Genomic DNA, 56710 nt, shown 5'->3' with positions numbered 1-56710 from the left:
TTCCCCGCCACCCAACCCCTCCCACCTACGAGCAGGCGAGAAGCAACCCCGCTGCGCACGTCAACGGCAGCGCAGGAGGACACCGTGGCTGGCTACAGCACTCACAAAGAAGACGTGCTCAAACGACTGCGCCGTATCGAGGGACAAGTACGAAGGAAGCGCGCGGGTTCGTAGAATCTTGGGACCTTAGGTGTCTGAACTCGCACGCTGACTTGTGGCGAAGGCTCAACTGCCTCCGGGTTCGACCCAGTCCACGGGTTCCTGTGCTGTTTCCCGCTTGGAGTAGGTGCTTCTCGGTCCCGTTGGCACATTCCTTCAGCTGGCCACCCAAGCGCAGGTAGTCGACGGTTCGGGGGGCGGCGGGGTCGTCGGGGCGAGGGGATCACTTCCTGCGAGGGGTGTCACGAGCGCTGCGGTGTGGCAAGGTCACGCAGAGGGTGAGAGCCCCAACTACCGCGTGTTGAGGAGACGTAGATGGTGTGGGTATGGCGGTTCGAGAAGGCCAACGGGAGCGAGACGTCCCCGGCGGTAGAGCCAGAGGACTTCACCACTCGGGGGGATGCGGAAGCCTGGATCGGCGAAGTCTGGAAGGAACTCCTCGATGGCGGAGCGGAGCAGGCCACGCTGTCTGAGGACGGCACGGAGGTATACCGAATGAGCCTGAGTGCAGCGGGAGAGGCCTGACCGCACGAGCCCGGTCCGCTAACCCCCGCCCCGGTACGAGCCGTCCAATGCCCGTACCGGGCCGGAGCCATGTCCCGGCAACGTCACACGGGCGGTCAGCTCGGGACACCGGGGATAGAGCACGGAGGCCGGGTGCGATGTTCGCCAGCCAAGCCGGTGGCTGATTCTCGACAAGTTGATCAATGCAGGGCAGGGCGTGCTCAGGTCGATCTAGCGTGGCAGGGACGTCCGCAGACGAGTATCAGGAGTACCTGTGACCAGCAACGGAGAAGAACTCACCACCACTGCTGCCGACGAGGGGATCCAGCAGATCCCGACCGTGATCAGCGTGACCGAGGTCCCCGCCGCCACCGACACCCGGGACATCCTGCTGCAGGCCATCGGTGCCGAAGCCCGGATCGTTGCGGACAAGCTCCCGGGGCAGGCATCCAAAGCCCTGGCCGACCTCGCCCACGCCTACGCTCTGGTGACCGCCGGCACCCCGGCCGTCGCCACCCTCACCCCGCCGACCGGAACCACCATCGATCCGGCGAGCAGGATCATGGTGATTGGGTCGTCGGTCGACCTAAGCGGCTCGTTTGGCACGGTGGATCTTGAGGTGCCTAAGAGGTGACGGCCTGATCCATGGCACTGGCCGGTCTTCGCGAAGGATCGGAACGGCCAGTAGCGACTAGATCGTCGCGGGCAAGTTCCTGGCCCAGGCATCCAAAGCCCTGGCCGACCTCGCCAACGCCAACGCCTTGGTGACCGCCGGGACCCCGGCGGTCACCACCCTCACACCCCGACCGGTCGCGCACTCTCGTCAACAACTGTTCCACGTTGCTTGAAGCGTTGCTGTCTATGTCCTCGCCACCGAGGGGCAGTGGGCGGACATGGTCCAGGTCCACCCCGCTCGCGGGGAAGCCGCCCAAGGACCAGGCCGAGCCGCTCCCTGCTCTCGCGGGCGGAGCCGTGCCGCAGCATCAAACCGGGCAGCTCGTCGCCTACCGCGTGGACGGCGAGCCCGAACCGGCTGGCGGTCCTGGCGCGCCTTGTCGGGAGTTCCGCACCTGCCACGCCCCGTGGCCCTGTGGCTGCGCTCAATGCAGGGGATCATGTGTCACCGCCTGGTCGTCGTTGTGCAGTGGAGTGCCCGCCCCGGACTCGAACCGGGGAACGCTGCCGATCCGGCTACGGCGTACCTCCGTCGGCGGCCGGTGTCGTCTTCGCCGGCGAGACCGGTCCGGGCCAAGGGGATTCGGGGAGTGTGCGCGGAGGTGGGCGCCGTGCTGTTGTGCCGGTCTCCCGCCGTTCTGGCTGGCCGGATCGTGCGGCTTGATTGCGTGTGGCCGGTTTCTCGCTCTTGATCATTACTGTCTGCGGCCCCCTAACTGGCGTGGGTTGCCCTGGTGTGGGGGTGGTGACGGGACAGGATGTGGGTTGATGGCGGAGATCCGGACTGCTGCGGAGCGGTTGGACCTCGTACGCGAGACAGTGCAGGGATTTAAGGGAGCGCGGGCGCAGTCGCGGTCGGCACGCCGGCGTGGTCTGAGCAGGGGGCAGAACCTGCTGCTGGGTGCGGCGCTGCACGCGGCGGCCCGCTTCGATCAGGGTCTGGAGCCGACCGAGTTGGAGGCGTCGTTGCTGGAGGCGCTGCGGGCGGCTGCCGAGGATGACGCGGAGGTCGCTTCCTGGGGCCGCGTCTTCGCTGAACAGCGCACCGCCCGCGGCGGAGCCGAGATCTTTCCGACGGCGGTCAACGCGCTGGATGCGAAGAGGGGCTACGAGCTGGCCGACCTGCGCGCCGACTTGGAGGCGGTGACGGCAGAGATCGTCGCGCAGCCGAACATGGCGGTCGTCGACGTCACCCGTGCGGCCCCGGGCGAGTCGGCGGACAGTGAGGAATTCGTCCAGGCGCTCGCCGAGTACGGCGGGGGCGTGAGTGTCCTGACCACCCCGGAGGACTTTCTGCCGGCCGGGCAGGCTGAGGCGATGGGCGCCCTGCCGGAGTATCTGGCCCTCAGAACGTCCTACTTCAGGTGCGAGAAGCGCTCGAGTGAACCTAGCGGCAAGGACGAGATCTACTGGGCGATCGCCGCGGGTACCGACCACCAGGAGCAGAAGTCACAGAAGTCCGACGAAATGGGCTCGGTCGTCGCCGGCAGTGAGCGCTGGTTCGAGGTGCACCTGGTCGACGGCCCGGTGCGCAGCTTCGTATCGCTGAACATCGAGTGCTGGGAGGCTGACGACAGCAGCGGCGGCTTCTACAACAAGATGCGCGAAGTCCTGCGGGATCTGTCCAAGAGGCTCGCGGACGGCTCCCAGGAACAGTCGTACAACCCGCCGGACCGGGAATTCAACGCGGACGGCTGGCTGGCCCTCCTGGCGATCCTCGGCGAACTCATCAACGCACTGCTGGGCTGGCTCACCAACGACGACGACCTGGTGTGCGAACGCTCCATCGGATTTACCTGCAACGCACTGCACCAGTACTTCACCCCCACCGGGCGAGAGGAGTCGTGGCTCTTCGACGGCGGCGGCGCCGGACGCCACCGCCTGTACCTGCACGGCACCATCCGCCCCTTCCCCGTCAAGGGCAACTACCGAACCGTGGACCGTGCCGGAACCTGGAGTAGCGACATCGTGGCTGCGGGCGGGACCCATCTGGGTACCCCGATGGTCGCCATCTCCTTCGATGGCAGCCTCGACGCCTTCTACACCGACATGAACCACAAGCTTCACCGGGCGCCCTCGCTGGCCGCCGGCACCCTCTTGGGGCGCGAAGTGCAGATGCCGCTCGCCGTCGCCGTCCACGACAACAAGCTCTACAACGCCAACCTCGGACTCGACGGGAAACTCTATTGGCAGGCCCGTCATGAGATCGGCACGACCCCGGTGCGACCCATGCCGGCCTGGGAGACGGTGTTCAATCCGGCGCTCGCCTCCCACAACGGGACCCTGTACTGCGCCTACGTGGCCATGGACGGCTCGGTGTACCTGTCCACGTTCAACGCCAGCACGGACGGGTGGAACCCGGCCGTCCAGCTCGGCGGCTGGCAGACCTCCGGCGCTGTTGCGCTCACCTCTCACACCGACGGCAACCTGTACCTGGCCATGCTCGGCATGGACGGTGAGCCGTATCTCGCCGCCACTGGTGACGGTCGCAACTGGACCGGGGTTGGGCGCATGACCAGCTACGCTCCCCCCATGAGCGCTCCGCCGGTGCTGGCGTCCTTCAACGGCAAGCTGTACTACGCACTGCGCGACAAGCTCGGACGGCTCGACGTCGGCGTTCACGGCGAATCCTCCTCGCGCAAGCACTTTCCCGTCCCCGGCTACGGCGCACCGTGCCTGGCCGTCCACGGTGAGAGGCTGTATCTCGTGACCACCTTCCAGGCACCCACCGCGGTTTCCACCGCGGCGGACAACGGCTGAGGCGGGCGGCGCCGGGCCGCGGGAGCGGCCCGGCGTTCGAGGACTGAGCACTGATCCACGCGGTCCGGTGTGGCGTTTCGACTGACCTGGCGGCCTGGGCTTGTCGACCAACGGAGGGAGTATCCGTGCTCTGCCCCCAACCCCGGCGCGACTGGCTCGGGACGATCGCCGGCTGTCAGGGATGCAGGCGGCCGGTCTTCTCGGGGTGGGCGGTCTGGACGTAGCGCATGGCTGTGGAGTCGGCGATGGCGAAGAGGCGGATGAGGCGGACGGGGTCGGCGCTGTGGCGGGCTTCGTTAAGGATCCGGTCTTGCCACAGGGCGCGGGCAGACGGCCCGGTGCGGCCGATGGCGTAGCGGAGAAGTGTCTTGCTGACGGGTGGGCCAGTGGGGTCGAGGGCGGTCTGGGCGCTGACGAGGAGGTGAGGGTTGCCGCAGGCGGGCCAGGTGTGCTGACGGTGGGTGAGCCAGGCGCACAGGAGTTCGGCGGTGAGGAAGTCAAGGTAGAGAGTGCGGCTTGGCAGCCGCAGGCGGCCGTTGGCCAGGTCGAGGTCGCGCAGAGGGATGGCGGAGGCCTGGGAGGGCAGGACGGCGTGGATGGCGGTCAGGGCGACGAGGAGGCGGGCGAGGGGGGTGTGAGCGCGGTCGAGTAGGCCGACGAACAGATCGTGCAGGCGGTCGTCGACGACTACACCCGCCCCGTCGGCCGGGGCCGGATGATGACCGCCGACTTGCGCGCCCTGTACCCACGCGACACCGAGGACCAAGCCGTACTGCGCCCGCTGACCCGCAAACGGACCGCGCCTCGTATGAACGGGCCCGTCTCGCCGCCGACGCGCTGAGGGTCCGGGTCCAAGCCGTGCGGCGCGCGGATCGCCTGGGCTCCCGTACCCGGCCGCGCACCGTCGTCGTGCCCGTCGTCTCGAGGCTGCGTCGAACGGCGGCACCTGCGCCACGTCGATGTGCCTGGTGCGCGGTGCTGGTCGGAATCCGCAGACGTCGGCGGTCGGTCGGAGTGCGCTTCGGGTACGAGCCTGGCCGGGACCGTCGATGTCATCGTGCCGGGCTGGGTCAGCGCAGGACTGACCGTACGGCGTCAGGGGATCGGCCGAGGGCTGCTGTGCCGTCGTCGGCGGTGATGATCAGGCGTTGGATGAGGATGGGGTGGGTGGCCAGTGCCTGGATCCAGCGGTCGCGGTGGGCGGAGTCCCGCGTCCACGTTGCCATTCCCAGGTCGGTCGCTGCCGGTTCTGTGAGCCGGGTGATGTCCCACGGCTCGAGCCCGAGCCGGTTCAGTACCTGCTCGAGTTCTCGTGTGGTGGGTGGCTGTTCCAGGTAGCGCCGGACTGTGCACTGGGCTCCTTCGTACCGATGAGTTTTGTGCGGATCCGCAGTCGGTCCTGCCGGATCCACTGACAGAGTGGGCCTGTGCTGGGAACGTTCCGGCGCGGGAGGAAGTGCATGGAGGCTGTGATGGGCGTCAACGACTCCGAGCAGGAGCGCACGATCCGGACGGGCAAGCAGGGGACGCGGGCGAGCGGTCCCGAGGTGTTGGTGGCGGGGGCGAGCATCGCGGGACCCGCGCTGGCCCACTGGTTGTGCCGGCGGGGGGCCGAGGTGACCGTGGTGGAGCGGGCTCCCGAGCTGCGTCCCGGGGGGCAGGCGGTGGACGCGCGGGGGGTCGCCAAAGAGGTCATCAGGCGCATGGGGCTGGACGCGGCGGTCCGTGCAGCGTGCACCGACACCGCCGGCGCGCACAGCGTGGACGCGGACGGGCAGGTGCTGGAGACCTTCCGCGTGGACGATGACGGTGGCGACGGGTTCATCGCGGACATTGAGATCCTGCGCGGCGACCTGTCTCAGCTGCTCTACGACGACACCCGCGACGGCGTCGAGTACATCTTCGGCGACCGAATCGCCGAGCTCACCCAGGACGCGGACGGGGTCGACGTGGTTTTCGCGGGCGGCAACCGGCGGCGCTTCGACCTGGTGGTCGGGGCTGACGGGCTGCACTCGCCGCTGCGAGCGATGGTCTTCGGGCCGCATGAGCGGTTCCTCCGCCACCTCGGGCACGTGTTGGCCTTCTACAGCGTGCCCAACGAGTTCGGGCTGGACCGCTGGCTGCTCGAGTACCAGGACCAGGAGTCCGGGCGCTCCGCCCTTCTGCGGCCCATCCAGGACGCCACCCGGGCGATGTCCATGTTCTACTTCGCCTCCGCCGGCTTCGACGTCGACTACCGTGACGTCGCGGCGCAGAAACGCCTGCTGCGTGAGCGGATGGCGGGCCTGGGCTGGCGGGCCCCGGACATCCTCGCGCACCTGGACGACACCCCGGATTTCTACCTCGACCAGGTCGCCCAGGTCGTGATGGACCACTGGTCGAGCGGACGGGTGGGGCTGCTCGGGGACGCGGCGTTCAGCTCATCACCGATGTCCGGGCAGGGCACCGGGCTGGCACTGGTCGGCGCCTACCTGCTGGCCGGAGAGCTGGCCGCCGCCGAATGGGACCCCGCCACTGGGTTCGCCCGCTACGAGGCGCGGATGCGCTCGTTCGTGGAGGCCAACCAGGAGATCGGCCGGTTGAACGCACGCAGCCGCGACATCCCCGGGCCAGACGCCGGGCCGCGCCCCGATTTCGCTGGCGAATGGTTCACCGAGCTGGTCGGGCGCGCGATCAACGGCATGGAGCTGCCCGACTACGCGGGGGCGCCGGACTCCGCAGCCCCGCCCGGATCGCCGCTCACCTCGTCAGCCAAGCTGTAGCGCGGGGTCTGAGCGGTTCTGTCACTTGGCTGGTCGGCGCTCACCGGAACTGACAAGACGATAGACATCGACCCTGCGACGTCCAAGCCCACGCCCGGTGCACGGCCTGGTCGCCGCGCGGTTCCGCCACTTCGAGGCGCGCTCCGGGATGCTGCTCCTGCATGACCATCTGCTGCTGGGTGCATCAGGGCTCCAGCGGTCCAAGTGGCGTATCACGGCATGCGTGTGGAGGCGGTCGCTGGTGGAGTTTGCTGTGTCCCTGACCTCCACTTCTTCTTGGAGATCCATCATGCTGCCTTTCCGTAAGACCTTCGCGGCCGTTGCTCTTGCCGCCGCCGCGGTGATGGCCGGTCCCGGCATCGCTGCGGCCAGCGACTACTCCGAGCGGGGCGAAGGGCCGGCCCCCTACGGGCAGTGCAACGACTTCACCACGCAGCTCGGAGCGGTGAACGTGAACCAGGGCCCAGTCTGCGTCAACTTCGACTCTCCCGACGAAGTCGGTGAGAACAAGGGCGGTGACGACGACATGGGCTTCGACTGCAACGACTTCACCACGCAGCTCGGAGCGGTGAACGTGAACCAGGGCCCCGTCTGTATCGACTTCTGACCCGCACCCTCGGGAGCGGGCTTCCCCCAGCTGTTGTCGACGCGCTCGTCCCGGCGTGTCGACAACAGCTGGGGGAAGCGCCGTATGCCTGAAGAGAACGTGGAGCCGCTGAGCGTGAACTGCTCGCGTGGCGTGCCAGGCCGTCCGGCCTGGAGGCCTTTGGGGGTCCGCCGCTCGGCCCCACGTCCGTGCCGTGCCCGGCGCACGGCATCGCAGCCGGCCCAGGTGTGGGGCGTGTCGATCGGGTGGCCGTCCGCCAGCATGCCGGCGGCTACTGGCCGGGGGAGGGGCGGGCGGCGTAGATGGCGGCCCAGGAGTGCCCGAAACACAGCAGTTCAACCGTGGCGCCTGGGGATTCTTCGACGTTCCCGTCAGCGAGGCCCGCAACCGCTCCGGCCGTTCCTCAGGCGTCGTATCCCCGGCACCTATGAATCTCGCACCCTTCCACGCCACCGGACGCGAGCGGCGCGGTGCGTCTCTTCCCCGTCGGTCGCGAAGATTCTGGCCCCCCTGTCTGCAAGGCCCGCGCGTGCGTCTGCGGTCGGTTTCGGCGGTCGGTCGGAGTGCGCTTCGGGTACGAGCCTGGCCGGGACCGTCGATGTCATCGTGTCGGGCTGGGTCAGCGCAGGACTGACCGTACGGCGTCAGGGGATCGGCCGAGGGCTGCTGTGCCGTCGTCGGCGGTGATGATCGGGCGTTGGATGAGGATGGGGTGGGTGGCCAGTGCCTGGACCCAGCGGTCGCGGTGGGCGGAGTCCCGCGTCCACGTTGCCATTCCCAGGTCGGTCGCTGCCGGTTCTGTGAGCCGGGTGATGTCCCACGGCTCGAGCCCGAGCCGGTTCAGTACCTGCTCGAGTTCTCGTGTGGTGGGTGGCTGTTCCAGGTAGCGCCGGACCGTGTACTGGGCTCCTTCGGCGTCGAGCAAGAACAGGGCGGAGCTGCACTTGGAGCAGGCTGGGTTGATCCAGATTTCCATGCGTTGTGATCCTTCATGGGTGGTGCGGGGCTCAGTGCGGCGCGGTTGGGTCAGTGAGTGACACCGGTCAGGGCGAGGAATTCGCTGCGGGAGCGGGCGTCGGAACGCAGCAGGCCGAGGAGGGTGGAGGTCATGGTGCTGGATCCGGTGGCCTGGACGCCGCGCAGGGTCATGCAGGAGTGTTCGGCTTCGATGACCACGCCGACGCCCTTGGCTTCCAGGTGGGTCTGCAGCCAGTCGGCGACCTGTTTGGTGAGGCGTTCCTGGACCTGGGGGCGGCAGGCGAAGTGCTCGACGACGCGGGCGAGTTTGGACAGGCCCAGGATGCGGGCGCCGGGAAGGTAGCCGACGTGGGCGGTGCCGACGAAGGGCAGCAGGTGGTGCTCGCACACGGATCGGACGGGGATGCGGCGGGCCAGGACGAGTTCGTCGTAGCCCTCGTCATTGGGGAAGGTGGTCAGGTCGAAGGGGCGCGGGCTGAACAGTTCGGCGTACGCGCGGGCCATGCGGCCCGGTGTGCCGCGCAGGCTCTCCGATGCGGTGGAGATGCCCAGGGCGGTGAGGAACTGGCCGGCCGCGGCTTCCGCGGCGGCCAGGTCGATCTCGTCGGGCTGGTGGATGACCCGCAGCGCGGGCCGTGCGGGCGCCGGCGGTTCCTGGGCGGCGTCTATTCGGGCGGTGGTGTGGTGCAAGCGTTCGGTCATGTCAGCTGCCACCGATGCCCAGGGCGGTGAGCAGCACCAGGACCAGGGTGACCACGGCGAACAGGCCGTGCGCCAGCACCACCGGGAGCGGGAAGTGTCGTTCGGCGGGGACTGTACCTTCGGCTTCCGGTCCGGCGGCGGCCGGGGCCGCCCCGGCCGCAGCGCGGTCGCGGTAGACGGGGATCCAGCGGGCCAGCATCACGAATCCCAGCAGGGCGACCGGCAGCAGCAGACCGAACGCGGTCCAGGCCAGGGCGTTCCTGTCGGCCACGACGTAGATGATCCACACCACCAGCCCGATCGCGGCCAGGGCGAAGTGGCCGAAGACGACGGGGGCGGGCAGGCGGCTGGTGCCGGATTGCTGCTGGCGGATTCCGCCGCGTTGGATCCAGGTGCCGAGCATGTAGAAGCCGCCGAGGGCGGTGACCACCCAGGCGATCAGTGCCGCGATGTCCATGGGGAACTCCTCAGTGATGCGATGTCGAAGGCTGCCGGGGCAGCGGCGGCCGTGGCAGGTGCGCGGGCCGGGTCACACGGTGGAGCGGGCGCTCCTCGGGCTGCGGTCAGGTGTGAATCCCTCGGCCTGGCTGTTCTCATCGGCGACCCGCACGCCGTAGCGGTAGGCGAGTTTGCCGCCCAGGAACCCGGAGACACCCAGGGCGGCCACACTGACCGCGGACAAGACCAGTCGGCCGATGCCGACACTTCCCCCGTCGGTGTAGGTGCTGTAGCGCCACAGGAAGTTCAGGGCGTAGGCGGCTGTCACCAGCAGGTTCAGCGTCATGTGGACCAGGGCGGTGCGAAACGCCGGGGTCCGGGCGGGGATCGCGAACAGGTCGAGGAAGCCGACCAGGGCCGCCAGCAGGGCGCCGATCACCCCCACCGCGATCAGCCACTCCGAGCCCTGGGTCAAGAACCCCGGCCGGTGCACCAGGTGGGACGCGAGGTCGAAGACGAGGCTGGTCACCCAGGCGCCGATCGGCACCGTGACGAGGATCGGATGGAACGGGTGGCCGTAGGGGCCGGCGAGCGAGGCGCTGACCGGACGCTTCGCCTGGAGCCGTGATGCATCAGTCATCGTGACCTCCTCCTCGTCGAGTTTCACCAGCAAATCTTGGTCTTATTGCTCGTGGGCGTCAAGGTGAGCAGGAAATCAGGCAATAGGAACGCTTGCGCCCACGTGTATGGGGGTTACGGTGGGGTGGTGGCTTCCGATCAGACAGCTCCGGCCGACGCGGTCGGCAGCGCCATCGACTCCGTCAGCGTCCTGAGCGAGAACTCACGACGGCGCATGTTCGCCTTCATCCGCCGTGCCGGCCACGCCGTCACCCGCGACGAGGCCGCCGCCAGCGTGGGCATATCCCGCAAGCTCGCCGCCTTCCACCTCGACAAGCTCGTCGACGCCGGCCTGCTGCGCGCCCGCTACGAGACGCCCGCTGGGATCCGCAAGGTCGGCAGGCGGCCGAAGGTCTACGAGCCCACCGACGCCCAGATCACCGTGAGCATCCCCGACCGGCGCCACGAACTCCTCGCCGACCTCCTTCTGGGCGCTGTCCTGAGCGAGGGGGCAGACGAGAACGCCACGCAGGCGGCCACGCGGATCGCCGGACAGCGCGGCCGGCAGCTGGGCAAAGCGGCGCGGGAGGAGACCCGGCCCGGGCGTCTGGGTCCCGAGCGGGGGCTGACCGCCTGCGAGGGGCTGCTGGAGGGATACGGCTACGAACCCGTCAGGGAAGCTCCGACCCGGCTGCGGCTGCGCAACTGCCCGTTCCATCCACTGGCCGCAAAAGCCCCCGAGCTGGTGTGCGGCATGAACCAGGCATTCCTCAGCGGCTACCTCACCGGCTTGGAAGTCGGCGGCATCCAGGCCGTCCTGGCCCCCGAGCCCGGCGAATGCTGCGTACAACTGGGCCCGAACGACACCGATCGCGATGATCAGATGCCCGAGGATCACTGACACGGCACCGGCCGCCCACCCCCGCGGGCCACCGCCCCGGCACCCCCTGCCCGCAGCGGAAAGAACGCATGGGGTCGGGGGCCGCCCGCGGTCCCCTGCGTGAAGGACGCCGACATCAACGGGCGCGTGCTGTCCGCCCGGTGCGGCCCCCCACCTTTCCGACGCCACCCGACCCTCGGCCGGCGCCCGGCCGAAGGCGAACAAGCGGACGCCCAGGACGCCGAAAACCCAGGCCGACTCCCCGGCGACCAGCCGCGCCCCCAGCGCCACGCTCCAAGCGCAAGGCGCACCGCTCACCGACCAGCCTTCCCATCCCAGCGGGGTCCGGGCCACCGCCCGCATCCCCGCCACCCCCAACGGCTACACGACGACGGTCCCGCTCCTGCACAGCGACGGGCCCTTCCGTCTGCGCCGCCTTCGAGCCCACGAGGACCGGGCCCGGGTCTGCGTGCTCGGCGCGATGAGCGCACCGCTCGGCGGAGACCGACTCGCGCTCAACATCACCGCCGAGACACGGGCCCGCCTGGAAGTGACCACAGCCGCTGCCACCATCGCCCTGCGCGGCCCCACCACCGACCCCGCCACCTACGACGTACGGATCGCCGTCGGCGAGCACGCGTGCCTGAACTGGCTGCCCGAACCCCTGATCAGCACCCGTGGCAGCACGCTGCACCAGACGTTCGACGTGGACCTCGCCGCCACCTCCAGCCTGCTTCTCCGGGAGGAACAGGTGCTTGGCCGCACCGGGGAGCCGCCGGGCCACCTCACCACCTGCCTGACCGTACGGCGGGACGGCCACACCATCCTCGATCAGCACACCGCCTACGGCGATCCAGCACCCGCGTGGGGCGGCCCCGCTCTCCTGGGCGGCCACCGTGCAACCGGGCAGCTCGTCATCGTCCACTCGGAACCGGATGCCGATCAGAAGCCGTACGTCATCAGCGACGACCCGGCGAAGGGATACGCGGTCCTGGCCCCCCTCGTCGACGCCCCGGCCTGGGTCGCCACCGCCATCGCACCGACACCGGCCCTGCTGCGCAGCCTCCTGGACGCAGCCCTCGCGCACCTGCCCACGACGTCGGCATGAGCTGGCTGCCCGAGGGTTGTCGACCCACAGCCGGCGGGAGACCTGGGTGACGCAACGGCCCGTTGGCCGGGGCAACAGTCATCGGGACGCAGCGGCCTGCATGTCCAGCCGCCGTCACCGCCTGGAGCCGCGCCCGGTTGGAACAACACGCGACGCCTGGAGACGATATGGAACATGACGATTCTCGACAAGAACGAAGATGTACCCCGATTGGTGCGAGCTGATCAGACCGAGCGTGTGGGCGGCGGCGAGCTGCCATGGGCGGTCGAGCTGCTGCTGGATGCCGATCGGAGCGGCGGTCGGCTCTCCTGCCAGCGCTCGATCCTCGCCCCGGGCGCCGATGGGGCACCTCCCCACCGGCACGCCAAGTGCGCGGAGTGGTTCTACCTGATCTCCGGCCGTGCACTGTTCCTGGCCGAGGACCAGGTCATCGAGGCCGGTCCGGGTGACAGTGTCTACATCCCTCCGGGGTCGGTGCATGCGTTCAAGGCGGTAGAGGGCAAGGAAGCGGACCTGGTGGGAGTCTTCGCTCCAGCAGTGAACCGGTTCGGCTACTACCGGCTGATGGCCGACTTCCGGGCCGGGCGCGTACCGCACTCGGAATTGGAGGCGGCCCAGGAGCGTTACGACAACTTCTTCGCCACCTCGGCCGTATGGGACGCGAGGACCAGCGCTGGCTGAGGCGTCCGCCCGGTTCCTTGCGTCTTCGCCCCGACATCGGCGGCCTGCCGCATCTGTCGTCCTACGTAGGCGGTCCCGCGCCGCTGCCGCTGCCCGGGCCGGATAGTCGGCTTCCCCTCCTCAGGTGTGGGGACGGGGCCCGGCGATGCCTTGTAAGCACCAGCCGGTTATCTTCTGGCAGGACACCCCCTCTTGCGCTGAGCGCCGACCCTCCTCCGAGTGCTGGGATCACCGGACGCGACGTGCCGTCCGGGGCTGCGCCGAGGTCCGACAGCGCACCTCGACCGGGGTGAATTACCATCTATAGGAAATTCACACCCTTTTATTACTATTCGGTGGACATCGAATGTGGTGCAGGCCAGGGTGACAGGCCAATCTCCTCCCCGCTCCACTTCGCCATCGGGAATCGCGTGCCGCATCTCGGACAGTCCGCCCGGTCAGGCCTACCAGCGCGTGGGGCTGTTCGCCGAGCCCGAACGGGGTGGGGCGGGCGGGAGGCGGCGGCCATCTCTGAGGGTGTGGAGTGCCTGGGTGGGCTGTCGACGGTGAACCGATCCGGCACGCCCTGCGCGACTCGACTTGGCGTCGATGGCGGCCCTGTTGCCGCTCGGCAAGCGGTCCTTCGGCGACTCCTGCGCGTGATGAGGGCTCACGATCAGGGCCGGGCGAGCTGCCGCGAAGGCTTGTTTCTGAACTATTTCGGGTATTCCATTAAGAGGTGACTTGTCCTGCTTTCGGGAGTCAGGTAGTCGGGCGGAAGGCGGTCCGATGTCTACAGGAACTCTTCTGGCGATCGTCATTCCCGCTGTGGTGGTTGTGGCCCTGATCGTGTCGGCCCTTGCTCTGTTCATGCGGCGTCGGAGGCTGCGTGAACGTTTCGGCCCGGAGTACGAGCGGACGGTCGAGGGAGCCGACAGCCGATCCGCCGCCGAGCGGGAACTCAGCGAGCGCGCGAAGCGTCATGACGAGCTCGACATCAAGCCGCTGCCGGACAGGGCCCGGGACCGCTTCTCCCGGGACTGGAACAACGTGCAGCAGGAGTTCGTGGACCGGCCGGAGGATGCAGTGCACGACGCGGACCGGCTGGTGACCTCGTTGATGCAGGCGCGCGGCTACCCCACCGAGGGCTTCGAGCAGCAGCTGAAGGACCTCTCGGTGGAGCACGGCCGCACCCTGGAGCACTACCGGGCCGCGCATGAGATCGACACGCTCAGCGTGGAACACAAGGCCACCACCGAGCAGCTGCGCAGCGCCATGGTGCATTACCGCGCTCTGTTCGATGAGCTCCTCTCCGACGGCGGTCAGAGCCGCCATGCCCCGGCCTGACACCCGTACCGGCCACAGACGGAGGCGTCATGCAGCACGACAACGTACCGGAAAGCTCTGACAACGGCCTGTCCACCGAGGACTTCGCCCAGCCCCGGCAGACGGCGGACGAAGCGCCGGATGCCCCGTCATCGCCCCCGGTCTTCCCCGGTGAGGGCGACGAGCGGGCCGCCACCGGCAACCAAACCGGCTCCCCTCCCACGGACGCCCCCGCGGCAACAGAGCCGACGGCGGGACAGAGCGCGGAAACCGATGAGATACCCCAGCTGCTGAAGCCGCACGACGAGGACGATTTCCGCAAACGCTGGGAGAAGATCCAGAACACGTTCGTCGACGACCCCCGCCAAGCCGTACAGACAGCCGACAGCCTGGTCGCCGACGTCATGCAGAAGCTCGCCACGACGTTCGACGAGCACAAGAAACAACTGGAAGAACAGTGGAACCGCAGCGGCCAAGCGGACACCGAAGCCCTGCGCACAGCCCTGCGCCACTACCGGTCATTCTTCAACCGCCTGCTCACCACCTGACGACCCCACCACCACGCGGAGCCGACAGGACAACAGCCTGCGACGCCTACCCTGCGCCGCCCTCAGCGGCCGGCACACCGACCGCAGAACAAGGAGCCACCGTGATCGCCCTCGGCATCATCCTGCTCGTCGTCGGGTTCCTCCTGCACATCGGCATCCTGTGGACGATCGGGATCATCCTGCTCGTCATCGGGGTCATTCTGTTCCTCCTCGGCTCCGTGGGACACGCCGTCGGCGGCCGACGCCACTACTGGTAGCCGTACCGGACCACCCGGCCAGCGGCTCAACCTGCGGTCGGCCGGGGAAGGCTGCTGAGGGTCCGTCATGCGCCCGAGATCACCAGCGGGCGACGGGGTGTCAGTCAACGGCTCGGAGCCGTTCGAGAAGCTCGGGTCTGTGCGTATCGCGACAGTTCGGGTTCGAGGTCGCGGATGACTCCGTGGAGGCCATCGTCGCGACGTTGGGCTGACGCTCGCCCCGTGACACGCCAGGCACTCGACCCTGCGTCGCCCGTCAATACCCTCGCCCAACCCTCGAGCGTAGGAAGTAGCGGCTCGACATACGCGGCAGTGGACCGAACCATGGTCAGGTCTGCAGTCGCACCTGATCCTGCTCCGTCACCGCATAGCCGGGCACGGACGGCCACCGAACGGTCAGCACCACGATTCTTCCTCTGCCAACCATGTGTGATCGACCCCTCGACCCCATACGACGTAGTCACCCTGCTGTTCCAGAAGGACGCTCCGACCTGGGAGTTCGACACGGAAGCGCCCGCTGATGAGAACGAGGAGAGCTGTGCGTTCCTCACCCTTCGCAAGATGATCAAGCTCGACCGGCACGGTGCACAACAGCGGCCGGGACGAGATCCTCGGGCCTCTCTCGAACCTCAGGCGGCGTGAAACTCGTGGGCGGGGCCGCCGTGCCACTCCACCCACTGCGGGTCGTCCAGGATGGCATCGGGGTCGGCGACGCCGGCGCCCTCGAGGGGCACGACCAGGTCGTGGTCGCTGTAGGCGGTGCGGTGGGGCCGGACACAGCGAGAACGCCCAACTGCGACGGCCAGTGCGTTACAGGAAGCGGACACTCCACTTACGGAGCGTATTGACGCATCTGGGGTTCGTCGGCAGTCCGGTTGGGACTGGCACCGGCATTCTCGGCGGCCCGGGAGATGCATGAGCAACTCTTCGTCACGCACACAGCTCTTAGCCCAGGTCGGCTACTTCTCTTTCGGCCCCTGGGCGGATCCGGAAAGGACGAAGGTGCTGGGGATCGCGCTCGGCGCCCACCCGCCAGTGCTGCCGAACCCGCACCTTGCGATCCCCGAAGTCGCCGAGCTCGTCGGAACACCCGAGATCACCCGCATCGTCTCTGCGTGCATCGGCGACGAGCTGTGGGTGGAGAACACCTTTCTCATCACCAAGCCGCCCGGGGAGATGACGATCCCGCCTCACCAGGACGGCATCAACAGCCGCCTCGTCCTGAACCCGCAGCGTTCTCTGACCGTGTGGCTGGCCATCACTCCCGCCACGCAGCAGACCGGGTGCCTGCACGTGTCGCCGGGCTCGCACCACGGCGGTTACCGGCCCACGGAAGTGGCGAACCTGCCCGGCAAGCCGCTGACGATCGCGGGTCCGATCCCGGACGACTGGGTGGCGGTGCCCGCCGATGCCGGAAACGGACTGGTCATGGACAGCCGTTTGATCCACCACAGCCCGCAGAACCGCACCTCGACATCCCGCGTCGGCCTGAACATCCGTTACGTCGCGCCGGGCGGCATCACCATGCGCGACGGCAGCCAGCCCACGCACCTCACTCCCCTTTCCTGAACCTCAGTGCCACGACAGGAGGAATCATCCATGTCCACGGTCTCGATGTTCGACACTGGCGTAGAGCCACTGACCCGCGTCCTCGTGCTCACTGGCAGCGACGCCGACCGCCCCAGCGACGAGAAGCCCATCGCGTTCTCCGACTGCCGGTACTACTGCCCGGACGAGGCAACGGTCCGCAAGGTGGCAGAAGCACTGCGCGAGTCCGACGAGCGGCTGCCCGCCCGCCCCGAAGAACTCATGCTCTGGGAGTGGAACATGACCTGGTTCGAACCCGAGCCGGGCAACCCCAACGGCGGCGGAACGATTCTCCTGGGCGTGTCCTGGTACGACGAGGACTTCTACACCGAGCGCAAGGGTGCCTGGTTCGGCACGATGCACAAGCGCATCTACCAGCAGCTGGGGGTGCCCATGGAGAACGTCACCGTGACCCACTGGCACGCCGACACAGACTGACGCTGGTGCGTGACAGGGTCCCAGCCGCGTCTGCGGCTGGGACCCTGCGTGCTACCCGGCTTCCGCGGGGGCTGACTGCCTCGCCGGTGCTGCCCGGCGGGCCCACTGCAGCACCAAGATGGCGTAGGCGCTCAGCGCCAGCCCCGTGACGACGAACGCTGTCCTGGGCGCGGCCTGCACGTACAGGGGGACGACCAGCATGCTCAGCGTTCCCGCCGCCCGGATGACCATCTGATCGCCGGCCAGGACCGACAGCCGGGCCGCCTCGTCGAAGCGATGTGCCAGGAACGTGTTCAACGACACGCCGGACAGGGGGGAGACCAGCCCCGAGCAGCCGGCCAGCAGCCAAAGCACCCACAGCCCCTGGGCGGCTCCCATGGCGGCGAGCGCAACTCCCTGGGCGCCCCAGGAGAAGCAGTACGCCCCGATCATCCAGCCGCCCAGGCGCAGGTTGCCGGTGGCCAGGTTACCGACCATGGCTCCGGCAGTGGTGATGGCGGTCAGGAGTCCGTAGGCGCCCGCGTCGCCGTGGAATTGGGTGGTGAGCAGGATCGGCATGCCGATGGCCGGCGCGGACGAGGCGAAGATGCCGACCGCGTGCAGCGACAGGGCTGCGGCCACGGTCGGCTGCTGGCGCAGCAGGGGACGCAGCGCAGGCAACGGCCCCGTAGGTGCCGTCGGGGCGGTGGCCGCGGTGGCGCGTTTCGAGCTGGCGCGTCCGATCAGCCCCAGAGCCACGGAGGAGATCGCGAAGCCGCCGGCGGTCAGCAGGTAGAGGTCCACTTCCTTGAGCACGCCCAGCAGCGCGCCGACCAAGCCGGGCCCGGCGATCCGGGCGATCCGTACGGTCAGGTCGAACAGCCCCATCACCGCCTGGTAGTGCTCCATGTCCACCAGCCGTGGCAACAGCCCGGGCAGCACCGGGTCGAACAGCGCGCCCAGACAGCCCATCAGGCCGGCTACGCCCAGCAGCCAGGCGGTGCGTGCACCGGGAGAGACCGCCCACAGCACCGGCAGCACCGCGGCGGCCGCGGCCCGCGCCATCTCCACCAAGGCCAGGCGGCGCAGGGACGCCATGGCGCTGAGCAGTCGGCGTCCTAGCCAGCCGACGAGCACGTAGGGCAGTGATTCCACCACGGCGACCAGTCCCATCAGCAGGCCGTTGTGGGTGGTCTGCCACATCAGCCACATCACGGCCAGCGCGTACAGGCGCCCACCCATCACAGCTAGAAGCTGCGATGCCCACACCGCGGCGATCCGGCCGTTGCGCAGCAACCTCAGGTAGCTCAAGGAGCCCTCCCGGTATGGGTACAGCTTCGATGAGAGCACAGGGCACCTGCCGCCACGGCGCGATTCCGGCGGGAGCCGATCGCCCCGGGCTGGCTCCGAGTCTCCTTCACTCGCGCAAAGGGCACCTGCCGCCACGGCACGAGTGTCGCTTGTCTCGCAGCTGGCGGCGAAGGCGGGCGATCTCCGCAGCCTGGGCCTGGGCCTGGTGGTGTTTGCTTGCCACGCTCTGGCTGAGATTCGGGCTGGTCGGCCAGCTACGGCAGCTCACCTCACTGCTGTAACCGCCGCATGCGCGCACCTGCCGCCACGCCACGTTCACGTTGCCGGGCGACGGGTGCACATCAAGTCGATCATGCCCCGGCCAACCGTCCTGCCCTCGCTCCGCGTCACGGCTGGACGGTGGAGATCGTCCCCATGGTGTTACGGCCGGCTGGACACGGACCACCGCGGTATTCGGCTGGACTCGGATGTCGAGCTCCGGGCGGTGTAAGGATCAGATCCGCCGGCCCCGCGCCGACCTCGCCCAGCGCCTGGCCGACGCGGTCCGCGCCCGCTGGCAGCCCCGCATCCGCGAACAGGCCCGCCGCCAGGCCGCCACCAGCACCGGTCTGGTCATCGACACCCGGGCCCAGTTCGGGTTCACCGCGGCGCCCGGCACCACCGACGATGCCCGCCTGCGTCACCTGACCCTCGCGCTACCGCCGGACTACGCAGCCCGCGTGTTCGACGCCCAGCAGGCCCGCGCCGGGGAGCAGCAGCTGCGCGGCATCACCGCCAAGGGCCTCGCCCACGTGTACTTCCGCGACGGCGGCCGGCGCGCCCAGGAGCTGAGTGATCCTCCGGCCCGCCCATGACGACAGCGGCCCGGGAGGGCGTTGGGCGGGCATGATCCGACGAGTCATCGGCGCGGCCGCCGTGACGGCCGCTGTCCTCGCCACGGTGGTGGCGGCCTCGCCGGCCCCCCGGCTCCCGTACAGCCCAAGCCCCGCGCCTGCAACTCTGAAGGGGCTGCCGAGCAGCTGCGCACTACCGCTCCCGTGCGCCTGCTTGCGGGTAAGGGCACCCGCTACCGGTCCTTGGCCGTCCTGGCGAGGAGCACCGACTTCGTGCCCCAGTGCTGGGGCGTCACGTCTCGCCGAGAGCGAGCCGGAAGCTGGCCGCGTGATCGGTGAACGCGTCAGGATGGCGGGCGCGGAGCTGGTTGTAGCGGGCTTCGGCCTGTTCCCTCCAGTGCCGGCCCTCGTCGGTCCGTCCTGTCGCGTTGAGGAGGATGGTGAGCTGTGCGGGGTAGTCGGGGTCGTCAGTGGATGTGACGAGTGGTCTGAGCCGTGTGATGGCCGATGTGGTCTCTCCCAGAGCTGCTTCGATTTGGGCGTAGCAGCCTAGGGCGGGGGCCATGTCCGGCAAGCGGTGGAGCGCGGAGTCGAACCAGAGGCGGGCTTGGGAGAGGTCGTTCTGCTGCTGCCACATCCGGCCGCGGTGAAGGTCCAGCAGCGCCAGGGGGAAGGGGGCTGACTCCGCGGTAGCGGGAGCGGCTTTCGGTGAACAGGTGCTCGGCGGAGGTGATGTCGGTGTGCTGGGCACACAAGCCGGCCAGCGCACCGAGGTCTGGAAGTCGCGGCGGCGCCGCACAGCCTCGTGGAGGAGTCGCCCGGCCTCGTCGTAGCGGCCGAGGGCCTGGTGGACGGCGGCCCGTTCGGTGTCCACTTCGGTGGTGTCCGCACCGAGCCGCTCGGCGGTGGCCAGGTCGGCCAGGGCGGGCGCGAAGCGGTGGAAGACGGCTCGCGTCCGGGCGCGCGCGAGGAGGGCGAGGCCCTGCACGGGCTCGTCGGACACCAGCGAGGAGGCTGTCCGCTCGACTTGTTCGTAGTCGGCGATGCGGCCCAGGACCTGCCCGCGCACAAGGAGCAGGTCCACCAGACCGGCGCGATCGACGAACGCCAGCCGATTCCGCTCGGTCAGCGTCTGCCGTGCGCTGATCTGGGCCTGCAGATTCACCAGCGCGATGACCCCGCACGTGGTGACCGGCTCGCCGGTGCCTGGCCGCCCGGCGAGGGCTTCGGTGACACGGGGGGCCATGGGCACGGCCGCTAACGCGATGTCGGAGACGCGGAGGGGAAGTGGAATTCTCCGGGGGCGGGATTCGGCGGAGCGAGGAACGGGAAAGTCCGCGCGGCGTTCCGGCTCGGCTCGTCGACACCGTCGCGGATGCGAGGCCCGGCCCCGCCGTTGATCAGCAGCGTCAGAAGGGTGTCGATGATGTCGTCGTCCAGCCACCGGCCCCCGCAGCTTCGCGGTTCCTCGCCGCGAAGCAGCGCCTGCTCGATCTCGAGGAAGCTTCCCTCCTCGTGCGGCCTGGAGATGTCGACGACGAGAAAGTCGGCCAGGAACATGTCGGTCAGCGGATGACCCCCCTCGCTAGTCGCCGGCCAAGCCACGTCGCCGTCGAGACGGTCGTAGAAGGCAAGGTTGGCGTCGACGCGCGCCCGGTAGGTGTCGAGATAGGCAGGAGCGAGCCGGAACGCGTCCTCGTTGTTATAAAGGTCGCGGATTTCCAGCTTCCTGGCTGCGTAGGTCAGAAGCAGGAACGGTTGTTGGCAGATTCTGAGAACGACCGTGGGGTGACAGCTCTGAAGATGTTGGTGAGAAGTAAGAACAGGACGGTGCTCTCGTCTCGCGGTCTGAGCTCCGGGTTCCCGGACCGTCAGTTCGTCCATGAGGGATGATCCCCTCATGGACAGAATTGTCGATCTTGATGAGGTGGCCAAGGTTCTGGCCGGGCAGACGGTGGGCTGGAGGTCGGCCGGCTTCGAAGTGGGCCAGGTGACCTGGAGAGACGCCGAGGCGTCGTGGCCTCAGTCTCTGGAGACGGACAGGGCTCGGGTGCATGATCCGGAGTCGGTTGGCGTGGTCATCTCTGGTCCGGGTGAGGCCGAGCTGTCGGTTGTACTTTTCCGTGGCGGCTGGGCCGACGTCGATTTCGTAGCCCGCCTCGACGACTCTGGTTCCCTCCCTGCCTCGGACATTGCCTCAGCATCAGATTTCGAGACCCGGATGAATCAGTGGGTGGCTCGTGCCTTCGGAGTCCGCGGCAGCGTTCAGTGAGCGCTGATCCGTCTCGGTTCAGATGGCAGGCTGCTGTTCGGCGCGGGCGCGGGTGGTGGCGAGGCGGTAGGAGTCGGTGCCGGTCTCGATGATGTTGCCGGTCCTGGCGTCACGACGGATCGCCGCGTACAGATCGACCTTGGACTTCGGTAACATCCGGGCCCCCTCGTCGTGCAGAGCCCAACCAGGGTCCCGAATCAAGCACCGGGGTGTTCTCGAAACTCAGCAACATCACTCTTCAGTGGAAGAGGGCGTTCCCGTGGTTGAGCTACAGACGTTCTCGCAAATCGCCGACAAAGCCAAGCTTCCGGTTGACCTGGTCCAGGTTCTTCAAACCCAGGATCACGTTCTTCATCTCGGGACGGCCGATCCTCCGGATCATCAGACAATGGAGACACGGGGAAAGGCTGGCGCATGAAAAAGTATCGCCAGTCGACCGGTGCCCATGCAGTGGGCGGGGAACGGTGACCCGATTCCCGGCCGCAGCCCGCCGGCCCAGGGCTTTCGACAACGCAACAACCTACGTCGGCCGGGTGCCACTGTCCTGGCGAGACAGCTCGTGTACGCGCGACGGTTTCGGAGCGCCCAACCCCGAAATCGGCGCCGCATTTTCCGCTCACCATCCGTGGCCGCGCGGAGGTGCTGCTCGGCTTGGCCGCAGCCCTGCCGAACGCTCGATCGCCCCCCGGGTTCCGCCTCTCGTTCACATAGTGCCGACCGGGGCACACCGGACGGAACACTGACCCGGTTGCCGGGCCGCCAGGCACCGTTCATCGTGGGGACAGGGACACCGGCACGCGCTGAGGAAGGCCGGCCGTCGGCTCGACGCGGACGGTCTCGACCGAGCGGCCCTCAGCCGATGGTCGATCACGACGTCTGCCGTCCCGCCTGCGGCCGGTGACTTTTCGCGGCCATCGGCAGGAGGCCGGAAGGAGAGCGCCGGGGCGGTCCTTTAATGAAGGGTGAGTGGTCCGACCGTGCCGGCGATCAGCGCGCTGCCCAGGTGAAGTCCCTCAGTGAGCACACCGGTGGTGTCCAACAGCTTGGTATCCGCACCCCGGACCACAACCGCTCTGGCCACGGACATCCCGCGCACCGCTCTCCAACGACCGCAACAATGACTGGAGAGGCTTGTGGCGGATCAAGGCCCGGTCGATGAGCGGGTTGACGATACCGCGCAGTACCCCGACCGGTTGCCAACGGCGGGGAACGGTGATGCTGGCTGCGCGGCGTTCAATACCCCGCACGGCACGGTCCGCCACAAGCTCGGGCTCGATCGAGTGGGCGAACAGACGGGGAAACGCGGCTTGGCGCATCTGGGTTGCCAGCAGGTCTGCGCCGAAGGCCACTCGGGACATCGTGGTCTCCACCCAGCCGGGATAGAGCACTCCAGCCGTTGCCCCGCAGCCGGCCAGTTCCACCCGCAGCGCGCGGACGAGCTGCTCGACCGCGGCCTTCGACGCCGCGTAGGGGGCGTTGACGGCGCCATTGACGTAGGCGTAGACAGACGCGTTGACGAGGACGTGGCCGCGGCGCGCGACGACGTACGGCAGGGCCGCGCGAACTGTGCGCCACGTGCCCAGGACGTTGACCTCGATGATGCGCTCGAACAGCGCGGGCTCGATGGTCGCCATAGTGGCCGGACGAGCGGGAGCGATGCCCGCGTTGGCGAAGACGACGTCCAGTCCTCCGAAGCGGTGCACGGCGCGGGCCACCGCCTCGTCCAGAGCCGCTGGATCGGTCACGTCGGCGGTCAGCGGCAGTACCCGTTCCTCCCCGAGCCGTCGTGCCAGCGCCGACAGCGCGGTGGTGTCGCGGCCCAGCAGGACGACATTCGCCTCCCGGGCGTGCAGCGAGTGGGCGGTGGCCGTCCCGATGCCGCCGGTCGCGCCGGTGATGAGGACTGTCCTGCCGGTGAGGCTGTACCGTGCCATGTCCTGTGTCCCTGGGGTGCGTTGGGGGCCGTGCCTACCGGTTGTCCGGGGATTCGCCGCTCCCGGCCGCCGCCGTGACGGAGTGACGTGCGGGCGCGGTTTGCCGGTGCAGCGTCGGGGTCCACCAGTTCGCCCGGCCCGCCAGCTGCATTACCGCGGGGACGAGCACGCCCCGCACGATGGTGGCGTCGAGGAGGACGATCGCGGCGATCGTCGCACCCAGGACGACCAGGAGACTGATCCGGGCAACCATCAGCGCTCCCATGCTCACGGCGACCACCAGGGCGGCGGCGGTGAACAGCCGGCCGGTGTGCTCGATTCCGAACACGATGGAGGCGGTGTTTCGTCGTGTACGCCGCCACTCCTCCGCCATGCGCGAGACGAGGAAGACCTCGTAGTCCACGCAGAGGCCGAAGGCGAGGGCGGCTGCCAGCAGCGGCATCGTGATCTCCAGCGTGCTCCCACCTTCGCCGGCCGGGGCCCCGAGGACGTGCAGGCGCTGGAAAAGCAGCACCATCAGTCCGATTGCCGCCCCGATGCTGAGGCCGCCCAGGACCGCGGCCTTCACGGCGACCAGCACGCTCCGGGTGAGGATCAGGAGCATCACGAACACGCCGCTGAGCATCAATGCCGACCACCCGCCGAGGGCCCCCGTCACGGCCTGCCTGGTGTCGGCGAGGTGCACGGCGGCGCCGGCGACCTGCGCCGGCCCCGGCGGGGTCGTACCACGTACCGCCTCGACCAAGGCGGCGGTGCCCGGCGACTGGGCGGCATCCGCCGCGAACACCACGACCAGTGTTCCGCGCCGCCCGCCCGCCTCGATGTGCCGTGTGGCGGTGAGCCGCCCGCCGGTGTAGTCCCCGGTCTCGGTGCTTACCTGGGCCGCGCCGGGAAGCGCTGCCAGGTGGCGGGCGTAGGCATCCAGCCGGGCCGCGTCGGTCGCCGGGTCCATCTGCGGCAGCACCACCGTGAGCTGCCGGTCGGGGGAGTGGGCGAAGTCGTCCCGGATGGCGTCCGCGGTCGTACGGGCCTCGGCATGGCGCGGCAGGATGGATTCGTCCATCAGCGAGGGCCGCAGCCCGACAGCGGGTGCCGCCAGCCCCAGCAGCACGGCAGACCCAGCCAGCGCCCACAGCAGAGGCCGCCCGGTCACCGTCACCGCGATCCGGCGCCAGACGGGACTGCCCGCTGCGGGGGTGGCGCGGGGACGCCAGGGCAGGCGGAAGGACAGGGGCGCGCCGTCGAGCCTGCCCCTCAGGGCCGCCACCAGGGCGGGGATCAGGAAGAGGGTGCCCAGCGTGCAGAACCCGACGACGACGAGCGAGGCGATCGCCAGCGAACGGATCAGCCCCAGGGGGAAGACGAGGAGGGACGCCATGCACCACGCCATGGTCAGGGCGCAGAAGACGACGGCACGTCCAGTGGTGGACATCGACTGCCCGATGGCTGCCTCTGGGCCCAGGCCGCGGGCCCGCTCCTCGCGGTACCGGGAGAGGGTGAACAGCGCGTAGTCGACGGCCAGTCCGAAGCCGAGGGCGCAGCTGAGGTTGACGGCGAAGACCGAGACCGGCATCAGGTGGGTCACCGCCGCCAGCAGGGCCAGGGCCCCCGAGGCCGCGATCAGCCCGATGCCCAGGGGTACGAGCGTCGCGCTCAGGGAGCCGAAGGCCAGCGCCAGGACGATGAACGCCGCGGGCAGGGTGAACAGCTCCGTGCGCAGCAGGTCTCGTTGCGCCTGGTCGGTGGCGGACACGTTGATCCAGGCGGGACCGCTCACCGACAGTGCGAGTCCGGGGGCGGCGGTCCGCAGGGCCGGTACCAGGGTCCGCGCGGTGTGCGCGGTCTCGGACTCGCCGCCTTTGAGGTCGATCCGCAGCAACGCGCCCCGGCCGTCCTTCGCACGGAGCGGATCCAGTCCCGTGTTCCAGTACGACAGCGCGGAGGCGACCCCCGGGGACCGCGAGGCCAGTTCGGTCAGCCGCCGGCCCTGTTCCGCGACCTCGGGCGAGTCGACCGGGCGGCCGGAGCGGGCGTAGAGCACGAGGTCTGGTGTGCCGGCCCCGAACTGTTGGGCGGCCTTCTCGGCCCGTTGCGCCGGTGTACCGTCGGCGATGACGCCGCCGTTGGACCACGGGGTGCCCGCGTTCAGTCCCACGCCGGCGCAGAGCACGAACAGGCAGGCCGCCGCCCCGAGCACCAGTCGGCAGTGCCGGAACGACCACCGGGCCACGGCGTCCAGCACCCCCTCCTTTTTCCCGGTGTAGTCATCTGGGAACGGTGTCGGGTGAGGTCCGGCCGGGGGCACGGCGAGCTCGGCGGGATCGCGCCGTCGCAGCACAGGACGGCGCGCGGTGGAACGACACGCCGCGGAGGCCTTCTCCGCGGCGAGCGTGGTGCTTTCGGTCTTCTCATCGGCCATCGACTGAACCATTTCTTCTGCGGGGGCGGGTCGCTCAGGGCCACGACGGGACCGGCTCGGATGGACGTGTGGCGCGGCGACGGCTCCCCTGGGCGGCGGGCGGAGGGGCGATCGTGATGACGTGGGCCGCTCCCCGCACCGAGTCGGGACGGTGGGTGGCCATGAGGACCGGCCGAGTGGCGGCCAGCCGGCTCAGGGTGGCGAAGACGTGCTGCTCACCGTCGGTGTCCACTTGTGAGGTGGGCTCGTCCAGTACGAGGAGGTCGGCGTCGGCGAGCAGGGCGCGGGCGAGCGACAACCGCTGGCACTGCCCGCCGGACAGCGCACGGCCGCCGCCGAGCCCGGTGCCGAGGCCCTGCGGGAGTCGCTCGACGGCCTCGGCGAGGCCGACCGCGTCCAGTGCGTCCCACAGCACGCGGTCACTTGCTTGTGGTCCGCATCCCATGTGCAGGTTGTCCCTGATCGTGCCCTCCCACACGGCGAGGTGCTGCTCCACGAAGGTGACGCGGCGGCGCAGCTGTGGCAGCGGCCAGGAGCCGACCTCCCGGCCCAGGACGTGGATCTGCCCGTGGTCGGTACACAGCAGGCGGGTGATCAGCGCGAGCGCCGTGGACTTGCCCGCGCCCGAGGGGCCGACGAGGAGGGTGATGCCCGTGTCGGGGACGGCGAAGGAGACGTGGCTGAGTACCGGCGCGGAGTCGGGATGGGCGAAGGAGACGTCGTGGAAGGTCACCGCCCCGCGGGCCGCGGTGCAGGGCCGGCGGGCCGGTCCCGGCGGTGATGGCGTGTCCGCCTCGGCCGGGGAGGCGAGCAGGGCCGCGAGCCGGCGGCGGGCGGCCTGTCCGGTGCGCAGCTGCCCCGTACCCAGGGCGATGACGGTCAGCGGGGAGGCGAGGCAGAACAGCAGGAGGAGGAACGTGCTGGCGGCCTGAAGGGACAGGGTTCCGGCGCCGACGCGGTGGGCGGCGGTCACCGTGACGGACGTCAGCGCCAGTTGCTGGGCCAGTCCGACGAGCGGGCCCACGACCGCCTGCAAGCGGCCGGCCGCGGCGGATACGGCGCCGTAGTCTGCCGCAGCGCGTTCCAGGGTCGCCGCGGCCGCCGTCTCGTAGCGGTGGGTCTTGATGGTCGCCAGGGTCTGCAGGCAGTTGAGGAGGCGCTGGTTCAGGCGGCCGAGCGTCTGGAACTGGGTGGCCGCCACGCGTCGGGTACGGGCCAGCACGACGGCCAGTGGTCCGCCGGCCAGGGTGAACGAGCCGACCGTCAGGAGCGTGAGCTGCGGGTCCAGGCGCGTCATGGCCACGAGCACGGCGAGGACCCCGAATACGGCCGCCGGGAGGTGGACCAGGCCGGACTCCATCGCGGCGCGCACCTGGGCCGTGTCGTACAGGAGCTGGGCACCGAGATCACCCGCTCCCCGCGTGCGGACGTCATGGAGCGGCAGGCGCAGCATGTGGTGGGCGAGCCTTCTGCGCAGCTCGAGGAGGACGCCTTCCCCGGTGCCGGCCAGCAGCCGGCCGCAGCCGGCCTGGCAGGCGTACGCACCCAGCGTCAGGACCGTCAGCACGGCAGCGGGCTCGACGACCGGTTCACCGCGGAGGAGCGCGGCCAGCGTGCCGCCGAACGCCCAGGGCAGGGCCAGGAGGATCCCGGTCGAGCACCAGGCGAGCACGGCGGCGAGGGCCAGCGCGGTGCCGCTGCCGCGCACGACGCCGACCGGGCCCAGGAGCCGCATGGCCCCGGGTGCGGTGACCGGCCGGTGGCCGCGCCGTGCGCTACGAGGACGCATCGGTGCAGCCGCCCCGGTCGTTGCCGGGCGGACCGGAGGCGATCGTCACGGGCGGTGCCCTCCTGCCCGCCTACAGCGGCTGGTCGACATGGTCGGGCGTGTACGTGACGGAGCGGGCGTAGGCGTCCAGCAGTCCCTCAAGCGGTTGTTGGGGAAGGCCGGGTTTCCACAGTTCGACCGCCATTTCGCCGTGGTAGAGCATCGGCCAGCGGACGTACCGCCGCAGGTCCCCGGCGTCGTTGACGGCCCGTGACCGGGCGACGGTGTCCGCGGCGACCTCGGCCATCAGGTCAGTACCGCAGCCGAAGCCGTAGGGGTACAGCTCGCGGTTGGGGGGCACGGACTCGATCACCGTGGCATCGGCCCGGCTGACACCCACATGGGCGTGTACGCCGCCGCGGATCAGGGGGGCGGTGCGTTCGCCGTGGGGGTCGGGCACCCAGTGCCCGTCCGCCGACCGGCTGAGCCGGACGGTGGGGACTGCGGAGAGCAGGGCGCACACTTCCCATGCCTCCACCGACGGGCCCTTGGGGTCGAGGCCCTCAGGGGCGAGGACCCGCAGGCGGTCGTTGAGGATGTGCGGGTGGAGGAGGGTGACCTCGTCCTCGCGCAGTGCGCGCTTGTCGACGTCCCAGCTGCCGGACGCGGTGACCACGACGGCGTCAAGGCCGGGGTCGTAGAGGAACAGCATGCCTTCGCTGAGGCGTTTCCACCCCATGTACTCGCGGTACAGCTGGGCGAGGGCGTCGGAGACGTAGCGGTCGATGTGGACCGGTTCCGGCAGCAGGCCGAGTTCGCCCATCCGCCGCCCCGCGGCCGCTAGCTGGCCTGGTGCCGGGGAGTCGGCCCAGGCGATGGCTGGCAGGGCTCCGTGGACCACGTCGTAACGGTCGCCGACGTCCCGTGCGCAGGCGGCGGTGACCAGCCGGTCGCGGATCCGGTCGGCCAGCTCCCCGGTCTCGGTGGGGTGACCGCCTTCCAGCGTGAACAAGGTGGCCTCCCGTCCGTCCTGGCCGAGGAGCACCACGCGCGGGGCGGCGGTCCGCCCCATGACCGTGCGGCCGATCTCGACCGCGTCTGTATGTCCCAGGCCGGTCAGCCGCTCGGCGACCTGGGCGATCACGACCGTCCGGCGCGAGCCCACGCGCAGCCCCAGTTCGCCGCAGGTCCGGGCGCTCAGCGGAGGGGTCTCTTCGGGAACCCGGTCGCACAGCGGTTCGGGTCCGGAGGGGATGTGGCTGACGATCAGCAGCAGGTCGACATCGCCGTGCGAGGACTCGACGACGCTGTGTCCCTGTTCCTCGAAGGCCGCCATCAGCTGGCGGACGAAGACACCCAGGGCGCTGTCGTGCGGGTGCGCCTGCCCGGCTACCTGCACCACCAGTGGCCGCCACCAGGGCAGTTCGTCCAGCTTGGCCGCCGGGCGGCCCGGAACGCCGGTCATCGGGCGCCTCCGCTGACCAGCGGCAGGACGCGGCGCGCGAGGTCGTCGAGACAGCTCGCCGCGATGAGTTCCAGTACGGGCACGGTGCATCCCAGCATGCGGTCCACAGCGACGGAGAGCTCGACGACCATCAGCGAGTCGAGTCCCAGCTCGTCCAGCTTGCAGGTGCGGTCGACCCTTTCTGGGGTGGTCTGCAGGACCTCGGCGACCAGAGCCGTCAGCTCCGCGCAGACCAGGTCCGCCGCCTCGTCATCCGCGAGTCCGGCAAGCCGGGAGCGCAGTGCGTCGGCGCGGCTCACCCCCGAGCGGTTCGCGCTGTGCAGATAGGCGGCGAAGGCGGAGCGGTTGAGGCCGGCGAACAGCTGCCCCATCCGTTCCCAGTCCATCCGGCCGAAGACCGCGACGTCCGGTCCATGTGCGAGCTGCCGTTCAAACGCCTGCCAGATTTGGGCCGGCGTGACCGAGCCGAACCCCATGCGGTGCAGCGTCGGCGCCAGGCCGCTGCGGACCACGAAGCCGGTCTCGGCGACGCCCCCGAGGACCTGGGCGGTGCCGGGCCGGCCCTCGGCACGCCGTCGGCGGACCAGGGCTTCCAGGTAGGCGTTGGCGGCGACGTAGGCGCCCTGGGTCTTGTTGCCGCCCAGGGTGGTCACGGATGAGCACACCTGGAAGAAGTCCAGGTCACGATCCGCGGTCAGCTCTGACAGTACGGCGGCTCCGCGTACCTTCGGATGCAGGACCGCGTCGAACCGTTCGGCCGTCAGCTCCGCGAGCGGGGCGTCGTCGAGCACCATGGCGGCGTGCAGGATGCCCCGCACCGGGTGCCCTGCGCCGTCCGCGTCGGCGATCACCCGTCGCATCGCCTCGCGATCGCCTACGTCCGCGGCGACCGCGGTCACCTGTGCCCCCGCCTCCTTCAGGCGCGTGAGCAGCGCCGGCGCCTCGGGTGAGTCCGCGCCGCGTCGTCCGACGAGGACGAGGTTACGGGCCCCCCGCCGCACCAAGTCCTGCGCCAGGGCAGCACCGAGTCCGCTCAGCCCGCCGGTGACCAGGTAGCTCCCGGCGGGGTGCGGTTCCACGGGCGGCACCGGCTGAACGACGGGCACTGGCTCCCCCAGCTCGATGACGATCTTGCCGAGGTGCTTGGAGTGGCGCAGGGACCGGAACGCCTCCGCGACCGCTTCGGCGGGGTACACCTGGTGCGGCAGCGGTCGGTAGCGGCCGTCGGCGACGCGGCGGCACAGCTCGGTGAACTCCTCCGCCGCGGCCTCCGGCAGTTGCTCCGGCAGGCTCGCCACATCGACCCCGAAGTAGGCGATGTTGCGCCGGAACGGGCCGAGGAGCAGTGGTGTGTTGGCGTACAGGTCACGCTTGCCGAGTTCGATGAACCGGCCACCGGGGCGCAGGCACTCCAGCCCGCGGGCGATGGCCTCGCCCGCCAGGGAGTTGAGCACCACGTCCACGCCTTGGCCGCCGGTCAGTTCGCGGACGTCCTCGGCGAAGCGGAGGTCCCGCGAGTTGAGGACGTGCGGGACGCCGAGCATCCGCAGCAGGTCCCGTTTGCCCGGCGTGCCCGCGGTCGCGACGACCTCGGCGCCGACCGTCCAGGCGTACTGCAGGGCCGCCAGGCCGACCCCGCCGGCCGCTCCGTGGATGAGGACCCGTTCCCCTTCGCGCAGGTGGGCCAAGTGCTCCAGCCCGTACTGAACGGTGAGGAACACTGCGGGCAGGGTGGCCGCTTCGGCGAAGGACATGCGTTCCGGGATTCGGCCCAGTTGCTGTGGCCGCAGGACGACGTGGGAGGCGAACCAGCCGACCCCGGTGCCGAAGACCCGGTCCCCCGGGGCGAGGTCGGTCACGCCCTCTCCGACGGCGACCACCTCGCCTGCGCCCTCCAGGCCCAGGGAGGGCCCTTGGAGGCCGGGCATGGGCTGGTCGTCCGGGATGAGGCCGGTGGCCAGCATGACGTCGCGGTAGTTGAGGGCGGCGGCACGCACGGCGACCAGCACCTCACCGGCCGCGAGGCTTGGGGCGTCTTGGGGTTCCCACACCAGACGGTGCGACATGCCGGGGTCGTGCAGGCTCAGCCGGTAGCCGTCGGCCTGCCGACGAAGTGGCGGTGCGACCGTGGTGAACCGGGGGACGAAGCGGCCGCCGCTGGTCAGGACGATTTCGTGTTCGGTTCCTGGATCGCGCAGTTCGGCGAGCAGCCGTGCCGCGTCCCGATCGGTGTCGCCGGAACGCTCCAGGGAGATCATCCGCACCGTGACCGCGGGATATTCGCTGCCGACGGTACGGCCGAGCGCCCACACGGCTGCCGCCTCGGGTGTCTGCGGGCGCTCGGGGGCCGGGAAGACGCCGGTCGGCGGCAGGACCAGCCAGACGGTGATGTCCTTGCAGGCGCTCAGGCCGGCCATCGCGTCACGTACGCGGCAGGCCGCGGCGGTGATGGCGTCGGCCGGGTCGGACGCCGAGCCGGTCAGCTGGGCTTCGTCCAGGAGCAGGACCAGGTGCACGGCCGCGTCCGGGTCGGGGGGTACGGCCGCCGCCCAGTCGGTCGTCAGCGGTAGAGACCGGGTGCCGAGGGCGTCGGCGAGGCGGTCGGGCAGCTCGCCGGGTGCCGCCGCCACCAGCCACCGGCCGTCCGGGACCGGTCCGGCGGGAGGCGGCTCGCAGGCGGGCGCGGCAGGCGCGGGGCGTCGGGCGAGGATGACCGAGTCGCTCGCGCGCGGGGCGTCCGGCGCCTCGCCGGTGCAGGTCACCGTGTCGAATCCATGCGCGGCGAGCAGGCTCTTCCATTGCTCGCGCTGGAGGAGGGGGGAGCTCTTGCGGAGGTCGGTGTCCGTGTAGTCCCAGTAGTCGTCCAGCACGCCGAAGAACGTGGACACCCAGTTGCTGTCGTGGCTCTCCAGTGCGAGCAGCATGCCTCCGTCGGCCAGCAGTCCCCCGAGCCGGTCGACGGCCGCTCCCACGTCCTTGGCGGTGTGCAGGGCGTTGGCGGCGATCACCAGGTCGAAGTGGCCCGGCCGGTAGCCCTGTCCGCTTAGTTCTTCGTCCATGTCGAGGGTGCTGTACTCGACGAAGTCGTATGCGGCGAACCGGGCCTTGGCTCTGGCGAGGAAGCCGGCGGAGCGGTCGGTGAACAGGTAGCGGGTGCGTTCGGGGGGCAGCACGGGCAGCAGCGCGGCGGTCATGCCACCGGTGCCGGCGCCCACCTCCAGGATGCGCAACGGCCGGTCGGCGGGCCAGTGGTCGGCCACCGCGCCGAGCAGCTGCGCGGCGTAGGCGTTGTGCAGGCGCAGGTTGGAGGCGTTGCTGTAGAGCTGGGTGAGGAAGTGCTGGTCGGCCTCGCCGAAGAGGACCTCGCGCGGATCCTCCTCCCCCCGCAACAGTTGCGGCAGCCGTAGCCCGCAGCGCAGGCCCGGCAGTGTCATGGTCAGCGCCTCGGGCAGGTCCGCGATCAGGGCGCGGATCCCCTGCCGGGTGTCTGCGACGGGGGACGGCCCGGTGAGGCGCCAGCGGTCCCCGGGCACGCGGTCGGCCACGCCGAAGTCACACATGAAGCCTGCCAGTTGACGCAGGTAGGGGCGGAACTTCGGCAGTGCGCCGGCCTCGCACAGGTCGTCGACGCAGAACTCGTCGCGGCCGGGGAGTAGTTGCTCTACTGCCCGCCGGGCGAAGACCGCCGCGATCTCCGCGGCGCGGGCTGTCACCTGCTCGTAGCGGTCATCGATCCGGCTGCGCAGGCGTGCCCGTGCGGAGGCGGTTCGTGCCAGTAGTTCGGCGGGCGCGGGAAGCGGCACGGGTGCGGCGGCATCCCGCGGCGCCGCCCGGAGAACCAGTTCCTGCAATGCTGTCGGATCGCCGGTGTGCTGGTCGAAACGGCGCAGCCGACAGCCCTCCAGCTCTACGCAAACCCGGCCGTCCTGGTCGGTCAGCGACACGTCCCAGATGGCCTCCCGGGCTGTTGCCCTGGCGAGCCGCAGGTGCAGGTACCCCTCGGGAGCCGGCCGGTGCCACAGGCGTACGGCCGTCAACTGGGCGGGCAGGAACAGCGCGCTGCCGGTCAGTTCGGCCAGGATCGGGGCTCCGGCCTGCAGGGCGCCGTCGGTCAGGACGGGGTGGGCGAGGTAGTCGTCCGTGTCCTGGTCGCTGCGGTACGGGGCGAGCAACTCTCCCTCGCCGGTCCGGAACCCCGTGAGGACCTGGAAGGCGGGGCCGTGTGTGATGCCGCTGTCGACCAGTCCCTCGTACAACGCGGCGGCCGGCAGTGTTTCGGGGCCGAGCCGGTCGCGCAGCGCGGGCAGGTCGAGCGGCGCCGGCTGCGGGCGCAGCAGGCGGCGAACCCGTCCCTGTGCGTGATGCTGCCAGGGGCCGTCCACTCGTGTGCGGCTGGCGATGGTCACGGTGCCGGTGCGGGGTTCGACACTGGTCTGGAGCAGCAGGTCGTCCGTGCTGTCGGGGCCGGGCAGGATGCAGGCGCTGGTGATGGCGAGATCGGTGACTTCCAGCTCGGTCGTGTCCAGGAGTTGGCGGCCGGCCGCGAGCACGGTTTCGAGATATCCGGTGGCGGGCAGCACGGTGGTCGGGCCGACCCGGTGCTCCGCCAGCCAGGGCGTGCGCACTGTGCTCAATACGCCGTGCCAGGAGGGCTCGGCTGTGATGGCGCGCTGGCCGAGGAGCGGGTGCAGTGTCACCCCGTCGCTGGCGATGCCGGACCACCAGCTGGGCTCCGCGTTCCAGTACCGTTCGCGCTGCCAGGGGTAGGCGGGCAGACCCACCGGCTCGGCGGGCTCGGGGAAGTACCCACGCACGTCGACTTCGGCGCCGGCGGCCAGCAGGTGGGCGACGGCACCCCTGAGGGCGGTGGGACCGTCGGCACGCCGGGAGCCCGTCTTCACGACCTCGCAGTGTGAGGAACCGCCCTGGGTCAGGCGGCGCAGGTAGGGGCCGAGCACCGTGTGCGGCCCGATCTCCACGAAGACGTCGAAGCCTTCGGCTGTCAACGCCTCGACGGCCGATGCGAACCGCACGGGTTCGCGGACGTTTCGCCACCAATACTCGGCGTCCATCGGCCGGGCGCCGGTCAGGAGGCCGCCAGTCACCGTGGAGGCGAACGGCATCGCCGGCGCCACGGGCGACAGGTCGGCCAGAGCACCGAGCAGCGGATCCCTGATGGGATCCATGGCGGAGCTGTGGAAGGCGTAGTCCAGGTCGAGGCGGCGTACAAACACGCCCCGCTCCTGCAGGCGTTCCCCGAGCAACTGCACTTCGGTGGCCCGCCCGGCGACCGTGGTGTCGCTACGGCTGTTGATCCCGGCCAGCTCCAGGTGCCCGCCGTACCTGGCCAGTTCGGCGGTCAGCTCTTGCTCGGACAGTCCGACAGCCGCCATGTGTCCCGTACCTGCCGTGGCCTCCTGCGCCCAGCTGCGCGCGGCTACCACTCGCGCGGCGGCCGCCAGGTCGAGCGCACCGGCCACACAGGCGGCGGCGATCTCCCCGACACTGTGGCCGACGACTCCATCCGGCTGGATGCCGTGGGCGCGCAGCACTTCCACGACGCCGAGTTGGTAGGCGAACAGCAGCGGCTGCGCCACGTGCGTCGACTTCAGCCGTTCCGCGTCGCCCGCCGCCATCGCCTCGACCACCGACCAGCCCAGCAGCGGATCCAGTACGTTCGCCACGTTCCGCACCGCTTGCCGGAACACGGGGTCGGTACGGAGCAGCTCCGCCCCCATGCCGGGCCATTGCGATCCGTTGCCGGAGAAGGCGAAGGCCACCCGGCCGTTCTGCACGGCCCGGGCGGTGGCCAAACCTGCTGCGGGACGTTCGCCACGGGCGGCTCCCATCAGGGCCGACGCCGCCTCCTGGCCGGTCTCGGCCAGGACCACGGTCCGGTGGTCGTGCCTGGCCCGACGGTGGAGGGCGGTGTATGCGAGGCCGTAGAACATGCCAGGATCAGCCTGCGCCAGTCTCTCGGCCAGCCGGTCGCACGCTTCGGCGAGCGCCTTCTCTCCCCGGGCCGTGACCATCACGGGCAGCGGGCCCCTGCCCGTTGGCCGAGGGCCGGAGCCGGCCGGAGCCGGACCCAGCAGCACATGGGCGTTAGCGCCGCCGAAGCCGAAGGAGTTGACCCCGACCACGGCTGCGGGGGTCACCTCGACGTGCTGCGGACGGACCGTGGGGCTGAGGTTGAGCTCCTGGAACCCGATGCGCGGGTTGAGCGGTTCGGCGTGCAGCGTGGGCGGCACCACGCCGTGCCGGAGCACGAGGATCGCCTTCAGCAGTCCGGGAATACCGGAAGCCGGTTCCAGATGGCCGAGATTGGTCTTCACCGATCCCACGGGCAACGGACCGACCGTACGCGGTGCTCCCAGCGCACGGCCGATGGCCTCGCACTCGATCGGGTCGCCGATCGCGGTTCCCGTCCCGTGCGCCTCCATGTAGACGAGGCGGTCCGGATGCACGGCCGCTTTCGCGTAGGTGGAGGTCAACAGGCTCTGCTGGGCCTGCCCGTTGGGCAGGGCGATGCCGGAGGTGCGGCCGTCGTTGTTGGCTCCGCTGCCGAGGATGACCGCGTGCACGCGGTCGCCGTCGGCCAGGGCATCGGACAGCCGCTTCAGCAGGAGCAGGCCGCCGCCTTCAGAGCGGACGTATCCGTCGGCGTCGGCCGAGAAGGCCCGGCACCGGCCGGTCGGCGACAGCATCGACGCACCGGAGAACCCGGTGAACACCCAGGGGACGAGGAGGATGTTGATGCCGCCCGCCAGGGCCAGCCGGGTCCGGCCGGATGACAGGTGCTCGCAGGCCCGGTGGATTGCGGTCAGAGCCGAAGAGCAGGCGGTGTCGAGCGCCAAGCTCTCCCCGTGCCAGTCCAGCAGGTGCGAGATGCGGTTGGCCGTGTTGGCGATAGCGACACCCGACATCGAGTAGACATCGCCGATGACCGGCCTGAGCTGCCCGAGACTGCCGAAGTCGTGACTGGAACAGCCGACGAAGACTGAGCCGTCAGACCCGGCGCAGTCCGCCGGGTCGACGCCGGCGTCGTCGAGCGCCTCGATCGCCATCTCCAGCAACAACCGCTGCTGCGGATCCATGTGCACGGCCTCCCGGGGCGAGATGCCGCGGAAGAACTCGCAGTCGAAACCCTGGATGTCCGGCAGAAAGCCCCCGGCCATGGTGTACGACCGACCGGGCCGGCGCCGGCCCCCGTCCAGGAAGTCCGCCTTGTCGAACCGGTCGGATGGGACCTCGCCGACCAGATCCTCCCCCTTGGCCAGGACGCTCCACAGACCGTCCAGATCGCTGACACCACCTGGCAGTCGGCAGGCGGTTCCGATCACGGCGACGGATTCAGCCGGCTCAGCCATGGAACTCCTCAGGGATCGCGTGCGCAGTGCGGAAGAAGATCACCGGAAGTCTTCAGCAGCCGACCGACGCGCTCCGACGCCGTTAACTCGGCTGGCTCAAGCCGCCACCTGTTCGTGTGAACGCCGCGACCCGCGCGCGGTGTTCACATATGCGCGGGGTCTCGCGGCTGAGACATCGCGGCCGCCAACTGCCTGCCGAGTTCCCTGGCCAGGTGGTCCGCAGTGATTCTCAGCCCCTGCTCCAGTGGTGTAGAAGGCTCCCAGCCGAGGATGCCGCGTGCGCGTGCGATGTCGGGGCAGCGCACTTGGGGGTCGTCGGCCATCCTGGGCAGCGAGACGGTCGAGGATCGCGAGCCGGTCAGCTCCCGGATCATCTCGGCGATGCACCGCACGCTCAGCTCCCGCGGGTTCCCGATGTTCACCGGACCGTGGTGGGGGGAGCGGAGCAGGCGGACCAATCCCTCCACAGTGTCCTCCACGTAGCACAGGGACCGGGTCTGACGGCCGTCTCCGTGGACGGTGATCGGTTCACCCTCCATGGCCTGCCGGATGAACGTGGAGACGATCCTGCCGTCGTCGGCCCTCATACCCGGACCGTACGTGTTGAAGATGCGTGCGATTTTCGTGTCCACGCCATGGGTGTGGAGGTAGGCGGTGGTGAGGGCTTCCGCGAAGCGCTTCGCCTCGTCGTACACACTGCGTGGCCCGACCGGGTTCACGTGCCCCCAATAGTGTTCCGGCTGCGGGTGGATCTGCGGGTCGCCGTACACCTCGCTCGTCGAGGCCAGGAGGTAACGCGCCTGCTTCTTCCGGGCGAGTTCGAGCGAATGACGCGTGCCGGCCGATCCCGCGAGAAGCGTTTCCACGGGATGGGCGAGGTACGCCTGCGGGGAGGCTGGGGAGGCCAGATGGCACACCGCTTCGACATCGCCGTGAAGGTCGATGGGTTCAGTCACGTCCCCATGAATGAAGCAGAAATCTTTGCTTGCCGTCAGATCCTCGACGTTACTCAGCCTGCCGGTGCTCAGGTTGTCCACGCACACGACCCCGTGCCCGTCGGCGAGGAGCCGGCGGCACAGGTGGGAGCCGAGGAAGCCCGCCCCGCCGGCCACGACGACGGTTCCAGAAGCGTTCACTGGTTCGTCCTTCGTCAGCTGGTCGGCGAGAGCGAGCTCGGCGCCCGGTCAAGGGAGCGTTCCACGATGTCGCAGGCCGACTCGATACCGGACTCGGCTCGCAGGCGGTGACCGATCCGTTCGGCCCGCCGGCGCATGTCCTGGTCGTTCACAGCTTGTTTGATGGCTTCCGCCAGGTTCCGCCCGGTCAGGTCAGGGGCCGGGATCGGGCGAGGTCCGACACCCAGCGTGTGGACAAGGGACCCCCAGAACGGCTGGTCGAAGAAGTGGGGGCACGTGACGGTGGGAATCCCCGCGGTCAGGCCGGCGCCGACGGTGCTGGATCCTCCGTGGTGAACGACCGCGGTCATCCGGGGAAAGAGCCAGGCGTGCGGAACGCCAGGGACGACGTGGGCTAGGTCATCCGAAGGTGTCACGTCAGGATTCCCGAGCAGGACGCCCCGTACGCCAGCTGTGCGAAGGGCACTGCGCACCAGCTCGTGGCGACGCTCAAGGTCGTCGGTGATCATGCTGCCGAATCCGACGTAGACGACTGGTGGGCCCTGGACTTCGAGGAACGCCGCCAGGTCCTTGGGAGGTTCCCAGTCGGACGGGGTGTCGAACAACCAGTACCCCGTGACGTGTTCGCTCGGCGGCCAGTCAGGGGGCACCGGTAGCACCAAGGGGCTGTAGCAGTACAGCGTGGGCCGCAGCTGCCGGCGCCATTGACCGAACGGGCCACACAAGGGCCACGGGGGGAGGTGCAGGGTGCCCGTCCGCCACGCGTTGACGCGTTTGCGGAACACCTGCCAGATCGCCTGCTCGGCGAGCCTGACACCCCACACGTTCCCCACCGACCCCAGAGAACGGCCCAGGCCGGTCGGAGAGAAGAAGCGGGTGGGGCGGACCGGCACGAACGAGGCCATGAAAGAGGTGGCACCCCAACACTCCGCGAGGCTTTCCGCAGGCATCGCAAAAGGTGAGTAAATGACACAGTCACTCGGGCGCGCGACCGTGGAGATTTCCCGGAACAGCTGGTCCGCGGCGGCCCCACCGACCTGCCGCATCCAACGAGCGAACGCCTTGGGGTTGTCCCCGCACTCCAGCAGTCGCTGCCCGTCAGGCGTGATGAGCAGCGACTCGGGGTCTGGCTGCACAGCGCTGTATTCGACTCCGGTGCCAAGGACTGTATCCGCATAACAGCCGGCTCCGATCAGCTGCACGTCGAAACCTCGGCCTTTCAGGGCCACACCCAGCGCGGCAAGCGGCTGAATGTCTCCGCGGAGCCCTACCGAAACGATAGTAATTTTTTTCGACATCAATTCGCTTTCTCTGAACTGGCAGACTCCGCCCGGACAACACGGCCCGTCTCAGGCTAGGGCCTGGACCGCGACATTCGAGCACCGCTGGCCGCCCCAACGGGTAGGGCAGGAGACGCCGTTTGAAAAGCGAAGGTCGAATTCACCGGACCGAGTGAAAGCACGACGGCTCGCAGTGTGGATCGCGGCCAGCCGGTACTTCGTCACCCGCCCCGGGCAGCGGCACCCGCCCGGGTGCCGCTGCCCGGCGTTGACGCCAGGGGCAGGACCGATGCTGCCGTGCGTTCACGCAGCCTCCGCCAACGTATGAGAAGAACCAGGGCGCCAGGGCCGACGCGATCAAGTCCACGACCACCACAGCGGGAATGACGATCGTCAGAAGAGTTCCTGTAGACATCGGACCGCTTCCCGTTCGACCGCTTGTCTCCCCTATGCGAGGGGGCATAGACCTCTCCTTCCGGGGGACGCGTCGGGGCCCGAGTGCCGTACGGCACTCGGGCCCCGAGCTTTCAACACCACGGCATTGCGGGAGGCGGTGACAGGGCATTTTCGCGCCCACCCACAGCGCCGAGGGTGGCCCCATGAACATCGGCAACCTCCAGGAGGTCACCGTCCGGGAGCTGGCCGGACACATACTCGATCTGAACGGCAGCGAGTCCTCCTTCTCCTACGTCGCCCCGCACCCGGCGGACTCGCGGCGCCGCCGGCCCGACATCACCAGGACGCGCTCGCTGCTGGGTTGGGAGCTCCGTGTCCCGCTGCTCGACGGACTGAAGAAGACCATCGCGTCGGTCTCGGCTCAGGCAGGTAGGGGGCGTAGGCCCACGCCGGCCTCGCCCCGACCTCGCCCGGCGCCTGGCCGACGCGGTGCGCGCCCGCTGGCAGCCCCGCGTCCGGGAGCAAGCCCGCCGGCAGGCCGCCACCAGCACCGGCCTGGTCATCGACACCCGGGCCCGGTTCGGGTTCACCGCCGCGCCCGGCACCACCGACGACGCCCACCTGAGGCATCTCACTCTCGCGCTTGCCGCCCGACTGCGCGGCCCGCCTCTTCGACGCCCAGCAGGCCAGCGGCAGTTGCACGGCATCACCGCCGAGGGCCTCGCCCACGTGTACTTCCGTGACGGCGGCCGGCGCGCCCAGGAGCTGATGGTGGAGTTCACCGACTTCGAGCAACTCGACTTCGACCTGTAGGACCTGGCACCAGGGGGCGGCTGCGGGGAACCTGGGGTGTGATCGGGTATTTGGGGTGGCTGTGAAGTTCAGGACCGTCTTCCTGTCCGCATTGCATCGCCTGTCGGTGGCGATGGCAGTCATCCCGTTCGCCCGCCGGCCACCTGAGACCCTGGTCCGCCTCGTAGGGCCGCCCCGGGCCTTCCTCGGACCCGGGCGGCCCCGCTTCAGGGCCAAGCCTCGTTGAAGGGTGACCGCGCGGCCTGGGCAGTGCACCGCGGTGTCGTTGCCGCAGGATCTACGAGACGCGGGTGAGGAACTCGATCTGGTCGTGTTCCGAGAGCGGCATGTCCGGGCTGAGCTGAGCAACAGGATCGCCGTTGACAACAACGTAGTGGTTTCGGCGCACCTGCCCGGAGTCGTCGAGCAGGACGCCCTTCAACTGAGGGTGCTGATCCGTCAGTTTCGTCAAAGCCTCGGAGAAATTGGAGGCTTCGATACTGACCGTCCGCTGGTTGGCAACCAGGCGAAGCCACGCGCCGCTGAACTTGAATGTCATGGCACAGAGCTGTCCACCATCTGGCTTGTCCAACCGCGCTCTCCCCCCAGTCACCCTTGCGTGGCCCCACCTGACGCCCACGTTGATCCGGCACAGTCATCAACCAGCCCCCACGAGCCAAGGGCAGTCAGCAAGGTTGCCGTTTCCCGGGGGTGGCGGGTTCGTTGAAGCGGGTATGAACCGCGCACAGCACACTTTCTCCGCGACAGTCCTGGCCGCCGCCGTTCTCGCCGGAAGCGCGAGCAGCGCACTGGCCGCCTCCTCTCCAGCGTCTGGGGACGAGGCGGAGAGGATGATGCCCCTGGGTGACACGGGTCCGTCCGATCTGCCTCGACTGGGGTATCGGACGGTAGGCCTGGTTTCCTCCCTGCTCGACTCCCTCCCGCCCGACATGCGCAAAGCGCTGCTCCCGAGCACCGTCGGTGAGCTGCGGCCCGACCCCCGCAAGGAGGTCAGGATCGAAAGCAGGTCAGCGGGAGGGAACCCGGTGTTCGATGACGGGATCGTCCGGGAGGTGACGCTCGTCAACGCCGACGAGAACCTGTACGCCATCAGGCTGTACCGCCCCGTGTACGACAGTGAGGTGACCATCTATCGCAAGGGCACGGACCTGGTCACCACGCCCGTTCGGACGGCCAACGCCATGCTTGCCGCGCAGGGGGAGCACGAGCGCGAGATGGAGGAGCGGAAGCCCGGCTGGGGAGCGTGAGCGGTCAGCGCAATATCGGTCTCGCACTGCGTCAGGCTTGTGGCGGTGGCCTGCTGCGATCGGATGATGCCCCGGTGGCGCCTGGCCCGGAGCCGAATCGGCTCCCGGGCCAGGAGTGCGTCGTCGCGGTGGTACGGCGCGGGGCCGGAGCACCTCAGGCTTCGGGCTGGACCTCGTCCGCCTGCATGCCCTTCTGGCCCTGCACCGCCACGAACGTCACCTTCTGCCCTTCCTTGAGGCTCTTGAAGCCGTTGCCCTGGATCGACCTGAAGTGCACGAAGAGGGCCGCTTCCCCGCTTTCCGGGTCGATGAAGCCGAAGCCCTTCGCGTCGTTGAACCACTTGACGGTGCCGCTCTGCCGCTCAGCCATACCGCTGCTCCTTTGATCGATGACCATCCGCTAGACCCCCCGCCCTCGAAGAACACCACTGACCACAGGCATGGATCTCTGATGGCCACCAGCCTGGGCATTTCAAGAGCCGTTGGCGTCAGCAGTCCCGGTCACGGTCACGGGGATGAACTCGCCCGGGCGTTGCGTGGCGACGCCGACGTTCAGGATGATCCTGCCGGCCTTGACGTCTTCGTCTGTCATGGTGACGCGCCCTGGCCGATCTGGATGAGGTACGCCTCTTTCGGTGTGCTCCCCTGCAGTCCGCCCTGCCTCCAGAGGTCTTGCAGGTAGCCGTCGGCCGCGGTCCGCAGGTTCTCCCATGTCGGCTGGGTGTTCGGGGCGAACATCACGGACCGGAAGACTCTGTGCAGGTCGCGCTCTACCGTGTCGGCCAGACGTCGCACCGGAATGTACTTCCACCGGTCGTCGCTCTCGTTGAGGGTGCGGGCGCCCCAGACGAGCGTGCCCCGGCCCGTGAACTCCCGCAGGACGGCAACCGGCTCGGCCTGGGCCTGCTCGGTGTCGGTCACCGCCTGGGACAGACGCGCGCCGTACACCTCGACGTTCGCCGGGGCCTTCCACACCCCGCGGTCGCGGTCGGTCCGGCACCACACCCCGGCGACCGCGCCGACGGGCGGGACGGGCTGGGCGCCGTCGTGGGTGGGGATCAGCCACGGGTGGTAGAGGGCGGCGTGCGCGCTCTGGTCGGCGTCGAGCTTGAATGCCCTCGCCGCGTCGCGGGCCTGCCGGGCGTCGTGGTCCGCTCCTGCGTGCAGGATGGTCATCGCCCGGTGGGTCGCCGCTAGGTGGTCACGGCCCTTGCCATCTCGCCGGCCGCGTCGGCATCGCCGTCCTACAGGTCGAGCGGTAGCAGGATCGTCGCCGATTCCCCGCGCGTCACCGTCGCGTTCTGTTCGTCGAAGGCCTCGACCGTGGTCAACGCCTCCTGCAGGGGCATGCCCGTGGTGTTGGCCAGGTAGCAGAAGCCGCCCCCGTTCTCGAAATACCCGCGCAGCACCCCACGGGTCACCGCGGAGGTTGCGCCCTCACCGGCAGCCTCGGAGAACTCAGTCCAGGTGTCGGCCCGCACCACACCCTCGAAGGCCGTACCGAAGTCGGCGAGGAACACCGGCACGGCAGTCGCACCACGGGAGACTCCAGGCACGTCGAAGTCCGCCATCGAACACTCCATCCAAGCCAGACGGGACAAGGACGAGCCCTACCTGACCGTCACCAAGTGCAGCAGGACAGGCACAGTCTGCATGCAGAGCGTAATGTTCGCGACGCCCTCAGTGATCAAACCCGCTAAACGAGTCATTCCGAATGATCGGTGGTCGTAGGTGATCAGTGATCGTGTGATGGGCTGGCGGGTCTTGTGGTTGTGCCAGCGCCGTCCTAGGGGTGGTAGAGCTCTTGGGCGCGGGCCAGGTCGATAGGGCCGTCCTGGTGCAGGTGCAGGAAGAAGTCCAGCTGCCATGCTTGCGCACTGCTGGCCTGGCGGTTGCTGGTGGTCACCCAGGGCGGGTAGACGCGGAAGGCTCGTTTCCCACCGGAACCGTTCGCCGATACGACACCGTGCTGGCGAAGCGCGTCCATGGGAAAGACGAACTGGCCGAAGTGGTGATGGTCGTGGGTGCTGATGATAAAGAGGTCGACGGGGTCCGTGGCGTCGAAGGGCTGGATGGGCCCGGCCGGGGACCTCTTCCAGACGGTGACGAATTGGCCGACCTTGGTGGGGGTCGTCTTGGCTGCACGGAACCGGATGGAGCGGCCGTCAAGGGCGAATTCGTGGGCGGCGTAAGCGGCACCTTCGGCTTCGGGTACTGGCTGCGAGCAGGTGAACCCGCAGGGGGCGTAGACGAGTGCCTTCGCCGCAATGAGATCTGCGTGGGCCGGGGCGGTGTTCAACCACGGTCTGGTGTGGAGATCGGATGAGTACTCGCGGCTCGGCGTCATTCGCCCACCCTGTCACGGTTGCTCGACGCAGCCAGCTCGAGGTGGGGACGTCGCTCTCGTCGAGGCGATCCGAGTCAGGCTGTACCTGGCAACTCCCGATCCCCAGGCGTGACTTGACCATGTCGGTGGGTGTCCGGTGCTGGGCCGCCTGGCGGCAGACGACGGTGAGCTCAAGACGGTGAGCGCCTCGCCCTTCTGCCGGTGGAAGCCGGCGATGCCGGGCAGGCCATCGCGGCCGGTGTGACTTACGCGGTCGTACGGGTGGCGGGGTAATGCATGCCGGGCGTGTCCGCTGATGATCCCGCTACGAAGATCACAGCCTGTCCGAGGTCTTCGAAGGGACCTGTTGATGCGTCTGGCCCGTACCGCCGCGACGGCCGCCGCCTTCGCCGTCCTGCTCGTTTCCGCCACCGCCCATGCCGCCGCGGCTGCGCCGGCTGGGCGTGTGGTTCCTGGTACGACGGTGACGCTTCCGGTCCGTGATGCCCTTACCACCCTCCCCGTGCGGGAGGAGGACCGTACGGGGTACGAACGCAGCATGTTCGGGGGCTGGGTCGACGCCGACCGCGACGGCTGCAACACCCGTTCAGAGGTTCTGAAGGCCGAAGCGGTCATCGCTCCGGTGCAGGGCGCGAACTGCACCTTGACGGGCGGTCAGTGGTACACCGCGTACGACGACCGCTCCATCAGTGGCGCCCGTGGCTTGGACATCGATCATCTGGTGCCGCTTGCGGAGAGCTGGGACTCGGGGGCGTACGGGTGGACGTCGGCGGAGCGGCAGGCCTACGCCAATGACCTGTGGCTGCCGCCGGCCGTGGCCTACCGCTGCCAGTACGTCACCGACTGGGGGGCCGACAAGACTCGCTGGGGTTTGAGCATCGACGCCATCGAGCAGGCCGCGCTGGCCGGGACGTTGAGCCACTGCTCCGACGTACCCATCACGGTCACCCTGGCGCGGTAGGGCCGGCCGGGCGCCAGCCCCCTGACCTCTGAGACCAGGTCCGCGACGCAGCACCCGGACGGGACGATCGTCTCGGTGGCGGGCACCGGGGCCGCCACCTACGGCCGGGACAACGTCCCGGCCGTAGGTGCCCCGCTCCACCGACGATGCGGCCCGGGCCGAGCGCCGGGACCGGGCGGGTACTGCCCGCCGGAGCCCGCAAGGGGGTCTTCCAGGAAGTAGTCGGAGCCCCGCCGGGCCGGGGGGCGGTGTGACCAGAGCCGCGACCAGGAGCGCGACCAGAGCCACGACCAGAGTTGCGACTAGGAGCGCGACCAGAGGCGCGACCTGGAGAAGCCGCGACGGACGTAGCGGCTTCGACCTGTTGGCCTCGCGTGGGTGATCTCCTCGGCCCGCCGGTGACGGCGGTGGTCGGGGGAGGAGTTGGTGGGGCATGATCCGACGACTCATGAGTGCGGCCGCGATGACGGCCGCTGTCCTGGCCACGGTGGTGGCGGCCTCGCCGGCCCCCGCGGCCTCCCCACCCTCCAGGCCCCGGGCCTGCAATTCCGACGGGGCTGCCGAGCAGCTGCACACCACCGAGCCGGTGCATCTGCGTGCGGGTAAGGGCACCCGCTACCGTTCTCTGGCCGTCCTGGCGAGGAACATCGACTTCTACGCCCAGTGCTGGGGCATGACGTCTGGCCGCGTGTGGTGGGCGGACGGCGAGGTCGTCTCCGGCCGCTACTCCGGCTTCCCCGACGGGCGCCGGGGCTGGGTGAGCGGCGACTACATGGCCACCGGCTACCGGCACCGCTGAAGAGCGCGGGAGCCGTGATGGGTGCGGGGCTCTACCAGCGGCGGGCCGGCACAACCCCGCCCATGCAGCGTAGCGCCCACAGGAATGTCACCAAGCGCACCCGGGCTATGTAGGTCGGTTGGTCGCCTTTCGGTACAGACCGCTTCCGTTACAGCCGCGGTCACTGGCCGATTGCGGTGGGGTCGGTTCCGAGGGCGCGGCGTCCGGTCGTCGGGCGCGGCGTCGGCTTGGCGGCCGGGGTGGCGGGGAGGCGTTCGGCGGCGAGCTGGGCGCGCGGCGCCGGCACCGGGTCGGTGTCTTGTGTGGGGGACGCCTCGGCGGTGGCGGGTCCGGTACCCAGTGGGCGGCGGTCGGTCATCGCCCGATCATCGCCGTGTGGCCGGAGCTCTTTGTCACCGCCCCGGTGCCTCGCTCCGGCCCGGAAGGGCGCGGGCGTGTGTGAGGCAGTGAACTTCCGGCAGGGCTGCGGCTGCCGGTCGGGGCGCGGCGGGCGGCAGCCCTACCGGTCCTATCGCGCGCGTGCGGGGTCCTGGCCCGGTTCGCGGAACCCGGCACCCGTCGTCTCGCGTTCTGTGGCCAGCGGCAGCGGCCCCACCCATCCTGGGCCGGGATGGGGGCGTTCGGGCCACGATGGACATGCTCCGGGGTTTGATGAGCGCGGTCAGGGGAGCCTGCAGGGGAGGTTGTCGGGCCTACGGGTTGACGACGTCGATTGGCGTGGAGACGGAGCTCCGGCCGCCGACGCGGAAGCTGAGATCTGTCTGCTCCAGCGCAGCGCCGCCGGAGGCCTTCACCGCGACCCATGCTGCGGACTGCGCTCCTGCTGCCGACAGTGCGAGATCTACCGCTTCGAAGGTGAGGGTCTGCCCGTCCGCTGAGAGCGTCCCGTCGTAGGCGACGGTGTTGCCTTGCGCGTCCTGGACGGTTAGCTGATACATGGAGTTGCTTTCGGCGACGAACTCCAGACCCCTTCCGGCAGGCAGGGTCACCTGGACGTGCTCCGGAACAACCGGGTCCGGGCCGTCGGCGTGCATCTGCACGCCCGGGTAGCCGACCTCGCCGCCGCGCGTCAGTGTCACATCCGGTGGGCCGCCCGGCGACAGCGAGTAGTGGTCGCTGGATCCCACCGGTACCCATGCCACGGACTGCGACCCGCTGACCGTAACGCGCACGTTGCCGTTGCCGAAAGTGAGCATCTGCCCGTCCAGCGACAGCGTGCCGTTGTACTTGTCCTCCCTGAGATCACCGGAGGGGTGCTCGACATACTGCACGGTCAGCATGAGCGTCACCGTGTCTGGCACGGCCCATTGCAGCACCACCTGGCCCGGCTGGTTGCCGTTGCCGATGCCCTGCTGGTAGAGCGGATCGTCTGTGCGGGCCGTGGTGCTGCCCGAACCGGCGACCGTCACCCCCGGACCGGCTGCAAAGCCGCTCCCTCCTGCGCCCGCGCTGAAATAGCCGCCGCTCTGGCTTGGGCGGCTGCCGCCTCCGCCACCGGCGTACCCGCACCGCCACCTGCGACGACAGCGTCGCCTGTCTTGATACCGGAAGCGCCTCCGCCTCCGCCCAGGCCCGCGTCGGGAACGACGCCACCGGCTTGCCCGATGGAGTTGCTGCCGCCGGGGGAGCCGAGATTGCCTCCGCGGCCTGCGTAGTCACCGAAGCCGTCGGTCCCACCAGCCCCACCCGTCACACCGACAGCACCCCTCCCGGGCGTAGGACCTCCTCCCGTGCCTCCGGACGTCCCGCCACCCGCACCCCCGCGGGAGGCACTGGCCCCGCGGCCGCCACCCCCACCGGCGACCAGCAGGGGCTGCTGAAGCCGGACACTGAACAGCACGCTCAGCCCCCCGCCGGCACCCCAGCCACCGCCACCGAAACCGAGCGGATCACCCACCACGACCTGCAGAGCCTCCCCGGGCAGCACCTCCACGTCATCTGAGGAAAAGCCACCGGCACCGCTCACTTCGTCGTAGCCGCCGCCCGAGCCCCACATACGGACGTTGATGCGTGTGACACCCGCAGGAACGCTGAACTCCTGGACCGCGCCCGTGGCGTTGAACCGCAGGCAGTGGGTGTACGGGGGAGTAGGAGTGGCCGCCACCGGTGGCACCGTACTACCGGTCAACGCGTGTGACGTCGACGCCGCCGGAGCGGGATGCGATTGACCTGCGCACTCGCGTGCAGGCGAACCTGTACGCGTCGTGGACCAGCACCGAGGGCTTGGCTGGCCGTTGATCATCTGGTCCACCGCCGCTTGAGGAAGCTGCTGGCCTCCCGAGTCAGGCGGAAAGGTGCTGGTTCATCTCGTGGGGGTGAGCGGAAGCGCGTCGGTGTAGGCGTTCACTGGTTTGTCGACCTCCTTCACGGATCGGGCGTCGAGCGCGGCGGGTGCGGAGCTGGTACCGAGGGCTCCGCCGGAGTGCCAGGTTCCCGTAATGGCCACCCAGGTGTTGGCCGGCCGGGCGGGGGTGCCATAGATCCGTACCTTCACGGACTGAGCGTCGGCGGCGCAGCAGGAGATGATGATCCGGGTCAGGTACCAGCCGCCGTCCTGATTGCCGGAGGTGACGAACCCCGTCATCTGCACGGTCCGGCCCTCGATGGCCCGCGTGTGGTCCTGCTGCACGCGGCGGATGAAATCCGAGAGGGTGATGGGCAGCGGCGAGGTCGCGGGCAGCGGGTCGAAGTCGTCCTGGTGGGTGATCTCCTTGGGTGGCTCGCGAGAGGCGGTGTACGCGCCGAGGGCGGGCGGAGCATAGAGCAGCAGGCTCAGTGCAGGCAGGAGCAGCAGCCAGGCGGTACGGGGTGCGCCGGTGTGGTGGTGCCCGTGGGCGCCGCCACCCTCGTGGTCTGGGTGCTCGTCGCATCCGCGCCGCCGCCCGTATGCCACTGCGTCAGCTACGCCGAGCAGGACGAGCAAGACGCCGGAGGCGATGAGCAGCGGACGCATCCCCTCCTTGACGTACCGCAGGTACAGGTCGGTGAAGAGGGCGGCGCGCAGCAGGCCGATACCGGTGAGGACGAGCAGGGTCGTCTGAAGCAGGCGTCTCACAGCAGTGCCCCTCCGATCAGCGCGCTGGCCATAATCGCCACGACCAGCGTGGCAGCGGAGAACCGTACGGCGAAGGCCCGGCCGAAGGTGCCTGCCTGCAGGGCGATCAGCTTCAGATCGACCATCGGACCGACGACCATGAACGCCAGCCGCGCGATGGGCGAAAACCCGCTCAGTGAGGCCGCCACGAACGCGTCCGCCTCCGAACACACCGCGAGCACGATCGCCAGCCCGGCAAGGAACAGCACCGACAACCAGGGCGAACCGGAGAACGTGTCCAGCACGGAACGGGGTACTGCCACATTGAACGTGGCCGCCGCCATCGCGCCCACCACCAGGAAACCGCCCGCATGCAGGAAGTCGTGCTGGAAGCCGGCCCGGAACTCCCGCCACCGACTGCCACCCGTCTGATGCCCGCTGTGCCGCACGACCGGCCGCAGCCACTCGGCCCGCCCCAGCCCCAGCCACAGCCAGCCCATCACCGACGCCGTGCCCAGCGAGGCCAGCAACCGGGCGGCGACCATGGCAGGCTGCCCCGGGAAGGCGACCGCGGTGGCCGTCAGCACCACCGGGTTGATCGCGGGAGCCGACAGCAGGAACGCGAATGCGGCCGCAGGCGTGACCCCCCGCCCGATCAGACTGCTCGCCACCGGCACCGACGCACACTCGCAGCCCGGCAATACAGCTCCCGCCACACCGGCCACCGGCACGGCGAGTGCCGGATGGCGTGGCAGCAACCGCGTGAACACCCGGGCCGGCACGAACGCGTTGATCGCACCCGACAGAGCCGTGCCCAGCAGCAGAAAAGGCAGCGCCTGCACGGTCACGGCGAGACAGACGGTCCGCCACGCCTGCATCGCCGGCGTCTCCATCCACCGGCCCCCCAGGTAGAGCACCGTGCCGGGAACAGTGGCCGCCCCCAGCATCAGCAGCGGCCAGAACCGGGGCCAGCCAGCAACGGCGTTACCGCTCGCCGCTCCGTGCACCTCAGCGGACACTGCCTCCCCGGCCCGATCTTCTGCTGTCTGCATGCCACCTCCGCTCACCCCATGCTGCGGCCAACCTAGCGGCACCGGTGAACTGGATATCCATCGCGCTCACCATCACCCCTTCCCGCGCAGGTCTGTGTCGTTCTCTGCCGCGTGCAGCGGCCGGTCATCGCCTTCGTCAGTGCATATCCTTGCGCGTAAGCAGCCGCTGTCAGGCCCCCGTGGACCGGCCGCTGTGCGCGGACAACCCCCGAAGTTGGTGGTTGTGAGTCGGTGATCTTCAGGTCGGTGTCAGGCTGGCAGTGGCAAGTCCACGAGCCGGTGAAGGCAATGTCGGCGTGTTACTAGGCGGGCGACGGCGGGGAGGGCGGCCACCGCGGTGGTGCGGATAGCACCGGTTGGGTCGTCGCACGGTGAAGGTGCCAAGCACGGGCCGGGCCGCTACACAAGGTCGATCACGGCAGCTCTTCGACATTGATCACCGAAGCTGTCCATGGGTTTGCCGGTCACTGACTTTCAGTGCTGGTCGCGACTGTCCGCGCACGTTGGTGTCAGACATTGATGTCAGCTTTGGTATGGGGTTTCGACCCCTATCGGCGACATGGGCCTATCAACCCAGCGTGCTCATGGGATCGGCGCCGCTTCGGTCGAGGCCACAGGTGTTCGAGGATGGCGCCTGCGGTCTTCACCACGCCAAACACCAAGATGAGGGCGGAAACGAACCGCAGCACCCCCTGTCCGTACAGGGCCTGGTAGCCGAACCAAGCCAGGGCGATGCAGGTCATCAGAGGCTCGCCGAGCCTCCTCAACCGCGGGTCCATAAGTACTCCCGAGTCAGGTGGCGGCGATCCGTACATCCTGAGTCTGGCGGAGAGTCATGCCATCCAGAAGAACACTGCGGTCATTCGCTTGTCCTCCATGGTGCTTCCGCAGTAGCCGGTCGCGGTGTGCATCAGGTTGGCGTGGTACAGCAGCAGCCGGTTGTAGCGATGCGGGACGCGGACGTCCTCGGTGAAGGAGTTCGGCGGCACGAACCGCGTGCCCAGCGCCTCGACCAGGTTGTTGTGCGGCGCCGCGACGAGATTGCCGCCGAGCCGGCCGCCGGGCAGGCTCTGCCGGAAGAAGCTCGTACCGCAGTTTTTGGGAGCGTTCGGGTTCAGATAGAGCACCGCCGCATACCGGCACAGCGTACGGGAGTCGGTGTGCGGCCGTGGTTCCCCCTCGTCCTTGCCCACCACCTGGATGCAGTTGTGGTTCAGGGTGCCGCCGTCCGGAGTCGCCTGCAGCCACAGCTCGCGCGCACCAGTCGCCTTGCGCACCAGCTTCTCGACATGGGTCAGCTCATCAGGCTCCAGGCCCGGCATCGTCCGCATGCCCGGCCAGCTCTCCGAGGTGTACGGATGGCCCTTCACCCAGTCGTTCTTGGCGAGGCACCGCTCCCTGACCGTGTCCGGGTCGGGGAGCACATGGTCGAGAACCCAGTAGTCGCGGTCGCGCGTGGGCTTGCGGTAGGGGAGGACCGGGAGCGCCGAGCCTCCCTGGGGACGTGACGGCATGGGATCGAACATATGGCGCACTGCGTTAACGATCTCCATCAAAAGAGTCAACACTCCGCCGGGCTGGTCAACCTTCCGTCAACTCGCCGTGGCTCTTGACGCCAGCTGGCCCGCACCCAGGAAGCGGCCCGGGTGGCTTGAGTCCCACCGGTCCGAGCGGGCTGGACATCGACCACCTGGTCCCGCTCGCCGAGGCCTGGGACTCCGACGCCCGTACTTGGACGGCGGCGGAGCGGGAGGCCTTCGCCAACGATCTGGGTGACGACCGCGCGCTGATCGCGGTGTCAGCGGCGTCGAACCGGTCCAAAGCGGGCCAGGACCCCCACCACGTGGCTGCAGCCGGCCGCCGTCTACCGCTGCCAGTACATTACCGACCGGGTGGCCAACAGAGCCCGCTGGAGCCTGAGCATCGACACCGCCGAACGAACCGCGCTGTCCGAAGAACTCAGCCACTGCACCGATGCTCTGATGACCGTCGGTCTCATCCGGTAGCTGCGCGGCCCCGGCCGCGATCTCCGGGAACGACCGCCGCCATCGCTGGGGATAACCGGTATGAGCTGAAGCAGGCCGTGAAGAAGGCGGTCCGGCACACGTCGGCCCTGGGCGGTGGCGTGCATGTGGGCGCCGTGTCGGTCGGTCCCACTCTGCGGCGCGGTGACCAGCGACTACAGCTTGGTGACGGTGAACCCTCTGCACGGTCGACGGGACGCCCAGCTCCTCGACGGACACGGCGACGTCTTCGGCCTCGCCTGCATCGGGCGGAACCGATGCCGATCCGGGCGATCACAGATCACACCGTATCCGAGCATCTCGAAGAACATGCTCTCAGTGCTTGCGTCGGCGCCTGCCCCGGCCCGCTGCCACTCCCGCGGTTGCCGTTTCCCTCCCCGGGCCAGGGCGATCGGCTGCGACCACGAGAGCCGCCAATAGCGTCGTGACCGGTACCGAGGCGACAAGACCGATGGAGCCGACCAGTGTGCGGACGATCTCCTCGGCCACCAGCTCGCTGTTGGCGACCGTGCCCACCCCGCTCTGGGCGATCGAGAACAGGAGCAGCAGCGGCAGGGCGGCGCCGGCGTAGGCGAGGACGAGGGTGTTGACCACGGAGGCTATGTGGTCGCGGCCGATCCGGATGGCTGCCCGATACAGCTCGCGCCAGCCCATCGTCGGGTTGGCGTCGTGCAGTTCCCAGACAGCGGAGGTCTGGGTCACGGTCACGTCGTCCAACACGCCGAGGGAGCCGATGATGACGCCGGCGAGTAGCAGGCCGCTCATGTCGATCTTCGGGTACAGGCCGTGGATCAGGCCGGTGCTGTCGTCCGTGTTTCCGGTGAGTGCGGCCCAGCCGATGAACACCGAGCCCAGGATGCCGATCAGCGCCAGCGAGAGCAGGGTGCCGAGCACCGCCACCGAGGTGCGGGCCGACAGGCCGTGGCACATGTACAGGGCGATCAGCATGATGGCGCTCGAGCCGACCACCGCTACGAGCAGTGGATTCGAGCCCTGCAGGACCGCGGGCAGGATGAAGAAGTTCAGCACCATGAAGCTGATGGCGAGCGCGACCAACGCCATCACACCGCGCAGCCGGCCCACCACTACGACGGCGAGTGCGAAGATGCCGGCGAGCAGGCCCATCGGGAAGCGGCGGTTGACGTCGGCGACCGAGTACTGCAGGTCCTTGGGTGCGGAGGGTTCGTAGGCGGTCACGACCTGCTCGCCCTGGTGGAGCTGTCGTGCCTGGTCGGGCTGCACGATCTCGGTGAAGGTGCGTCCCTTGTCCTTGCCGGTGTCGACCTGGATCGTTGCTTTGTGGCAGGTGCCGTTCGCCTCTTGCTGCGCCGAGTTGCCCTCGGCGGTGGAGGTGTCGCCGGTGGGGGTCTCGCCGGAGGCGTTCACCGACTTGCAGCTCAGCTCGACGACTTTGGTGACCGTGGCCTGCTGGGTCTGCTGGTCGAAGCCGACGCCGGTGCGCTTGTGCGGCGGCGCACCGCCCGGCCACAGCACGACGAGCCCCACCACGACCGCGGCGGTGAACGGGATCAGGATCGCCGCGATGACCTTACGCAGGTGGCGGGAGACCGGCGCGGCGGGCCCGTGGCTGTGACTGTGGCCCTGCGAGTGGCCGTGTCCGTCGCCCGCTCCGTGGCCGTGGCCTGTCGCCTGGGAGGGGACGTGGCCCGAGCCGACATCGGGTGCGTAGCCGGGGTGAGGTATCGACTCAGGCGGATTCCCGTAGCCGTAGCCGTAGCCGTAGCCGCGGCCGTATTCGCTCGCACGAACACCCGCGGGTGAGGGCGGGTCGCCGACCCGGTTCCAGTCTCCGGCGCTCTGCCGGTCAGCGGTTCCCATGCGCCATCTCCCTCGCGGTGGTCCGTGCCCCCTCCGGAGCCGGTCCTGCGCGGCGGCTCTGAAGAAGAGTACGGGCACGGCTGTGCCATGGTCTCAGCCCGCCCATCGCCAGACGATCGAGCGTTCTGCCGCATCTTCCGCACCGCCCCGGGTGTGTACCGCGAAACTCCCGTCGCCATTGGCGCGATGCCGTTCAGGCACTGGAGGAGCACGCCTCCTCTGCGGGCGTGTGGCAGAGGCGCGAAGGGACGTGTTCGGGCCGTAGGCTCTTTTGCTCCCGATGAGCCCCGCCACGGAAGATGCCATCGAGACCCACCAGGGCCAGCTGGGCCCAGCACGCGTTGGCCCCCTCATGAGGGGGCCAACCGCATTCTATGGAGAAGCAAAGAATTGGGTCCGGTACTGCCCGGTAGGACCCGTTCGGGTCTACGTTCCTCCCGCATCCTGTCATGTCACGCTCACCCAACGTGGCAGGGGTGCGCGAGTGTCATGCTCCTGACTGCGCGGTTTCGCCGCCGCTACGCGCAATCACGGGCCTGCCCATCCAGTGCGATACCCCACGTCAACCGGAGGCAGTACCCCATGCGTGAGTCACACCCCAGCGGGCGGAGACGGAGTCTGCGAAGACTCGTCGCCGTCGCCTTCCCCGCCCTCACTCTGACCGTCGCCGGATTCACCGCTGCACCGACGGCCGGCGCCCAGCCTGCCGCGCCCCACCCGCGGACCTCCAAGGTCACGCAGAACAACAAAGCGCTGACCGCCCCCGACCGGCAGACCTTCCACGCGACCGGCAAGGCCGGCCAGAAGGTGCCGACCCAGCATCTGTGCGCCACCGCCGAGCCGGGCCACGCGTCCTGCTTCGCCCAGCGCCGCACCGACATCAAGCAGCGGCTCGCCTCGGCGCTCGCCGCCGCCGCGCCCTCCGGCCTCTCCCCGGCCAACCTGCACAGCGCCTACAACCTGCCCACCACGGCCGGTTCGGGCATGACCGTCGGCATCGTGGACGCCTACAACGACCCCAACGCCGAAGCGGACCTGGCCACCTACCGCTCCACCTACGGCCTGTCCTCCTGCACCAAGGCCAACGGCTGCTTCAAGCAGGTCAGCCAGACCGGCTCCACCACCTCGCTGCCGACCAACGACAGCGGCTGGGCCGGTGAAGAGATGCTCGACATCGACATGGTCAGCGCGGTCTGCCCGAACTGCAGCATCATCCTGGTCGAGGCCAACTCCGCGAGCATGGCCGACCTCGGCGCGGCCGAGAACGAGGCCGTCTCGCTCGGCGCCAAGTTCGTCTCCAACAGCTGGGGCGGCTCCGAGTCCTCCTCGCAGACCAGCGACGACACGTCGTACTTCAAGCACCCGGGTGTCGCGATCACGGTCTCCTCGGGTGACTCCGCCTACGGCGCCGAGTACCCGGCGACCTCCCAGTACGTGACGGCCGTCGGCGGCACCGCCCTGACCACCGCATCCAACTCCCGCGGCTGGAGCGAGTCCGTCTGGCACACCAACTCCACGGAAGGCACCGGCTCCGGCTGCTCCGCCTACGACCCGAAGCCGACCTGGCAGACCGACACCGGCTGCTCCAAGCGCATGGAGGCCGACGTCTCCGCCGTCGCCGACCCGGCCACCGGCGTCGCGGTCTACGACACCTACGGCGGCTCCGGCTGGGCGGTCTACGGCGGCACCAGCGCCAGCTCGCCGATCATCGCCTCGGTCTACGCCCTCGCGGGCACTCCGGGCGCGAGCGACTACCCGGCGAAGTACCCGTACCAGCACACCGGCAACCTGTACGACGTGACCAGCGGCAACAACGGCAGCTGCTCCCCGTCGTACTTCTGCACCGCCGGCACCGGCTACGACGGCCCGACCGGCTGGGGCACCCCGAACGGCACGGCTGCCTTCACCTCCGGCTCCACCGGCGGCAACACGGTGACGGTGACCAACCCCGGCAGCCAGTCGACCACCACCGGTGGCTCGGTCAGCCTGCAGATCCACGCCACCGACAGCGCGGGCGCGGCCCTCACCTACAGCGCGAGCGGCCTGCCGACCGGGCTGTCCATCAACAGCTCCACCGGACTGATCTCGGGTACGGCGTCCACCGCGGGCACCTACCAGGTGACGGTCACGGCGAAGGACTCCACCGGCGCCTCCGGCTCGACGTCCTTCACCTGGACGGTTGGCTCCGGCGGGGGCGGCTGCTCCTCGACGCAGCTGCTGGCCGACCCCGGCTTCGAGTCGGGCAGTACTGGTTGGAGCGCCACCAGCGGTGTCATCACCACCGACTCCGGTGAGGCGGCCCACGGCGGCTCCTACAAGGCGTGGCTCGACGGGTACGGCTCCTCGCACACCGACACGCTGTCCCAGTCGGTGACGATCCCGGCCGGCTGCAAGGCCACGCTGACCTTCTACCTGCACATCGACACCGCGGAGACCGGCACCACCGCGTACGACAAGCTGACGGTGACCGCCGGTTCGACCACCCTGGCGACGTACTCGAACCTCAACCACAACTCCGGGTACGCGCAGAAGACCTTGGACCTGTCCTCGCTGGCGGGCCAGACGGTCACGCTGAAGTTCAACGGCGTGGAGGACTCCTCGCTGCAGACCAGCTTCGTCGTCGACGACACCGCCCTGACGACCGGCTGATCTGCCGGTCCGGCCCCGGGTCCCGCACGCGGAAGCCGTCCGCGTGCGGGGTACGTCGTACCTACCTGGTCAAGGCAGAACGCGACAAGCCGGTGCCGCCACCCGCCCGCCGTTCAGAGTGGCGGAAGGCGCGTTCGAAACCGGGCACAGATTCGGGCTGCGTCGCTGACGCGCCTGTTGTGAGCCCCTGGCGTGCCGGGTCACCAACTGCTGTTGGTCACGCCAGGGAGCTCGCCCGCACGGGCCATCTCGTGTACCCGGATACGGGACAGGCCGAATGCGCGCAGGTGGCCGCGAGGGCGGCCATCCACGCAGTCGCGGTTGCGCACGCGGGTGGCTCTGGCGTCGCGGGGCTGCCGGCGCAGTTTCCGCTGCGCGGCGGCGCGGTCCTCGTCGGAGCTTCCGGGGAACGCGGTGATCGCCTTCAACGCGGCGCGGCGCGCGGCGTATCGGGCCACGGTGAGCCGCCGCTGGTCATTCTTTGCGATCTTGCTCTTCTTCGCCATCAGACCTTCCCTCCCCGGGCGCGGATGCGGGCCACCGCGGCCTCGATGCCGATCGTGTCGACCGTCTTGATGCCCTTGGTCGAGAGCGTGAGTCGGACGTGGCGGCCTTCGCTCGGCAGCCAGAAGCGCTTGCCCTGGACGTTGGGGTCGAAGCGGCGCTTGCTGCGCCGGTGTGGCGACGACGCGGTCCAGGACGACGACAAGTGCACCCGCACCTGGTACGCACGCAACGACGACGCGGGCATCACCTCGCTCCCCTCCCGCACCCG

Annotated in this window: 48 protein-coding genes and 4 pseudogenes; 21 read left to right on the top strand and 31 right to left on the bottom strand. The window is 69.5% G+C overall.

Annotated elements, in window-relative coordinates; genetic code table 11:
• Positions 1–474: 474 nt before the first annotated feature.
• The 3 genes from ACIQVT_RS11995 (at position 475) to ACIQVT_RS11985 (ending at position 4098) form a co-directional block, all read left to right on the top strand.
• Positions 475–684, top strand: a complete 210-nt coding sequence (locus tag ACIQVT_RS11995) for a hypothetical protein (RefSeq protein ID WP_403751056.1) — start codon at positions 475–477, stop codon at positions 682–684.
• Between the two features lie 253 nt (positions 685–937).
• Positions 938–1297, top strand: coding sequence for a hypothetical protein (locus ACIQVT_RS11990; protein ID WP_403751054.1), 360 nt, complete (start codon positions 938–940; stop codon positions 1295–1297).
• Between the two features lie 809 nt (positions 1298–2106).
• A complete protein-coding gene (locus ACIQVT_RS11985) occupies positions 2107–4098 on the top strand; it encodes a hypothetical protein (RefSeq protein ID WP_403751052.1) in 1992 nt (663 codons plus the stop codon).
• A 175-nt stretch (positions 4099–4273) separates the two neighbouring features.
• On the opposite strand, the gene ACIQVT_RS11980 is transcribed toward ACIQVT_RS11985, so the two are convergent.
• Positions 4274–4864, bottom strand: a complete 591-nt coding sequence (locus ACIQVT_RS11980) for a hypothetical protein (RefSeq protein ID WP_403751050.1) — start codon at positions 4862–4864, stop codon at positions 4274–4276.
• Here ACIQVT_RS11980 and ACIQVT_RS11975 point away from each other — a divergent pair.
• Positions 4754–5025: pseudogene (locus ACIQVT_RS11975) on the top strand (conjugal transfer protein TraA); the annotation flags it as partial. The gene ACIQVT_RS11980 and the pseudogene ACIQVT_RS11975 sit on opposite strands and share 111 nt — an antisense overlap.
• Before the next feature lie 143 nt (positions 5026–5168).
• Here the strand turns inward: ACIQVT_RS11975 and ACIQVT_RS11970 are convergent.
• Positions 5169–5462 (bottom strand): annotated as a pseudogene (locus tag ACIQVT_RS11970) (arsenate reductase family protein); the annotation flags it as partial.
• Between the two features lie 96 nt (positions 5463–5558).
• On the opposite strand from ACIQVT_RS11970, the gene ACIQVT_RS11965 reads away from it, so the two are divergent.
• Complete coding sequence (locus tag ACIQVT_RS11965; RefSeq protein ID WP_403751048.1) at positions 5559–6860, top strand: FAD-dependent monooxygenase; 1302 nt, start codon at positions 5559–5561, stop codon at positions 6858–6860.
• 289 nt (positions 6861–7149) lie between these two features.
• Positions 7150–7467, top strand: a complete 318-nt coding sequence (locus ACIQVT_RS11960; protein ID WP_403751046.1) for a hypothetical protein — start codon at positions 7150–7152, stop codon at positions 7465–7467.
• A 619-nt stretch (positions 7468–8086) separates the two neighbouring features.
• Here ACIQVT_RS11960 and ACIQVT_RS11955 read toward each other — a convergent pair.
• The 4 genes from ACIQVT_RS11955 to ACIQVT_RS11940 form a co-directional block, all read right to left on the bottom strand.
• Complete coding sequence (locus tag ACIQVT_RS11955) at positions 8087–8443, bottom strand: ArsC/Spx/MgsR family protein (RefSeq protein ID WP_403751045.1); 357 nt, start codon at positions 8441–8443, stop codon at positions 8087–8089.
• A gap of 50 nt (positions 8444–8493) precedes the next feature.
• Entirely contained in the window at positions 8494–9147 is a 654-nt protein-coding gene (gene folE, locus ACIQVT_RS11950) for a GTP cyclohydrolase I FolE (RefSeq protein WP_403751043.1), read from the bottom strand.
• Position 9148: 1 nt separating this feature from the next.
• Positions 9149–9604, bottom strand: coding sequence for a hypothetical protein (locus tag ACIQVT_RS11945; protein ID WP_403751041.1), 456 nt, complete (start codon positions 9602–9604; stop codon positions 9149–9151).
• Positions 9605–9676: 72 nt separating this feature from the next.
• Positions 9677–10225 carry a DUF2231 domain-containing protein gene (locus tag ACIQVT_RS11940; protein ID WP_403751039.1) on the bottom strand — a complete coding sequence of 183 codons (549 nt, stop codon included), beginning with the start codon at positions 10223–10225 and terminating at the stop codon, positions 9677–9679.
• A gap of 126 nt (positions 10226–10351) precedes the next feature.
• On the opposite strand from ACIQVT_RS11940, the gene ACIQVT_RS11935 reads away from it, so the two are divergent.
• The 6 genes from ACIQVT_RS11935 (at position 10352) to ACIQVT_RS11910 (ending at position 14982) form a co-directional block, all read left to right on the top strand.
• Positions 10352–11104, top strand: a complete 753-nt coding sequence (locus ACIQVT_RS11935; RefSeq protein ID WP_403751037.1) for a helix-turn-helix transcriptional regulator — start codon at positions 10352–10354, stop codon at positions 11102–11104.
• A 460-nt stretch (positions 11105–11564) separates the two neighbouring features.
• On the top strand, positions 11565–12191 hold the full coding sequence (locus tag ACIQVT_RS11930; RefSeq protein WP_403751035.1) for an urease accessory protein UreD: 627 nt from the start codon (positions 11565–11567) through the stop codon (positions 12189–12191).
• Between the two features lie 174 nt (positions 12192–12365).
• The gene (locus ACIQVT_RS11925) at positions 12366–12872 is read left to right on the top strand and encodes a cupin domain-containing protein (protein WP_403751033.1); all 507 of its coding nucleotides are present in this window, start codon (positions 12366–12368) and stop codon (positions 12870–12872) included.
• Between the two features lie 768 nt (positions 12873–13640).
• Positions 13641–14198, top strand: a complete 558-nt coding sequence (locus ACIQVT_RS11920; protein WP_403751031.1) for a hypothetical protein — start codon at positions 13641–13643, stop codon at positions 14196–14198.
• A gap of 29 nt (positions 14199–14227) precedes the next feature.
• Positions 14228–14725 carry a hypothetical protein gene (locus tag ACIQVT_RS11915; protein WP_403751029.1) on the top strand — a complete coding sequence of 166 codons (498 nt, stop codon included), beginning with the start codon at positions 14228–14230 and terminating at the stop codon, positions 14723–14725.
• A gap of 101 nt (positions 14726–14826) precedes the next feature.
• Positions 14827–14982: a DUF6131 family protein gene (locus ACIQVT_RS11910; protein ID WP_403751027.1), complete on the top strand. Its 156-nt coding sequence runs from the start codon at positions 14827–14829 to the stop codon at positions 14980–14982.
• 328 nt (positions 14983–15310) lie between these two features.
• Here the strand turns inward: ACIQVT_RS11910 and ACIQVT_RS11905 are convergent.
• Positions 15311–15537: pseudogene (locus ACIQVT_RS11905) on the bottom strand (signal peptidase I); the annotation flags it as partial.
• 360 nt (positions 15538–15897) lie between these two features.
• On the opposite strand from ACIQVT_RS11905, the gene ACIQVT_RS11900 reads away from it, so the two are divergent.
• Both ACIQVT_RS11900 and ACIQVT_RS11895 read left to right on the top strand, forming a co-directional pair.
• Complete coding sequence (locus ACIQVT_RS11900) at positions 15898–16551, top strand: phytanoyl-CoA dioxygenase family protein (RefSeq protein ID WP_403751025.1); 654 nt, start codon at positions 15898–15900, stop codon at positions 16549–16551.
• Between the two features lie 30 nt (positions 16552–16581).
• On the top strand, positions 16582–17007 hold the full coding sequence (locus ACIQVT_RS11895; protein ID WP_403751024.1) for a hypothetical protein: 426 nt from the start codon (positions 16582–16584) through the stop codon (positions 17005–17007).
• Between the two features lie 51 nt (positions 17008–17058).
• Here ACIQVT_RS11895 and ACIQVT_RS11890 read toward each other — a convergent pair whose 3' ends face one another.
• Positions 17059–18297 carry an MFS transporter gene (locus tag ACIQVT_RS11890; RefSeq protein ID WP_403751022.1) on the bottom strand — a complete coding sequence of 413 codons (1239 nt, stop codon included), beginning with the start codon at positions 18295–18297 and terminating at the stop codon, positions 17059–17061.
• Positions 18298–18617: 320 nt separating this feature from the next.
• Here ACIQVT_RS11890 and tpg (ACIQVT_RS11885) point away from each other — a divergent pair, with 320 nt between their 5' ends.
• On the top strand, positions 18618–19151 hold the full coding sequence (tpg, locus tag ACIQVT_RS11885; RefSeq protein WP_403751020.1) for a telomere-protecting terminal protein Tpg: 534 nt from the start codon (positions 18618–18620) through the stop codon (positions 19149–19151).
• A gap of 271 nt (positions 19152–19422) precedes the next feature.
• On the opposite strand, the gene ACIQVT_RS11880 is transcribed toward tpg (ACIQVT_RS11885), so the two are convergent.
• Positions 19423–20376, bottom strand: coding sequence for a tetratricopeptide repeat protein (locus ACIQVT_RS11880; RefSeq protein ID WP_403751018.1), 954 nt, complete (start codon positions 20374–20376; stop codon positions 19423–19425).
• An 11-nt stretch (positions 20377–20387) separates the two neighbouring features.
• Positions 20388–21014 (bottom strand): hypothetical protein, encoded by a 627-nt coding sequence (locus tag ACIQVT_RS11875; protein WP_403751016.1) that lies wholly within the window; start codon positions 21012–21014, stop codon positions 20388–20390.
• Between the two features lie 16 nt (positions 21015–21030).
• On the opposite strand from ACIQVT_RS11875, the gene ACIQVT_RS11870 reads away from it, so the two are divergent.
• The gene (locus tag ACIQVT_RS11870; RefSeq protein WP_403751014.1) at positions 21031–21402 is read left to right on the top strand and encodes a hypothetical protein; all 372 of its coding nucleotides are present in this window, start codon (positions 21031–21033) and stop codon (positions 21400–21402) included.
• An 18-nt stretch (positions 21403–21420) separates the two neighbouring features.
• Here ACIQVT_RS11870 and ACIQVT_RS11865 read toward each other — a convergent pair whose 3' ends face one another.
• The 8 genes from ACIQVT_RS11865 to ACIQVT_RS11830 form a co-directional block, all read right to left on the bottom strand.
• Positions 21421–21558 carry a hypothetical protein gene (locus ACIQVT_RS11865; protein WP_403751815.1) on the bottom strand — a complete coding sequence of 46 codons (138 nt, stop codon included), beginning with the start codon at positions 21556–21558 and terminating at the stop codon, positions 21421–21423.
• Positions 21559–22415: 857 nt separating this feature from the next.
• The gene (locus ACIQVT_RS11860; RefSeq protein WP_403751012.1) at positions 22416–23336 is read right to left on the bottom strand and encodes a short-chain dehydrogenase/reductase; all 921 of its coding nucleotides are present in this window, start codon (positions 23334–23336) and stop codon (positions 22416–22418) included.
• Between the two features lie 34 nt (positions 23337–23370).
• Positions 23371–25578: an MMPL family transporter gene (locus ACIQVT_RS11855; protein ID WP_403751010.1), complete on the bottom strand. Its 2208-nt coding sequence runs from the start codon at positions 25576–25578 to the stop codon at positions 23371–23373.
• 211 nt (positions 25579–25789) lie between these two features.
• Positions 25790–27544, bottom strand: coding sequence for an ATP-binding cassette domain-containing protein (locus tag ACIQVT_RS11850; protein ID WP_403751008.1), 1755 nt, complete (start codon positions 27542–27544; stop codon positions 25790–25792).
• A gap of 70 nt (positions 27545–27614) precedes the next feature.
• Entirely contained in the window at positions 27615–28988 is a 1374-nt protein-coding gene (locus ACIQVT_RS11845; protein WP_403751006.1) for a hypothetical protein, read from the bottom strand.
• A complete protein-coding gene (locus ACIQVT_RS11840; protein ID WP_403751004.1) occupies positions 28985–36358 on the bottom strand; it encodes an SDR family NAD(P)-dependent oxidoreductase in 7374 nt (2457 codons plus the stop codon). The genes ACIQVT_RS11845 and ACIQVT_RS11840 overlap by 4 nt, the downstream gene beginning before the upstream one ends.
• Before the next feature lie 143 nt (positions 36359–36501).
• A complete protein-coding gene (locus ACIQVT_RS11835; protein ID WP_403751002.1) occupies positions 36502–37494 on the bottom strand; it encodes a UDP-glucuronic acid decarboxylase family protein in 993 nt (330 codons plus the stop codon).
• Positions 37495–37508: 14 nt separating this feature from the next.
• Positions 37509–38792, bottom strand: a complete 1284-nt coding sequence (locus tag ACIQVT_RS11830) for a glycosyltransferase (RefSeq protein ID WP_403751001.1) — start codon at positions 38790–38792, stop codon at positions 37509–37511.
• A gap of 837 nt (positions 38793–39629) precedes the next feature.
• On the opposite strand from ACIQVT_RS11830, the pseudogene tpg (ACIQVT_RS11825) reads away from it, so the two are divergent.
• A pseudogene (tpg, locus tag ACIQVT_RS11825) lies at positions 39630–39983 on the top strand (telomere-protecting terminal protein Tpg); the annotation flags it as partial.
• A gap of 277 nt (positions 39984–40260) precedes the next feature.
• On the opposite strand, the gene ACIQVT_RS11820 reads toward tpg (ACIQVT_RS11825), so the two are convergent.
• The gene (locus tag ACIQVT_RS11820) at positions 40261–40521 is read right to left on the bottom strand and encodes a MoaD/ThiS family protein (protein ID WP_403750999.1); all 261 of its coding nucleotides are present in this window, start codon (positions 40519–40521) and stop codon (positions 40261–40263) included.
• Between the two features lie 487 nt (positions 40522–41008).
• Between ACIQVT_RS11820 and ACIQVT_RS11815 the strand changes: the two genes are divergently transcribed.
• On the top strand, positions 41009–41230 hold the full coding sequence (locus ACIQVT_RS11815; protein WP_403750997.1) for a hypothetical protein: 222 nt from the start codon (positions 41009–41011) through the stop codon (positions 41228–41230).
• 154 nt (positions 41231–41384) lie between these two features.
• On the opposite strand, the gene ACIQVT_RS11810 is transcribed toward ACIQVT_RS11815, so the two are convergent.
• From ACIQVT_RS11810 to ACIQVT_RS11795, 4 genes are all read right to left on the bottom strand, one after another.
• On the bottom strand, positions 41385–41600 hold the full coding sequence (locus ACIQVT_RS11810; protein WP_403750995.1) for a cold-shock protein: 216 nt from the start codon (positions 41598–41600) through the stop codon (positions 41385–41387).
• A 218-nt stretch (positions 41601–41818) separates the two neighbouring features.
• Positions 41819–42406 (bottom strand): phage tail sheath C-terminal domain-containing protein, encoded by a 588-nt coding sequence (locus ACIQVT_RS11805; RefSeq protein WP_403750993.1) that lies wholly within the window; start codon positions 42404–42406, stop codon positions 41819–41821.
• A 68-nt stretch (positions 42407–42474) separates the two neighbouring features.
• A complete protein-coding gene (locus ACIQVT_RS11800) occupies positions 42475–42801 on the bottom strand; it encodes a hypothetical protein (RefSeq protein ID WP_403750991.1) in 327 nt (108 codons plus the stop codon).
• Between the two features lie 215 nt (positions 42802–43016).
• A complete protein-coding gene (locus ACIQVT_RS11795; RefSeq protein ID WP_403750989.1) occupies positions 43017–43577 on the bottom strand; it encodes a MepB family protein in 561 nt (186 codons plus the stop codon).
• 349 nt (positions 43578–43926) lie between these two features.
• On the opposite strand from ACIQVT_RS11795, the gene ACIQVT_RS11790 reads away from it, so the two are divergent.
• Both ACIQVT_RS11790 and ACIQVT_RS11785 read left to right on the top strand, forming a co-directional pair.
• On the top strand, positions 43927–44538 hold the full coding sequence (locus ACIQVT_RS11790) for an HNH endonuclease family protein (RefSeq protein WP_403750987.1): 612 nt from the start codon (positions 43927–43929) through the stop codon (positions 44536–44538).
• Between the two features lie 433 nt (positions 44539–44971).
• Positions 44972–45337, top strand: a complete 366-nt coding sequence (locus ACIQVT_RS11785; protein WP_403750985.1) for a hypothetical protein — start codon at positions 44972–44974, stop codon at positions 45335–45337.
• 160 nt (positions 45338–45497) lie between these two features.
• Here ACIQVT_RS11785 and ACIQVT_RS11780 read toward each other — a convergent pair whose 3' ends face one another.
• The 6 genes from ACIQVT_RS11780 to ACIQVT_RS11755 form a co-directional block, all read right to left on the bottom strand.
• Positions 45498–45695 carry a hypothetical protein gene (locus ACIQVT_RS11780; protein ID WP_403750983.1) on the bottom strand — a complete coding sequence of 66 codons (198 nt, stop codon included), beginning with the start codon at positions 45693–45695 and terminating at the stop codon, positions 45498–45500.
• Between the two features lie 334 nt (positions 45696–46029).
• Positions 46030–46746: a hypothetical protein gene (locus tag ACIQVT_RS11775; RefSeq protein ID WP_403750981.1), complete on the bottom strand. Its 717-nt coding sequence runs from the start codon at positions 46744–46746 to the stop codon at positions 46030–46032.
• A gap of 893 nt (positions 46747–47639) precedes the next feature.
• Complete coding sequence (locus tag ACIQVT_RS11770) at positions 47640–48392, bottom strand: TIGR03943 family putative permease subunit (protein WP_403750979.1); 753 nt, start codon at positions 48390–48392, stop codon at positions 47640–47642.
• The gene (locus tag ACIQVT_RS11765) at positions 48389–49423 is read right to left on the bottom strand and encodes a permease (protein ID WP_403750977.1); all 1035 of its coding nucleotides are present in this window, start codon (positions 49421–49423) and stop codon (positions 48389–48391) included. The genes ACIQVT_RS11770 and ACIQVT_RS11765 overlap by 4 nt, the downstream gene beginning before the upstream one ends.
• An 833-nt stretch (positions 49424–50256) precedes the next feature.
• Entirely contained in the window at positions 50257–50937 is a 681-nt protein-coding gene (locus tag ACIQVT_RS11760; protein ID WP_403750975.1) for a DUF6445 family protein, read from the bottom strand.
• 825 nt (positions 50938–51762) lie between these two features.
• Positions 51763–53286 carry a YibE/F family protein gene (locus ACIQVT_RS11755; protein ID WP_403750973.1) on the bottom strand — a complete coding sequence of 508 codons (1524 nt, stop codon included), beginning with the start codon at positions 53284–53286 and terminating at the stop codon, positions 51763–51765.
• A 582-nt stretch (positions 53287–53868) separates the two neighbouring features.
• On the opposite strand from ACIQVT_RS11755, the gene ACIQVT_RS11750 reads away from it, so the two are divergent.
• The gene (locus ACIQVT_RS11750; protein WP_403750971.1) at positions 53869–55935 is read left to right on the top strand and encodes a putative Ig domain-containing protein; all 2067 of its coding nucleotides are present in this window, start codon (positions 53869–53871) and stop codon (positions 55933–55935) included.
• 200 nt (positions 55936–56135) lie between these two features.
• Here the strand turns inward: ACIQVT_RS11750 and rpsN are convergent, their stop codons facing one another.
• Both rpsN and rpmB read right to left on the bottom strand, forming a co-directional pair.
• Positions 56136–56441, bottom strand: coding sequence for a 30S ribosomal protein S14 (gene rpsN / locus ACIQVT_RS11745; protein ID WP_403750969.1), 306 nt, complete (start codon positions 56439–56441; stop codon positions 56136–56138).
• Positions 56441–56686 carry a 50S ribosomal protein L28 gene (rpmB, locus tag ACIQVT_RS11740; protein ID WP_403751773.1) on the bottom strand — a complete coding sequence of 82 codons (246 nt, stop codon included), beginning with the start codon at positions 56684–56686 and terminating at the stop codon, positions 56441–56443. Before rpmB ends, rpsN begins: the two co-directional genes overlap by 1 nt.
• Positions 56687–56710: the final 24 nt, after the last annotated feature.

It is taken from the genome of Streptomyces sp. NPDC100445 (assembly GCF_044759735.1).
Lineage (GTDB): Bacteria > Actinomycetota > Actinomycetes > Streptomycetales > Streptomycetaceae > Streptomyces.
The sequence above is the reverse complement of the archived record's forward strand: the minus strand, read 5'-3'. Positions and strand labels throughout refer to the sequence as shown.

Excerpts from the sequence above, each read along its gene's own strand:
- ACIQVT_RS11995 (WP_403751056.1), top strand. The coding sequence starts at position 475 with ATGGTGTGGGTATGGCGGTTCGAGAAGGCCAACGGGAGCGAGACGTCC.
- ACIQVT_RS11985 (WP_403751052.1), top strand. The coding sequence starts at position 2,107 with ATGGCGGAGATCCGGACTGCTGCGGAGCGGTTGGACCTCGTACGCGAG.
- ACIQVT_RS11965 (WP_403751048.1), top strand. The coding sequence starts at position 5,559 with ATGGAGGCTGTGATGGGCGTCAACGACTCCGAGCAGGAGCGCACGATC.
- ACIQVT_RS11960 (WP_403751046.1), top strand. The coding sequence starts at position 7,150 with ATGCTGCCTTTCCGTAAGACCTTCGCGGCCGTTGCTCTTGCCGCCGCC.
- ACIQVT_RS11955 (WP_403751045.1), bottom strand. The coding sequence starts at position 8,443 with ATGGAAATCTGGATCAACCCAGCCTGCTCCAAGTGCAGCTCCGCCCTG.
- folE (WP_403751043.1), bottom strand. The coding sequence starts at position 9,147 with ATGACCGAACGCTTGCACCACACCACCGCCCGAATAGACGCCGCCCAG.
- ACIQVT_RS11945 (WP_403751041.1), bottom strand. The coding sequence starts at position 9,604 with ATGGACATCGCGGCACTGATCGCCTGGGTGGTCACCGCCCTCGGCGGC.
- ACIQVT_RS11940 (WP_403751039.1), bottom strand. The coding sequence starts at position 10,225 with ATGACTGATGCATCACGGCTCCAGGCGAAGCGTCCGGTCAGCGCCTCG.
- ACIQVT_RS11930 (WP_403751035.1), top strand. The coding sequence starts at position 11,565 with ATGAGCGCACCGCTCGGCGGAGACCGACTCGCGCTCAACATCACCGCC.
- ACIQVT_RS11925 (WP_403751033.1), top strand. The coding sequence starts at position 12,366 with ATGACGATTCTCGACAAGAACGAAGATGTACCCCGATTGGTGCGAGCT.
- ACIQVT_RS11920 (WP_403751031.1), top strand. The coding sequence starts at position 13,641 with ATGTCTACAGGAACTCTTCTGGCGATCGTCATTCCCGCTGTGGTGGTT.
- ACIQVT_RS11915 (WP_403751029.1), top strand. The coding sequence starts at position 14,228 with ATGCAGCACGACAACGTACCGGAAAGCTCTGACAACGGCCTGTCCACC.
- ACIQVT_RS11900 (WP_403751025.1), top strand. The coding sequence starts at position 15,898 with ATGAGCAACTCTTCGTCACGCACACAGCTCTTAGCCCAGGTCGGCTAC.
- ACIQVT_RS11895 (WP_403751024.1), top strand. The coding sequence starts at position 16,582 with ATGTCCACGGTCTCGATGTTCGACACTGGCGTAGAGCCACTGACCCGC.
- ACIQVT_RS11880 (WP_403751018.1), bottom strand. The coding sequence starts at position 20,376 with ATGGCCCCCCGTGTCACCGAAGCCCTCGCCGGGCGGCCAGGCACCGGC.
- ACIQVT_RS11875 (WP_403751016.1), bottom strand. The coding sequence starts at position 21,014 with ATGGACGAACTGACGGTCCGGGAACCCGGAGCTCAGACCGCGAGACGA.
- ACIQVT_RS11870 (WP_403751014.1), top strand. The coding sequence starts at position 21,031 with ATGGACAGAATTGTCGATCTTGATGAGGTGGCCAAGGTTCTGGCCGGG.
- ACIQVT_RS11865 (WP_403751815.1), bottom strand. The coding sequence starts at position 21,558 with ATGTTACCGAAGTCCAAGGTCGATCTGTACGCGGCGATCCGTCGTGAC.
- ACIQVT_RS11860 (WP_403751012.1), bottom strand. The coding sequence starts at position 23,336 with ATGGCACGGTACAGCCTCACCGGCAGGACAGTCCTCATCACCGGCGCG.
- ACIQVT_RS11850 (WP_403751008.1), bottom strand. The coding sequence starts at position 27,544 with ATGCGTCCTCGTAGCGCACGGCGCGGCCACCGGCCGGTCACCGCACCC.
- ACIQVT_RS11845 (WP_403751006.1), bottom strand. The coding sequence starts at position 28,988 with ATGACCGGCGTTCCGGGCCGCCCGGCGGCCAAGCTGGACGAACTGCCC.
- ACIQVT_RS11840 (WP_403751004.1), bottom strand. The coding sequence starts at position 36,358 with ATGGCTGAGCCGGCTGAATCCGTCGCCGTGATCGGAACCGCCTGCCGA.
- ACIQVT_RS11830 (WP_403751001.1), bottom strand. The coding sequence starts at position 38,792 with ATGTCGAAAAAAATTACTATCGTTTCGGTAGGGCTCCGCGGAGACATT.
- ACIQVT_RS11820 (WP_403750999.1), bottom strand. The coding sequence starts at position 40,521 with ATGACATTCAAGTTCAGCGGCGCGTGGCTTCGCCTGGTTGCCAACCAG.
- ACIQVT_RS11810 (WP_403750995.1), bottom strand. The coding sequence starts at position 41,600 with ATGGCTGAGCGGCAGAGCGGCACCGTCAAGTGGTTCAACGACGCGAAG.
- ACIQVT_RS11805 (WP_403750993.1), bottom strand. The coding sequence starts at position 42,406 with ATGACCATCCTGCACGCAGGAGCGGACCACGACGCCCGGCAGGCCCGC.
- ACIQVT_RS11800 (WP_403750991.1), bottom strand. The coding sequence starts at position 42,801 with ATGGCGGACTTCGACGTGCCTGGAGTCTCCCGTGGTGCGACTGCCGTG.
- ACIQVT_RS11795 (WP_403750989.1), bottom strand. The coding sequence starts at position 43,577 with ATGACGCCGAGCCGCGAGTACTCATCCGATCTCCACACCAGACCGTGG.
- ACIQVT_RS11790 (WP_403750987.1), top strand. The coding sequence starts at position 43,927 with ATGCGTCTGGCCCGTACCGCCGCGACGGCCGCCGCCTTCGCCGTCCTG.
- ACIQVT_RS11785 (WP_403750985.1), top strand. The coding sequence starts at position 44,972 with ATGATCCGACGACTCATGAGTGCGGCCGCGATGACGGCCGCTGTCCTG.
- ACIQVT_RS11780 (WP_403750983.1), bottom strand. The coding sequence starts at position 45,695 with ATGACCGACCGCCGCCCACTGGGTACCGGACCCGCCACCGCCGAGGCG.
- ACIQVT_RS11765 (WP_403750977.1), bottom strand. The coding sequence starts at position 49,423 with ATGCAGACAGCAGAAGATCGGGCCGGGGAGGCAGTGTCCGCTGAGGTG.
- ACIQVT_RS11760 (WP_403750975.1), bottom strand. The coding sequence starts at position 50,937 with ATGCCGTCACGTCCCCAGGGAGGCTCGGCGCTCCCGGTCCTCCCCTAC.
- ACIQVT_RS11755 (WP_403750973.1), bottom strand. The coding sequence starts at position 53,286 with ATGGGAACCGCTGACCGGCAGAGCGCCGGAGACTGGAACCGGGTCGGC.
- ACIQVT_RS11750 (WP_403750971.1), top strand. The coding sequence starts at position 53,869 with ATGCGTGAGTCACACCCCAGCGGGCGGAGACGGAGTCTGCGAAGACTC.
- rpsN (WP_403750969.1), bottom strand. The coding sequence starts at position 56,441 with ATGGCGAAGAAGAGCAAGATCGCAAAGAATGACCAGCGGCGGCTCACC.
- rpmB (WP_403751773.1), bottom strand. The coding sequence starts at position 56,686 with ATGCCCGCGTCGTCGTTGCGTGCGTACCAGGTGCGGGTGCACTTGTCG.